The sequence below is a fragment of the Cytobacillus mangrovibacter genome (assembly GCF_042865275.1).
In the GTDB taxonomy this organism is placed as follows: domain Bacteria; phylum Bacillota; class Bacilli; order Bacillales; family Cytobacillaceae; genus Cytobacillus; species Cytobacillus mangrovibacter.
The window spans coordinates 57,672-115,342 of sequence record NZ_JBIACJ010000010.1; the positions used below are offsets into that span (position 1 = coordinate 57,672).

At 38.5% G+C, this 57,671-nt stretch carries 43 protein-coding genes (2 of these 43 cut by a window edge); 35 read left to right on the forward strand and 8 right to left on the reverse strand.

What is annotated here, in order from left to right:
• The 5 genes from nuoN to spoIID all read left to right on the forward strand — a co-directional run.
• Window positions 1-1,030: the 3' portion of an NADH-quinone oxidoreductase subunit NuoN gene (gene nuoN, locus ACFYKT_RS17220; RefSeq protein WP_389222137.1), read on the forward strand. 485 nt of this gene lie to the left of the window's left edge; the window shows 1,030 of its 1,515 coding nt (coding positions 486-1,515); its start codon lies beyond the left edge, outside the window; the stop codon is at window positions 1,028-1,030.
• A gap of 427 nt (window positions 1,031-1,457) precedes the next feature.
• Window positions 1,458-1,703, forward strand: a complete 246-nt coding sequence (locus ACFYKT_RS17225) for a DUF1146 family protein (RefSeq protein WP_389222139.1) — start codon at window positions 1,458-1,460, stop codon at window positions 1,701-1,703.
• A gap of 298 nt (window positions 1,704-2,001) precedes the next feature.
• A complete protein-coding gene (locus tag ACFYKT_RS17230; RefSeq protein WP_389222141.1) occupies window positions 2,002-2,745 on the forward strand; it encodes a YwmB family TATA-box binding protein in 744 nt (247 codons plus the stop codon).
• 33 nt (window positions 2,746-2,778) lie between these two features.
• Window positions 2,779-4,092, forward strand: coding sequence for a UDP-N-acetylglucosamine 1-carboxyvinyltransferase (gene murA, locus ACFYKT_RS17235; RefSeq protein ID WP_389222143.1), 1,314 nt, complete (start codon window positions 2,779-2,781; stop codon window positions 4,090-4,092).
• A 544-nt stretch (window positions 4,093-4,636) separates the two neighbouring features.
• A complete protein-coding gene (gene spoIID, locus ACFYKT_RS17240; protein WP_389222251.1) occupies window positions 4,637-5,668 on the forward strand; it encodes a stage II sporulation protein D in 1,032 nt (343 codons plus the stop codon).
• A 46-nt stretch (window positions 5,669-5,714) separates the two neighbouring features.
• Here the strand turns inward: spoIID and ACFYKT_RS17245 are convergent, their stop codons facing one another.
• Entirely contained in the window at window positions 5,715-6,134 is a 420-nt protein-coding gene (locus tag ACFYKT_RS17245; protein WP_389222145.1) for a VanZ family protein, read from the reverse strand.
• A gap of 141 nt (window positions 6,135-6,275) precedes the next feature.
• On the opposite strand from ACFYKT_RS17245, the gene ACFYKT_RS17250 reads away from it, so the two are divergent.
• Window positions 6,276-7,151, forward strand: a complete 876-nt coding sequence (locus ACFYKT_RS17250; RefSeq protein ID WP_389222147.1) for a peptidoglycan DD-metalloendopeptidase family protein — start codon at window positions 6,276-6,278, stop codon at window positions 7,149-7,151.
• Between the two features lie 317 nt (window positions 7,152-7,468).
• On the opposite strand, the gene ACFYKT_RS17255 is transcribed toward ACFYKT_RS17250, so the two are convergent.
• Window positions 7,469-9,172, reverse strand: a complete 1,704-nt coding sequence (locus ACFYKT_RS17255) for a methyl-accepting chemotaxis protein (protein ID WP_389222149.1) — start codon at window positions 9,170-9,172, stop codon at window positions 7,469-7,471.
• Between the two features lie 705 nt (window positions 9,173-9,877).
• On the opposite strand from ACFYKT_RS17255, the gene spoIIID reads away from it, so the two are divergent.
• The 8 genes from spoIIID to ACFYKT_RS17295 all read left to right on the forward strand — a co-directional run bounded on the left by spoIIID (window position 9,878) and on the right by ACFYKT_RS17295 (window position 16,373).
• Window positions 9,878-10,150, forward strand: a complete 273-nt coding sequence (spoIIID, locus tag ACFYKT_RS17260; protein ID WP_389222253.1) for a sporulation transcriptional regulator SpoIIID — start codon at window positions 9,878-9,880, stop codon at window positions 10,148-10,150.
• Window positions 10,151-10,783: 633 nt separating this feature from the next.
• Window positions 10,784-11,785 carry a rod shape-determining protein gene (gene mreB / locus ACFYKT_RS17265; RefSeq protein ID WP_389222151.1) on the forward strand — a complete coding sequence of 334 codons (1,002 nt, stop codon included), beginning with the start codon at window positions 10,784-10,786 and terminating at the stop codon, window positions 11,783-11,785.
• A gap of 391 nt (window positions 11,786-12,176) precedes the next feature.
• Window positions 12,177-12,995, forward strand: coding sequence for a flagellar hook-basal body protein (locus tag ACFYKT_RS17270; protein ID WP_389222153.1), 819 nt, complete (start codon window positions 12,177-12,179; stop codon window positions 12,993-12,995).
• A gap of 27 nt (window positions 12,996-13,022) precedes the next feature.
• Window positions 13,023-13,865 carry a flagellar hook-basal body protein gene (locus ACFYKT_RS17275; RefSeq protein ID WP_389222155.1) on the forward strand — a complete coding sequence of 281 codons (843 nt, stop codon included), beginning with the start codon at window positions 13,023-13,025 and terminating at the stop codon, window positions 13,863-13,865.
• A gap of 15 nt (window positions 13,866-13,880) precedes the next feature.
• Window positions 13,881-14,153: a DNA-directed RNA polymerase subunit beta gene (locus tag ACFYKT_RS17280; protein ID WP_389222157.1), complete on the forward strand. Its 273-nt coding sequence runs from the start codon at window positions 13,881-13,883 to the stop codon at window positions 14,151-14,153.
• A 228-nt stretch (window positions 14,154-14,381) separates the two neighbouring features.
• Entirely contained in the window at window positions 14,382-14,804 is a 423-nt protein-coding gene (fabZ, locus tag ACFYKT_RS17285) for a 3-hydroxyacyl-ACP dehydratase FabZ (protein WP_389222158.1), read from the forward strand.
• Between the two features lie 586 nt (window positions 14,805-15,390).
• Window positions 15,391-15,714, forward strand: coding sequence for a hypothetical protein (locus ACFYKT_RS17290; RefSeq protein WP_389222160.1), 324 nt, complete (start codon window positions 15,391-15,393; stop codon window positions 15,712-15,714).
• A 260-nt stretch (window positions 15,715-15,974) separates the two neighbouring features.
• The gene (locus tag ACFYKT_RS17295) at window positions 15,975-16,373 is read left to right on the forward strand and encodes a hypothetical protein (RefSeq protein WP_389222162.1); all 399 of its coding nucleotides are present in this window, start codon (window positions 15,975-15,977) and stop codon (window positions 16,371-16,373) included.
• Window positions 16,374-16,585: 212 nt separating this feature from the next.
• Here the strand turns inward: ACFYKT_RS17295 and ACFYKT_RS17300 are convergent, their stop codons facing one another.
• Entirely contained in the window at window positions 16,586-17,020 is a 435-nt protein-coding gene (locus tag ACFYKT_RS17300; RefSeq protein WP_389222164.1) for a YwpF family protein, read from the reverse strand.
• A gap of 264 nt (window positions 17,021-17,284) precedes the next feature.
• Between ACFYKT_RS17300 and ssb the strand changes: the two genes are divergently transcribed.
• Together ssb and ACFYKT_RS17310 are read left to right on the forward strand one after the other, a co-directional pair.
• On the forward strand, window positions 17,285-17,638 hold the full coding sequence (ssb, locus tag ACFYKT_RS17305; protein WP_389222166.1) for a single-stranded DNA-binding protein: 354 nt from the start codon (window positions 17,285-17,287) through the stop codon (window positions 17,636-17,638).
• A 4-nt stretch (window positions 17,639-17,642) separates the two neighbouring features.
• Window positions 17,643-17,828, forward strand: a complete 186-nt coding sequence (locus ACFYKT_RS17310; protein ID WP_389222167.1) for a hypothetical protein — start codon at window positions 17,643-17,645, stop codon at window positions 17,826-17,828.
• Here the strand turns inward: ACFYKT_RS17310 and ACFYKT_RS17315 are convergent.
• From ACFYKT_RS17315 to ACFYKT_RS17325, 3 genes are read right to left on the reverse strand one after another with little or no spacing between them, the layout of a single operon-like run.
• Entirely contained in the window at window positions 17,825-17,965 is a 141-nt protein-coding gene (locus ACFYKT_RS17315; RefSeq protein WP_389222169.1) for a hypothetical protein, read from the reverse strand. The two genes, ACFYKT_RS17310 and ACFYKT_RS17315, sit on opposite strands and share 4 nt — an antisense overlap.
• A complete protein-coding gene (locus ACFYKT_RS17320; RefSeq protein ID WP_389222171.1) occupies window positions 17,966-18,283 on the reverse strand; it encodes a GyrI-like domain-containing protein in 318 nt (105 codons plus the stop codon).
• A 24-nt stretch (window positions 18,284-18,307) separates the two neighbouring features.
• Complete coding sequence (locus tag ACFYKT_RS17325; protein WP_389222173.1) at window positions 18,308-18,703, reverse strand: helix-turn-helix domain-containing protein; 396 nt, start codon at window positions 18,701-18,703, stop codon at window positions 18,308-18,310.
• A 247-nt stretch (window positions 18,704-18,950) separates the two neighbouring features.
• On the opposite strand from ACFYKT_RS17325, the gene ACFYKT_RS17330 reads away from it, so the two are divergent.
• On the forward strand, window positions 18,951-19,352 hold the full coding sequence (locus ACFYKT_RS17330; protein WP_389222175.1) for a hypothetical protein: 402 nt from the start codon (window positions 18,951-18,953) through the stop codon (window positions 19,350-19,352).
• 215 nt (window positions 19,353-19,567) lie between these two features.
• On the opposite strand, the gene ACFYKT_RS17335 is transcribed toward ACFYKT_RS17330, so the two are convergent.
• Together ACFYKT_RS17335 and ACFYKT_RS17340 are read right to left on the reverse strand one after the other, a co-directional pair.
• Window positions 19,568-22,387 (reverse strand): DEAD/DEAH box helicase, encoded by a 2,820-nt coding sequence (locus ACFYKT_RS17335; RefSeq protein WP_389222177.1) that lies wholly within the window; start codon window positions 22,385-22,387, stop codon window positions 19,568-19,570.
• Entirely contained in the window at window positions 22,380-23,996 is a 1,617-nt protein-coding gene (locus ACFYKT_RS17340; RefSeq protein ID WP_389222179.1) for an SWIM zinc finger family protein, read from the reverse strand. Before ACFYKT_RS17340 ends, ACFYKT_RS17335 begins: the two co-directional genes overlap by 8 nt.
• Window positions 23,997-24,669: 673 nt before the next feature.
• Between ACFYKT_RS17340 and ACFYKT_RS17345 the strand changes: the two genes are divergently transcribed.
• From ACFYKT_RS17345 to ACFYKT_RS17430, 18 genes are all read left to right on the forward strand, one after another.
• The gene (locus ACFYKT_RS17345) at window positions 24,670-29,448 is read left to right on the forward strand and encodes a S8 family serine peptidase (protein ID WP_389222181.1); all 4,779 of its coding nucleotides are present in this window, start codon (window positions 24,670-24,672) and stop codon (window positions 29,446-29,448) included.
• Window positions 29,449-30,126: 678 nt separating this feature from the next.
• A complete protein-coding gene (locus tag ACFYKT_RS17350; protein ID WP_389222183.1) occupies window positions 30,127-34,425 on the forward strand; it encodes a S8 family serine peptidase in 4,299 nt (1,432 codons plus the stop codon).
• Between the two features lie 122 nt (window positions 34,426-34,547).
• Entirely contained in the window at window positions 34,548-36,404 is a 1,857-nt protein-coding gene (locus ACFYKT_RS17355; protein ID WP_389222185.1) for an S-layer homology domain-containing protein, read from the forward strand.
• Between the two features lie 186 nt (window positions 36,405-36,590).
• Window positions 36,591-42,713 carry an S-layer homology domain-containing protein gene (locus ACFYKT_RS17360; RefSeq protein ID WP_389222187.1) on the forward strand — a complete coding sequence of 2,041 codons (6,123 nt, stop codon included), beginning with the start codon at window positions 36,591-36,593 and terminating at the stop codon, window positions 42,711-42,713.
• A 545-nt stretch (window positions 42,714-43,258) separates the two neighbouring features.
• Window positions 43,259-43,999, forward strand: a complete 741-nt coding sequence (locus ACFYKT_RS17365; protein ID WP_389222189.1) for a YveK family protein — start codon at window positions 43,259-43,261, stop codon at window positions 43,997-43,999.
• Complete coding sequence (locus ACFYKT_RS17370; protein ID WP_389222191.1) at window positions 43,989-44,690, forward strand: CpsD/CapB family tyrosine-protein kinase; 702 nt, start codon at window positions 43,989-43,991, stop codon at window positions 44,688-44,690. The genes ACFYKT_RS17365 and ACFYKT_RS17370 overlap by 11 nt, the downstream gene beginning before the upstream one ends.
• Before the next feature lie 94 nt (window positions 44,691-44,784).
• Complete coding sequence (locus ACFYKT_RS17375; protein ID WP_389222193.1) at window positions 44,785-45,552, forward strand: tyrosine-protein phosphatase; 768 nt, start codon at window positions 44,785-44,787, stop codon at window positions 45,550-45,552.
• Window positions 45,553-45,859: 307 nt separating this feature from the next.
• On the forward strand, window positions 45,860-47,680 hold the full coding sequence (locus tag ACFYKT_RS17380) for a polysaccharide biosynthesis protein (RefSeq protein ID WP_389222195.1): 1,821 nt from the start codon (window positions 45,860-45,862) through the stop codon (window positions 47,678-47,680).
• Window positions 47,681-47,692: 12 nt separating this feature from the next.
• Complete coding sequence (gene galU, locus ACFYKT_RS17385) at window positions 47,693-48,574, forward strand: UTP--glucose-1-phosphate uridylyltransferase GalU (protein WP_389222197.1); 882 nt, start codon at window positions 47,693-47,695, stop codon at window positions 48,572-48,574.
• 209 nt (window positions 48,575-48,783) lie between these two features.
• A complete protein-coding gene (locus tag ACFYKT_RS17390; RefSeq protein WP_389222199.1) occupies window positions 48,784-49,164 on the forward strand; it encodes a type II secretion system protein in 381 nt (126 codons plus the stop codon).
• A gap of 594 nt (window positions 49,165-49,758) precedes the next feature.
• On the forward strand, window positions 49,759-50,394 hold the full coding sequence (locus ACFYKT_RS17395; RefSeq protein WP_389222201.1) for a sugar transferase: 636 nt from the start codon (window positions 49,759-49,761) through the stop codon (window positions 50,392-50,394).
• Complete coding sequence (locus ACFYKT_RS17400) at window positions 50,391-51,233, forward strand: NAD-dependent epimerase/dehydratase family protein (protein WP_389222203.1); 843 nt, start codon at window positions 50,391-50,393, stop codon at window positions 51,231-51,233. The genes ACFYKT_RS17395 and ACFYKT_RS17400 overlap by 4 nt, the downstream gene beginning before the upstream one ends.
• A gap of 20 nt (window positions 51,234-51,253) precedes the next feature.
• Window positions 51,254-52,489 (forward strand): glycosyltransferase family 4 protein, encoded by a 1,236-nt coding sequence (locus ACFYKT_RS17405; RefSeq protein ID WP_389222205.1) that lies wholly within the window; start codon window positions 51,254-51,256, stop codon window positions 52,487-52,489.
• Window positions 52,490-52,493: 4 nt separating this feature from the next.
• Window positions 52,494-53,531, forward strand: a complete 1,038-nt coding sequence (locus ACFYKT_RS17410; protein ID WP_389222207.1) for a polysaccharide biosynthesis protein — start codon at window positions 52,494-52,496, stop codon at window positions 53,529-53,531.
• A gap of 14 nt (window positions 53,532-53,545) precedes the next feature.
• Window positions 53,546-54,655, forward strand: a complete 1,110-nt coding sequence (locus ACFYKT_RS17415; protein WP_389222209.1) for a capsular polysaccharide biosynthesis protein CapF — start codon at window positions 53,546-53,548, stop codon at window positions 54,653-54,655.
• A 1-nt stretch (window position 54,656) separates the two neighbouring features.
• On the forward strand, window positions 54,657-55,586 hold the full coding sequence (locus tag ACFYKT_RS17420) for a hypothetical protein (RefSeq protein WP_389222211.1): 930 nt from the start codon (window positions 54,657-54,659) through the stop codon (window positions 55,584-55,586).
• 30 nt (window positions 55,587-55,616) lie between these two features.
• A complete protein-coding gene (gene wecB / locus ACFYKT_RS17425; protein ID WP_389222213.1) occupies window positions 55,617-56,741 on the forward strand; it encodes a non-hydrolyzing UDP-N-acetylglucosamine 2-epimerase in 1,125 nt (374 codons plus the stop codon).
• A gap of 1 nt (window position 56,742) precedes the next feature.
• Window positions 56,743-57,671, forward strand: partial view of a glycosyltransferase gene (locus ACFYKT_RS17430; protein ID WP_389222215.1) — the 5' portion only. It continues 265 nt past the right edge of the window; the window shows 929 of its 1,194 coding nt (coding positions 1-929); it begins with the start codon at window positions 56,743-56,745; its stop codon lies off the right edge, out of view.

Sequence of the window (57,671 nt, forward strand, 5' to 3'; positions counted from 1 at the left end):
TGAATCGGCAATGAAATATGTAATTAACGGTGGAATTTCCACTTCGATTACATTATTCGGAATGAGTTATGTATATGGTCTAACGGGAACAACGAACTTGCTTGATATGGCACGTCATGTGATCACATTGACTGATTCCCAACATATTTACTTGTTGGCACTTGCTTTCTTTATGATCTTTGTTGGCCTTTCATTTAAGTTGGCTACTGCACCGTTCCATATGTGGGCACCTGATGTTTATCAAGGGGCACCAACACCAGTGACAGCATTCTTGAGTGTTGTCTCAAAAACAGCAGGATTTATCCTTATCGTCCGTATTTTGATGGTGATCTTCTATAATATCCCGTCAGAAGGGCCAGGCACGATGCCACTTCTATTGAAGGTTCAAGATTATCTTGCTTTCTTAGCGGCAGCTACAATGATCATTGGAAACGTTGTGGCATTGAGACAGAAGAACATCAAGCGACTATTTGCTTATTCAAGTATTGCACAGGCAGGTTACTTACTTGTTGTCGTAACCTCTATGTCAGCATTCCTGTTTGATACACTATGGTTTTATCTAGGGGCATACTTGTTCATGAACTTAGGCGCGTTTGCGATCATTCAGCTTGTGACACAAAAGACAGGCTCAGAAGACATAAGCGAATTCGCAGGTTTGTACCGAAAAGCACCATTCCTTGCCATTGCAATGGCTGTGTTTATTCTTTCATTAGCAGGGATTCCAGGAACGGCAGGCTTTATCGGAAAACTGAACATCTTTATGGGTGCGCTTATTACCCAGCCAGCACATTATGTACTCGTTTCGATCATGATTGCGACAACGGTCGTTTCGTATTTCTACTATTTCGGCGTGATGGTCCAAATGTTCTTTAGACCTGCAGCTGATCAAGTGAAATTCAAGCTGCCCGCAGGATTAGGCGTCGTGATCGGTATCTGTGTGTTTGCAACCGTTCTTTTTGGAATCGCACCGAACATCGCTCTTGATTTCTTACAAGGAAATTTCAATCAGTTCAGCGATTTCTTTCAATAAGAATTAGGTTGATGGGAGCGGAAATTATCCCACCAATTATGAGTAAATAAGCAGCATTGTTAGCCATCAAAAAAGAGGGGAGATCACTTCGATTTCACCCTCTTTTTTATGTAATTCAAATAAGACGCCGCACTAGAACTTCGGTTCGTTTTAAAGTAAAATGATAAGTTGAAGCATAATTGATTTTTCGAAATTAATTTAGAATACGTATTCTATAACAAAAAAAGTTAGTTGATTGTAGCGGAAGGTGCGAGACTCCTGCGGGAGTAGTGGGACAGGTGAGACCCCACAGGCGCTTCCTGCGCCGAGGAGGCTCACCGCCCACCCCGCGGAAAGGGAGCAACCTGGAGCGGAGATCAACATCTACCTACTTCGTTTCTATTTGCAATAACTTTTACAAAAATAGCTGAAAAGGAGCATTAATTAAATGATAACAGGATTTGGACAGCAAGCGCTCGTTAGCATTATTTCACATTTGGCCTTTATTGCGCTTGCTTGGTGGGCTTTGCAGGCTTTGCGTATTGACCAAATTTTAATGCCTAACCGTGTTCTTCAGGCGAGAGTTTTATACATATTATTATCGATTGTGATCGGATCATCCGTAAGTAATTTCTTCCTAGATTATCTCCTATGGTCGCAGCAGCTGCCGCTCATTTTGCAAACGATCTTGTAAAAGGGATTGAAATAAGAATCGGTTTACACTCGCCGATTTTTTCCCAATCTCTTTTCCACTATATTTGACCTCCTAAATATAGGTCTTCGTACATGTTTTCATTTATGGCGTTATTAAGTACAATTTTATTTGTTGTGCTCTGATTTTTACAAGAAATAATCCCCGTTTTGGCAATGATGAATATAATGATGGAAATTAGTTTTTTCACCTTAGTCTTTCATTGTCAAAAAGTGACGACTTTTCCCAAGTATGCTCCTTCTCTCCTTGGTAACAATGGTAGTAAGGGGAGGAGTTCAACTTGAAAAAAACAAAAATTATTTTAACTGTATTAGGTCTTGTAGGTTTAATATTGCTGAACATTGGGGATAAAACAACAGCAGCCGATGGGAAGCTTGACTTATTGAAAATGGCGTCTGTTTTACAGGACGAGAATATTTTAATCAATGAATGGTCTCTATATGCAAGAGAAAAAATGGTAAATCTTCAAGACCAGAAGGAAATCAAGAGCTATACAGAAGAATTGAAGCAACAATTTCCTGATTGGGAATGGGCAACGAATTCAGACAAAGTCCATTCGGAATCTGTCGGTGTGTTACAGCAGGGGAGTGAAACAGAGTCAATAAAAATTCTGTCTACTTCCACAAATGGTCAATTTCAAACATATGTGATTTATGAGGTGAAAGGACAAGTTTGGGATAAAAAGGTAGAAGAAAGTATTCCCCATAAAATGGCAAGTCGAATATCTGACATATTTCGGGGGAATGCCACAATTTTCTCTTGTATCAAAGGCGAATTCAATGATAAAATGATTAAGACTTTGCCATTGGAAATGGAGCATTTATTAACTATTTTTCAGGCAGAAGAAATCGAAGCATTAAAGGAAGATACCTTTATTTCGAGCACTGCTCATTCGACTATGTTTTCTGAAACGGTTGAAGTGGGCGAAAAGAATATGAACGTACAAATAGGAATACGAAATCCGGGAATGGGCGGAAAGACTACCCTTGTAGTTGGCACACCCATCATAACGATTGAATATTAATATAGAGAAATTGGACGCGGAGGGGAATACACTTTGGAAAAAATCATCGTCCGCGGCGGCAATAGGCTAAGCGGTACTGTCAAAGTAGAAGGAGCAAAAAATGCTGTCTTACCGGTTATCGCCGCAACACTGTTAGCAAGTGATGGAAAAAGCGTGATTCGTGATGTACCTACTCTCTCCGATGTATATACTATCAATGAGGTCTTACGCTATTTAAACGCCGAAGTGGAGTTTAAAAATAACCAAGTCATCGTAAATGCATCACGAGAGTTAAGTGTTGAAGCACCTTTTGAATATGTTCGCAAAATGCGCGCTTCTGTTTTAGTAATGGGCTCATTATTAGCTCGTAATGGCCGTGCAAGAGTTGCTTTACCAGGCGGATGTGCCATTGGTTCTCGCCCGATTGATCAGCATTTAAAGGGCTTTGAAGCAATGGGAGCAACTGTAAAGGTAGGCAATGGCTTTATCGATGCGGAAAGCACGAATGGCCGCTTGCATGGGGCAAAGATCTATCTTGATTTTCCAAGCGTTGGTGCAACCGAAAATCTTATGATGGCTGCTACCCTTGCCAAAGGAACAACAATTTTAGAAAACGTTGCAAAAGAACCGGAAATCGTCGACTTAGCGAATTTCCTGAATAAAATGGGTGCGAAAGTAAGAGGCGCTGGCACAGGTACGATTCGTATTGAAGGCGTCGATGTATTATTTGGAGCAGACCATCATATTATTCCTGACCGTATTGAAGCAGGCACCTTTATGGTTGCTGCTGCTATTACTGGTGGAAATGTGCTTGTACAAGGAGCCGTTCCAGAACATTCCACTTCTCTTATCGCAAAAATGGAAGAGATGGGTGTTACTTTTATTGAAGAAGCAGAAGGTATTCGTGTACTTGGGCCAGATAAATTAAAGGCAGTGGACATTAAAACAATGCCACACCCTGGCTTCCCAACAGATATGCAGTCGCAAATGATGGCATTATTGCTGCATGCGAACGGCACAAGTGTGATCACGGAAACTGTATTTGAAAATCGCTTCATGCACGCAGAGGAATTCCGCCGTATGAACGCGGAGATTAAAATTGAAGGACGTTCCGTTATTATGAATGGTCCATCCAATCTCCAAGGTGCTGAAGTAGCGGCAACTGATCTTCGAGCTGCAGCTGCACTTATCCTAACAGGACTAGTAGCAGACGGTGTTACACGTGTGACTGAATTAAAGCATTTAGACCGTGGCTATGTAAACTTCCATCAGAAGCTTGCCGCACTAGGTGCAGATATTGAGCGTGTCACTGAACTCGAAGAAACGCCAGTTAACGAACAAACGTACATTTCAGATATGAACGCATAAAATAATGCAAAAATACATCATCCACCTGTCAGACCTCTGACAAAGTGGGTGATGTATTTTTTTGCTAAATCGAGCAATTATTCCAAAGCTTTTTTAAACAGTATGTTATTTTTGAAGAAGTTTCTACCGATAAAAAGATTAGTTGATTGGAGCGGAAGGCATGAGACTCCTACGGGAGTAGTGGGACAGCTGAGACCCCGCAGGCGCTTTAGCGCCGAGGAGGCTCAGCGCCCACCCCGTGGAAAGCGAATGCCTGGAGCGGAAATCAACCTCTACCAACTATGTGTTGATTAGCAACAATATTTGCGAAAACAGCCTTTTCAAAGTATTGAGTAATTGAGCAAATATATCGAGCAACTTTCCGATAATATCGTGCAATTAAATATTTCTCCACAATATAGGCCGTCCATCCTGTTTCAAAGATCCAATAGAAAGTCTTCGCAAAATCTTGTCATAATAGCCTGTCCAATCCCATAAGAATGAAATGAGACGGGGCTACTAGTAGTCTTTCGATTACTTACTTATGGAGGATTAAATCATGAACATTCCAAAATTCAAACCTTTCATCGTACTAGCAGTATTGTTGTTTGTCATCACACTAATGATTCCGTCCTTGTTGGTGCTTCCTTTTACAGAGGATCAGGTCACAGGAAAGCTTGGGGAGCAATTGAAAAAGGAGGAAAGCCCATCAGAACCAGTTGTCACACCCTCAGGTCCAGCGGTGGAGGTAGCTGTATTTCAAATGCAGAAGAAGCAAACAGTGACGCTTCCGCTTGAAGAATATATTGTTGGGGTTGTTGCCTCAGAGATGCCGAGGGATTTTGAAAAAGAAGCATTAAAAGCACAGGCTATGGCTGCAAGAACATATATTGTCAATCAAATGATAAAAGAAAAGGAATCCGAGCTGCCAGGTGGAGCACTTGTAACTGATACCATTCAGCACCAGGTATATAAGGATGATGCTGAGTTAAGAAAGATTTTCAAAGATGATTATAGCTGGGCAATCAAAAAAATTAGAGAAGCTGTAAGTGAAACGAGCGGACAAATTATTACGTATAATGGTTCACCCATTGATGCGAGTTTCTTTTCAACAAGCAATGGATATACGGAGAATTCAGAAGCAATTTGGTTATTGCCGCTTCCTTATTTAAAAAGTGTAGAAAGTCCATGGGATTTGCAATCGCCAAAGTTCGGTGGCCAAAAGGTATTTACCGTTTCTGAATTTGAGCAAAAGCTAGGAGTGACGCTGCCAAAGGATAGTACCATTGGCAATGTAACAGAACGAACAGCAGGGAAACGTGTTGGAGAGGTTGAAATTAACGGAAAAGCGATTAAAGGGAGGGATGTAAGAGAAAAGCTTGGTTTAAAGTCTACAGACTTCACTTGGGAGCGTAAAGGCGACAAGATTATTATTAATACTAAGGGGAACGGTCATGGAGTCGGAATGAGCCAATACGGAGCGAATGGCATGGCTGCAGAAGGCAAGAGCTATAAAGAAATCATCGCCCATTACTACCAAGGTGTAGAAATAACCGCATCTGACAACATCCTTACAAAAGTGCTAGCAAATAAATAAAGGTAAAAGAGAGTTATCGCTAATGAAGGCGGCAACTCTCTTTTTGTTAGGACTTTTTTATAAAACGGAGAAATGCAGTAACTTTTGGAAAGCGCTGATGAAAGGAAGCGCGATCGATGACATACCAGCAAATAGCCACACCGGTAACATCTTTAACCACATCAATAAATGTAGCTGACCGGGCAGGCACAAAGGATTGATGAATTTCATCTGTTAATCCATATAAACAGGCCGTGATTGCACAAAGGAAATTGAATGTTTTTGAAAAGGGAATGTTCAGCGTATGCATGGCCAAGACAAACAAGAGATAGAGAATCGCAAATTCAATTAAATGCATGGATTCCTTAATGAAGCGATCAAGTGACAAATCTGGAAGCTCGACAACTGCATTAGCAGGGAAGCTGGAAAGCGTCCAAATCACACCCATATATAAGAAAGGAAGAATCCTCAAAATCCATTTCCACATAAAAAAACAACCCCTAAAAAATTTTTTTCATTAAAATGAATAATATCTTTGTTCTTGTCGAAAAATAAACCAAAAAAATATTTTTTTGTAAATGTATATATTTCCTCCATTCTGTTCAGAATGATTGCTGAGGTGATGATAATGAGAGAGGAAGAAAAGAAACGATCTTCTCAAGGTTCCAGCTTTAAGCGCTTTTTCAAAAAGCGTTGGGCATTCCCAGCTATTTACATTGCAAGTGCAGCAATCATTCTAAGTGCGGTCCTTTGGTATCAGAACAGCAGCGATAGTGCAACAGATCAAGGCAACTATGATTATGAAGCGACTGATGTTCCGGGCAAAAATATCAATGAGCCAGCAATCGAAGTTAACCGCCAAATGGAAAACTTTATTATGCCTGTGAAAGATGCTGATTCACCAGTCATTCAAAGACATTTCTATGACAAGAATGCTAAATCAGAAGAACAGGAAGCAGCTCTTGTATTCTACAATAACGGATACCATCCAAATACAGGTATCGATATTGGAATTAAGAGTGGCGAGACATTTGATGTCATTGCAGCACTAAGCGGTACAGTTACAAAAGTAGCTGAAGATGTATTACTGGGTAACGTCATTGAAATTGAACATGACAAAGGAATTGTAACACAATATCAATCTGTTACAGAGATAAATGTTGAGGTTGGCGATCAAGTCAAACAAGGACAAGTTCTTGCAAAAGCCGGAGTCAGTCAGTTAGATGAAGAATCAGCTGTGCATGTACACTTTGAAATTCGCAAAGATGGTGTAGCTGTTAATCCACATGATTACTTCCAAAAACCATTAAGCTCTTTACAAGAGGATGAATCAGCAGAGAATACAAAAGCTGCTGATGAGGAAGAAGCAGTGGAAGATGAGGCTTCTGAAGATGAAGCCATTGATACAGATAAGTCAACAGATGAAGATGAAGCGACTGATGATGAAAAAGACCAAACAGATGATGAGACAAAGCAAGACACAACAGAATCCAAAGATGCATAAGCAAAACCCGCCAATTGGCGGGTTTTTTCGATGAATTAGCCCTTCTTTGTTAGTTCGGCGGTGGACGAGGCTTTTGCTATTTTTGTGTAGGCTTCTAGGATTGTTGAAGACAGCTGGCTACGTGCCTGTAAGTCGGTTGCGGAAAGAGATTTATGCACCTGTAAATGGTAAAAAATGCAGAGTTGGTCAGCAAAATAGATTTATGTGCCCACAAGTGGTAAAAAAATGCAGAGTTGGTCACATAAAGGCCTTCCAACAATCAGCTAATAGTATTTAAAAAAGCAAACACCTCGTCAAAACTTTGACGAGGTGTTTCTTCATGCTTTAAATTGATTAACAATCATTTTTAGCTCATCAGCCATTTGGCTAAGGACGGTTGTGGATGAAGCAATTTCCTCCATCGTCGCATTTTGCTCCTCAGCAGCTGCAGCGACGTTTTGAGACCGGTCATTTGCTTCACTTGATAAATGAGCCACCTCATCCATTACTTCTTGCATATTTTGTGTACTTGCGTTTACTTGCTCGATGACAGCTGATATTTCCTCTGTTTGAGCGGATACTTCACTGACCATATGGGCAATTTCTTGAAAGCTAGTCTGTGTGGACTTCGTCATTTCAATGCCAGTTTCTACATTCTGCAGCGATTCTGCCATGGCTTGGTTAGCCTCTGTTACTTCTTGACGGATGGCCCCTATCAAGCTGCTGATCTCCCCGGCTGCACGGTTGGACTGCTCTGCTAGCTTACGAACCTCATCAGCAACTACAGCGAATCCTTTGCCATGCTCACCGGCTCTTGCAGCCTCAATTGCAGCATTGAGTGCCAATAAGTTTGTTTGATCTGTAATGGCTGTAATCAATGTAACGATGCGTTCAATTTCCTTGGATTTCTGTTCAAGGGAGTTAACGATTTGTGCTGTTGATTCTGATGTTGATTGAATATCGGACATTTTATTCATAGTATTTTCCATAATAGAAGTTCCTGCTGCTGTCGCTTTTGTCGTTGCAACAGCGAGATTCGATACTTTTGAAACAGATTGTGATGCCTGATTCATTCCTCGTCCAATCTCATGAATGATTTGTCTGCTTGTATTCGTACTCTCTAATTGTGTCGATGAACCTTCAGAGATTTCCATGATCGCTTCTGCAACTTGTTGAAGGGAACTAGTTGTTTGCTCTGTACTTGCTGCTAATTCTTCTGAAGTAGAAGCGACGAGAACAACATTTGAATCAATGCCATGAACTATTTGCTTTAAGTTGTTTAGCATTTGGTTAAAGCTAGTGGCCATCGCACCGATTTCATCACGATTCTTTATCTGTAATTCTCCAACGGTAAGATCACCAGTCGCCATCTTTCTGAATTTATCAGCTAGCCTCACGATTGGCCTTTGGATAAGATGTAGGATAAAAATAATCATAGCTACTACAAAAATAAGAGAGATAACTACTAATACTATCATGACAATAGTGTTAGTTTTGAAAATATTTCCCCCTAAAGCTTCAATATCTGCAGCATTCTTCTCATGCATGGCGATAAGATTATCAATATTTTCATTCATCAAATCATACTCGGCTTGGACTTCATACGATAATAATACGGCATCATCTATATGGCCTTGCTCCTGTAATTCTTTTACCTCTTTACAACGCACTAGAAAGTGTTCCCACGTCCTTCGAAGCTCTTGTTCTTCCGCCATAGCGTCTGGAAGATTCTGCAGCATTTGCTCATATTCATTAAACATGGTATCAATATTAGTTGCTAATTGATCCATATACTGATTGAATTTTTCGATATATTCTTTATCCTGTGATAATAATTGTTTTTGTGTAGTTGCAAAATATCGCTCTGTCGAAAAATTAATTTCACCAATTAGGCTAATTCTAGGAATAATCTCTGAGCTAATTATACCTGCATTTCGGTTTAAATTGATCGAACTGAACAAAGATGAGGCACAAATCACACCGATCAACAGGATAAAAGTACTGAAGATCATGATGATCTTCTTGCGGATGGACCATTTCATTTCGTTATTCTCCCTTCAACTGATGAATGTAACTGAGCTTGCTGTGGATTAGAGCATCCTCTAGGGAGTTTGTTGGTCACTATTATGCCATTTTTTGTATCCAACACATTCGACAAAATTCGTGATTTTTCTCCTGAATTAATAATAATACGAAACAACTAGCTAGGAAAGGCATTTTTTTTATAAAAAGTTGAAGAAAAAAGTACATTAAAGCTTTTGGTGAACAGGAATATAGTGGGGAAGAAATATCCTATTATGCATGAACGCATCTCGACAAATTTCTCGGGAAATAACAGCTTTTTTGTCAATTCATACATAAGAATGGTGAAAACAATAGATTCAGTACTGGCAATTTGATAAAGCTTTTCGAATAAAATAGTTATTTTCAAAAAAATTCGCTAATTCCTTGTCCCTATTGTGTTTTTAATGCATATATAAGCAACCAAGCTAATAGACTGTTACAAACCTACAAAGAGAGTGTTTGAGGTGAGGGGTCGTTTTTTAACATAATAATGTATATGTTGGGGACATGTTTATTCATTGCAAATTCAGAAAGGATTTGCTTTCTGCCGCATGAAAACGAAATCAAGCGAGAATATAATAGGCTGTTTAGTCAATGAAGTCGTGCGGAATGGCGTAACGATCAAAGCGAAGAACGAGTCTCATTTCACACTTCTCACATCCAATTTAGGGAGGGCGAGTGGTGTGCACGATTACATCAAAGAGAGAACTATCAAGATTGGAAAGTATATCGTGGAGACGAGAAAAACAGTTCGTGTCATAGCGAAGGAGTTTGGCGTATCCAAAAGTACAGTCCATAAAGATCTAACGGAAAGACTTCCTGAAATTAATCCTGAATTAGCAGTCGAGGTCAAGGAAATCCTAGATTACCATAAATCAATCCGCCATTTAAGAGGTGGAGAAGCGACAAAAATGAAGTATAAGAAGGAGGAAATGGAAGAGGAACCCATCAAGTAAAGTGGAAGCGGATTCCTTTTAGTATGCTGACCAATCTAAATAGGTGAAGGTAAGGGCAATTGGCAAACAGGCTAATTGCTTTTATTATTTTTCTATCTTCTAGATTATTGTTGTTTTTGAATCAGCTTTCTACCGTTAAAAAAGGTTAGTTGATTGGAGCGGAAGGCATGAGACTCCTGCGGGAGTAGTGGGACAGCTGAGACCCCACAGGTGCTAAAGCACCGAGGAGGCTCAGCGCCCACCCCGCGGAAAGCGAATGCCTGGAGCGGAAATCAACCTTTACAAACTATGTGCTGATTAGCAACGATGTTTGTGAAACCAGCCTATTATTTTTATCCGACAAATATCTGCAAAAAGCCCAACAATTTTTGACATATTATTATTTAAATCCTGATGATTGTGGTAGAATATAAAATTAGGATAGAACTTGGTTCGTATAATCAAAAATGGTTCGACTTGGTGTTGAAAGCACCCTACTTCATTACAAATAAAAAAAGCAAAGTTCGCTTGAGATAGCTGAAAATATAAGATATTGTGCTTGGCAGGTTTTCGATTAAGCTGACGCCTTGCGCTTTTCTTATGAGCAAAGGTGAACGCTCAGCTGGCCAATTATGCAAGGAGGAAAGAAAAAGAATGTTTGCGAGGGATATTGGAATTGACTTAGGAACGGCTAACGTGCTTATTCACGTAAAAGGCCGTGGAATTGTATTGAATGAGCCATCCGTTGTGGCAATTGACAGAAACAATAATAAGGTGCTAGCTGTTGGTGAGGAAGCACGTCGCATGGTTGGGCGTACACCAGGGAATATTGCGGCGATTCGTCCGCTAAAAGATGGAGTCATTGCAGATTTTGATGTGACAGAAGCGATGTTAAAGCACTTCATTAATAAACTGAATGTAAAAGGGTTTTTATCTAAGCCTCGTATTTTAATTTGCTGCCCGACAAACATTACAAGTGTTGAGCAGAAGGCGATTAAAGAAGCAGCTGAAAAAAGCGGCGGCAAGAAAATCTATTTAGAAGAAGAGCCGAAAGTAGCAGCAATTGGTGCAGGCATGGATATCTTCCAGCCAAGTGGAAACATGGTCGTTGACATTGGCGGAGGAACTACAGATGTAGCTGTTTTATCAATGGGTGATATCGTTACATCCGCATCGATTAAAATGGCTGGTGACGTATTTGACAGTGAAATTCTTCATTATATTAAACGTGAATATAAGCTTCTAATCGGAGAAAGAACGGCTGAGAATATTAAAATAAATATCGGAACGGTTTTCCCTGGCTTAAGAAGTGAAGAAATGGAAATTCGTGGCCGTGACATGGTTTCAGGTCTTCCAAGAACGATCACAGTTCGTTCAGAAGAAATTGAGCAGGCATTAAGAGAGTCTGTTGCAGTCATCGTTCAGGCAGCAAAAAGCGTCTTAGAACGCACACCACCTGAATTATCAGCAGATATCATTGACCGCGGTGTCATCCTGACAGGCGGCGGCGCATTGCTTCATGGCATTGATACATTGCTTGCAGAAGAATTAAAAGTACCTGTACTCATTGCAGAAAACCCAATGGATTGCGTAGCAATCGGAACAGGCATCATGCTTGATAATATTGACAAACTTCCTAAGCGTAAGCTTGGATAATGAGAGAAATAGCCTGCCAGATGATGGCAGGCTATTTTCGAAGCTTAAAATTATGGCTTTGTTAAATAATATTTTTGGTGCACAAAATCGCCATTGGTGTACCCGCTCATTAAGTTATTCATTCGAATAAAACGCATTCGCGTCTACACCAATGGCTCTTATCGACAATCAACGCTAACATAACTAAAGTGTAAAAAACAGGTGATCTATAAATACATTCCACAACTAGATCAACGCAGCTACAAAAATCTCCTATTTCATACTTTTTCCTGTAAAAATATAATGTTTATTTTGTAGTTTTTTTCTATAATAGAAGTAGTGTAAAAAATATACGCGCGAATATGCGATTTTCTATACATATTTTACCGAGTATTAAATGAGGTGAACGTTAATGTTCAAAGGATTTTATACAGTTGCGTCCGGTATGCTTGCTCAACAAAGACGGACGGAAATGTTAACAAATAATATGGCAAATGCCAATACACCAGGATTTAAAGCAGATCAATCATCATTGCGGGCTTTTCCAGAGATGCTTTTACAGCGTTTTGATGAGCTGTCGATCCCTACAGAAAATGGGCTGAATCTCCCTTATAATAAAAAAATTGGCTCGTTAAGCACGGGCGTCTATATGCAAGAAGCGATTCCTGCCTTTATGCAGGGGGATCTAAAGGAAACGGGGCTTGGGACAGATGTTGCATTATTAGATGTTTCCATGCCTGAGAACGGCTCGGTGTTTTTTACAGTGGCAGGCCCAAATGGAGAAACACAATATACGAGAAACGGGAATTTTACCGTTGATGGCAACGGATTTTTAACAACAGCAAGCGGTTTGCGTGTGATGAATACAACTGGCAACCCGATTCAGCTGACAAGTGATCAATTCACAATCAATGAGAATGGTGTTTTAACCAGTGATGGAGTAACTGCAAGACTGGGAATTGGCTTAGCAGCAGATGCGAATCGCCTTATCAAGCTAGGAGATGGGCTGTATCGGACCGAAGATGGTAATGCCCTAGCTAATGCCTATAATGTTAACGGTGCGGAGTTTAAGCTGCAGCAAGGCTTTCTAGAGCGGTCGAATGTGGATGCAAGCAGAACGATGACAGATATGATGACAGCCTACCGTGCATTTGAAGCAAACCAGAAGGTGCTTCAGGCTTATGATAGAAGTATGGAAAAGGCAGCAAATGAAGTGGGCAGGATTGGATAACTTTTAAGGGAATAAGGGGGGATAAGTATGAACAGAACGATGATTACAGCTACAAATACGCTGTCCCAATTACAGAAACAAATGGATATTGTCAGTCATAATATGGCAAACATCGATACGACTGGGTATAAGCGCAGGGAGGCAAGCTTTGCTGACCTGATGTTCCAGCAATTCAATAATCAGCAGAACGCAGCCGCTGAAGGAAATCGACTCACACCAAATGGTATCAGGCAAGGAGTCGGGGCGAAGCTTGCCCAGTCCAAAATCGTGATGACCCAAGGAAGCATAAAGAATACAGACCGCGCACTTGATATGGCATTCACTAAAGAAGGACAATATTTCCGTGTGCTAGAGCAAGGTGAAAATGGCTCAGCTGTGCGTTACACAAGGGATGGGGCTTTTTACTTAACACCTTTATCGGATTCAGAGACAATGCTTGTAACGGGCGATGGCTATCCTGTTCTAGATGAAAATAATAATCCGATTACAATTAATGGCCAAGTGAAGGAATATCAAGTGACGGAAAATGGACGTCTGATTGCGATCATGGAGAATGGCGGAAGCAGGGAATTTAACCTTGGAGTGGTTCAGGTAAATAAACCGCAATTTCTCGAGCAAAAGGGTGGAAACCTCCTTGGTCTTCCAGAAAATATGGCAGAGTTAAATGGAACGGAAGAAGAAATTCTGACAGAGCTTAATGGAGCTATGCGCAATCAAATTGCGATTCAACAACGTGCACTAGAACAGTCAAACGTCGATATGTCAAAGGAAATGACAGAATTGATTAATCTTCAGCGCTCCTATCAATTCCAGTCTCGATCCGTTTCAATTGCTGATCAAATGATGGGATTAGTCAATGGAATTCGTTAAAAGGGGTAAATAAAGATGTCAACAAACAACAATAATCAAGAAGCAGCGAAAACGCGTGAGGAATATAAAAAGACAAGCAGCAGCAAACCGGAAAAGGTGCGTAGACGTCGGATTCGCATACGTTTAATCCCGATATGGCTGCGGATTATCATTGTTGCTGTTCTCATTTTCCTAAGTATTTCTGCTGGTGCTGCTGTCGGATACGGTGTATTAGGAAATGGCCAACCAAAAGATGTGTTTAAGAAATCAACATGGACACATATCGTAGATCTAATTGAAAAAGAATAACTAGAGGGGCTGATGCCTCTTTTTTTTGTGAAAATTAAATAGTCGGTCTGATTGATTGAACAAGCCTTTATGTACGAAGTAATAACCAGCGCAGTGAAATGAAGCAGACCGACATTTACTTAATTGGTTATGAGCAGATGCTTATGAATACTTTTTTTATTAGCTTTCACATTCTTTTTTTAGTAAAATAACAATAGATATAACCTATTATTAGGAGGAGGTACTAAAATGTTAGATATCACGCAAATTAAAGAAATTATTCCCCATCGTTATCCTTTTCTGTTAATTGATAAAATCCTTGAAGTAGAAGAAGGGCAAAAAGCCATTGGAATAAAAAATGTGACGGCTAATGAAGAGTTTTTCAATGGGCATTTCCCGGATTACCCTGTTATGCCAGGTGTACTCATTGTAGAAGCCTTGGCACAGGTTGGAGCCGTTGCGATGCTTAAAAAAGAAGAAAACCGTGGTCGTCTTGCCTTTTTTGGAGGCATCGACAAATGCAGGTTTAAAAGACAAGTCGTACCTGGTGACCAGCTTCGCCTTGAAGTGGAAATCATCCGCGTCAAAGGTCCAGTAGGCAAGGGAAAAGCCGTCGCTACAGTTGACGGAGAACTTGTATGTGAAGCGGAAATCACCTTTGCTTTAAAATAATAGCTCCAAGGTGCAAACAGCTTTCACCTATAAGTGGTGTGATCCTATATAAACAGTAAAGTCGGCATATCCGTGTGCTGGCTTTTTTGTTGGCTCTTTTCAAGACAAAAGCCCTGAAAAATTGGAGTATCTGTCTCTTAAGAGAGGTAAATGAGACAGAACCACGAAGAAATCGGAGCAACTGTCTCATAGAGGAGGTCAATGAGACAAAGTCACGAAGAAATCGGAGCAACTGTCTCATAAAGGAGATCAATGAGACAAAACCACGAAAAACCCGGAGCAACTGTCTTATAGAAGAGGTCAATGAGACAAAGTCACGAAAAACCCGGAGCAACTGTCTCATAGAAGAAGTCAATGAGACAAAACCACGAAAAACCCGAAGCAACTGTCTCATAAAAAAGGTCAATGAGACAAAACCACAAAAAAATCGAAGCACCTGTCCCATAGAAGGAATTTAATCAGCAGCAATGTTTGCAAAAAACAGCTATATTTTTTATGCAAGTTGTTGTCGATTTTGGGAACATTAACAGAAGACCACTATAAAAAAGGGGTCAACCAAATCCCATATAGGAAAGGAGTTTTTCTCATGAATAAAAAGCTATTAACCATTATTGGAGGATCAGTACTTACGGCCATGCTTTTGACAGGGTGTGCAGCAAACGATCAAGAGCCTCCTCCAGAGGACAATATTGTTGATGAACCAGGTGTCAATGATAATAATGATTTGAATAATAATGGCAATGATTTAGACAATAATGGTGTAAACAATGACAACAACGGGTTAAACAATGATAACAACGATATCAACACAGATAATGATGGGGACATGATGGAAGATAATAATGACCCTGGCGAAGACTTGATTGAAGATAATATTGACCGAAATGATGCGGATAATAAGGATCGATAGGCGATGAACAAAAGGGCAGGGGTGGAACCTGTCCTTTTTATATGGAAAAAGTTAATTGCCCTTTAATTACTTATTTGAGGGATAAAATCCCTTTTCACATACATAATAGATAAAAAGCTCCAAACTTTAGTAAAATGTCCATAATTAAAACAATAATTGTATTTTATATTCGAATTATGTTAAGGTATTTATGTTCTAATTATTTTAATATAGGTATTTTATGAACGCACTCGTATCAATTGGGGGGTACTTTTACAAGAATGATGTTTAAAGATCTTTCACAAGGTATAAAAGTGAGTATTTCTCGTTCCATAACTACTTCGTTTGAACAATATATGAGTAGAATTGATTGGAATGAAAGTGAATTTAACATGGAGAATTTTGTAGCTGAATGGCGTAACTATATCATTAATCATTCATCTTGGTATAGCCAAGTTAGTGATGAACTGAAAGCAGACGCGCGTTTCCATGAAGAGCTTGCCGATAAAATAAATGTAACATTAGATAAAATTTTATCTGAAAAGCCATCAGCAGCACAGATTGAAGAATTAAACAGTCTCCAACAGGAGCTTAAAGAAGAAGCTACATATTCCTGCAAAATGGAAGCGAAATACGTGATTGAAAAATTAAAAGAAAAACTAAAAAAGCAGAACAGCTAATGCCTGCCGAAGAAGTTATGGATAGACGCAGCCATTTTATATGAACAAGCTTATCAACAAGAACTCCCAATCCTAGACGATCGTAAGCAAGATGTTGAATAGATTATTCAACAGTTAAATATAAAATTGTCAAAAAGGACAGAGCCCTTTGCTAATGCTCTATTGTATTAATTAATATAGATGAGGAAAACTCCCGCTATAAAAGGGAGTTTTTATTTGTCTTTGGCTGCAGTCATTTGCGGCTTGCTTCTCATGATATGGTTAAATTCGCTTAGAAGCTTATCCCCTGAAATTCCTTGGTTAATGAGCTTCTTTAAGACGATTTCTGCATAATCATAATTGGTTTTCTTTAGGTTTCCTTTTAGAAGGATGCTTATATGGTCATTGATGTGTTGAATCGTGACAATTTTTGTTTGGAAGGCAGCGGGACTGTTTTCTTTTTTTGTGATGACTACTTGAACGATCAAATCTTCCTCACGCTTAGCTAGCATTTGGAAATACTCATCATAGGACTTACTAATATAAGCCTCTATTAACCAGGTGCTCTGATCGTTTTCTTGACTAATGATTAGCCCATCTTCAAGTTCGATATCTACCAACTGATCTTCTTCAACCACTTGCAGCGAGAACAGTTTAAACGTCTTCATCCTTTTCCTCCGATCCCTACATGTAATAACCAAATTATAACATACCCCTTGCTAAAAACGGAAACAGTACCCTTGTCGAAAAATCGGTAGTAACTGTTTAATGTTTACATTTTTGGAATGTTTTTTGATGCTGAAATAGGTATTTTGTCTTAATAATATAGCTTTCCTCCTGCTTTTTTCTTGATAAATGCTATTTTCCTCTTTTTACTTATAGGAACTTAGGCGGTTATGATAGGGCTATATCAAAGAAAGGAGAAAGAATACATGATCAATCAAGTAACACTTGTAGGGAGGTTGACAAAGGATCCGGAGCTAAAAAGAACCCCTGATGGAACCCCTGTTACGAATGTGACGCTTGCTGTGAACCGCCATTATCGTAATCAGCGCGGAGACATAGAGGCAGATTTCGTTCAATGTACTCTATGGAAGAAAACAGCTGAAAATACTTCGCGTTACTGCAAGAAAGGCTCCCTTATTGGAATTACTGGCAGAATTCAAACAAGAAATTATGAGAATCAAGTAGGTAAGCGAATTTATGTGACAGAAGTATGGGCAGATAATGTAAGATTTCTTGATCAGAAAAAGCCGGATGATGTATTGGCTGGAAGAGGGGTTTAAATCTTTGGAAAGGGAAAAGGAACTCGAATACTTAGTTGAAGCATTAATTAAAATGATCGGAAAATCAAATGAAAGAGTCAATGACTTAAATAAACGTGTCATTCAGCTGGAAGAAATCATTCGCGAATCTGTCCTGCAGGAATATAAACTGAATCCATTAGAGGGGGAAAAGCACATACTTGCTAACTAATCTTCATTAATATGTCCACCGCAATTTTCCATTCCGATCATCCTTCCATATAAAAAATCAATCGAATCTTCCCATTCTTCATCTATCGCCGGCGCAATTGCGCCGGTTTTTCTTGTTATTAAATTGAAGTTGTACATCTATTGGACCTTTTTTACAGGGAATCTTAACACTGTTTTCAACTTTGCTGTTTCAGTCTTTCGGGGGTCCGACAAATAGATTTCTCGATGAATTTTGCTAGTACGGCTATATCCTTGCACTAAGCAGAATGCTTCCATTTGCTCAAAAGTTTTCGGCTCATCGTCGAAGCTTCCAATATGCATCATTTGACAGCTTAATCCATCTGTCGCTTGTTCAAACCTGACTTTCTCAAGGAATGGGTTTGCCTTTTTCCTTTTCGTCTGTTCCAGAAATTGCTCGAACCCTTTTTCAGTCAAAAAGTCGGGCTGGCGGATCATAATCGTGTATTTAAAAGTTGGTCTTTAGTTCTTTTTCATCGCCTGGATTTGTGCGTGGAATATGGCAATGGCTGAACTCTTCTTCTTTATATCAAAATTATATAGATCCAATAATGCCCGTTTTAGTTCAGAAGAGTTTTCTAAAAGCTCTCTAATTAGATCCATTTCGGACTCGTTAGGGCTTTCTTTTAAAATATATGGCTGTTTGTCTGTGCGGGTCTCGACTAATTCTCCAACCAATTGAGCCATGTCAAGCTTATAAATAGTTGCGAACTGGATAAGGGTTTGGTAACTGGGGGTGATTTGTCCTGTTTCATATTTGCTTATTGTTGAACGATGGACATTTAGTAAATTAGCCACAAAGTCTTGGCTCCAATTTCGATCTTCCCTTTGCTTCTTCAAAACCTCAGGTAAACTCATCCTATACACCACCATTAGCATCTGTTTTCTCTTAAACTTAACGAGAAAAGTAATGAAAAGGGCTTGGTGTTCCTAATGGTCACTATTGTAATTGTGACTAATAATCACTATTAATAGAATCCAGTATGAAAAGTCAATTTTCCAATCTCCTCATAGGAAAATTGAACTAGGAGGTATTTGGAAGATCATGTCGAATATAGAGGTGGAAATATATTCAAATCTGTTTGTAGAAAGGAGTGATTGACATATGCCAAATGAAGAAGGCGGTGGAATCATGAGTTCGCTATACTTCAATGGAATTAGGCAGGAGGGAAATTATCTAAAGATACATAATCATCCTACGTTCTTTGATGCGCTGCAACTCCTCAGGACTCAATCATCAAAATCATATCAAAGAATTCCTCTCAGAAAAAACTCAATTCTATACTTTTACTACACCGAGGATCAAATCCAACAGTCTGCTCGCTGTAAAATTGATTTAATCAATCGATCGATACGAATGGATTCTGAGCATCCTGGAAAATACAGCTTCCTATCTTGTTTCCTAATTAAAGAGAGAAACCATGTGATGTATTTGACACACAAGCCGAACTTAACGGAAAAAGCCAAAGTGAAAAATCAGCTGCCATGCCTAGAAGAATCCAAGTAGATGGCAGACTGATTTATTACAGAAAAGGCTATGTTAATTAATATTGTTTGTGCATAAAATCGCCATTGGTGTACCCGCTCATTAAGTTATTCATTCGAATAAAACGCATTCGCGTGTACACCAATGGCTCCTTATCAACAATAAACGCTAACATAGCTACAGAAAAAGGGACAATCACTATTCAAGAAAATCGATTAGTGAACTGCCCCTTCAATTTATGATAAATAAACAAGATCGCGCAGCTCGGATGTGGATAGTTCGGTAAGCCAGCTTTCACTTTGAATGATTTGGTCGTTTAAGGATTGCTTTTTCTCAAGCATGGCATCAATTTTTTCCTCGAGTGTGCCTGTGCAGATCATCTTATGCACGTGAACGAAGCGTTTTTGTCCGATTCGGTAGGCTCGGTCTGTTGCTTGATTTTCAACTGCTGGGTTCCACCAGCGGTCATAGTGGATGACATGATTGGCCGCAGTTAAGTTTAAGCCAGTCCCACCGGCCTTTAAGGATAACAGGAAAATAGGAAACTTGTGATCCTGGAAGCCAGCAATCATCCGATCGCGTTCATTTTTTGGCACGCTACCATTCAAAAATGGCACATCATGGCCGAATTTCTTCTTCACCATATTGCGGATGATGTTCCCCATTTCAATATACTGGGTAAAAATGAGGCAGCTTTCTCCTTGTTCAAGAACGGATTCAATCAGCTCGGTTAACTTCTCAAGCTTAGTAGATCGTTCAATCACATTGGTTGGTTTTGCTTCTTTTAAGTAAAGGGCAGGGTGATTGCAAAGCTGCTTCAGGCGGCTCAGCATTTGTAGGATCAAGCCTTTTCGCTCAAAGGCAGACAGTGTTTCAATTTGCTCGAATGTATCTTTTACAAGCTGCTCATACAAGGAGGCTTGTTCCACTGTTAACGGACAATACTCTTTCTGTTCAAGCTTATCTGGCAGATTCAATGCAACCTCTTCATCCTTTTTCGTACGGCGCAGGAGGAAGGGGCGGATAAATGCTTGAAGCTGCTGAACCTTTTCCTTATCATCATCCTTTTCAATTGGCAGGACAAATCGTTTTTGGAATTGGCCAAGGCTGCCGAGATAGCCATGGTTTGTGAAATCAAAGATGGACCAGAGCTCTGACAGACGATTTTCCATTGGCGTTCCTGTTAGGGCAATATGATGCTTACCCTGCAATTTTCTCACAGCTTTTGACTGCTTCGTTTGGGCGTTTTTAATATTCTGGGCTTCATCAATGCTAATGGCGCTCCATTCAATCTGCCCGAAATCCTCCACATCTAGATGGGTCAGCCCATAGGAAGTAAGAACAATATCAGCAGCAGTCGCTTTTTCAGTAAAAGCTTCTCCCTTAGGGCGATTCCCGCCGTAATGAAGGTAGATGTTCAACTCTGGGGCAAAGCGTTCGATTTCCTTTTGCCAGTTGCCTAATACTGAAGTTGGACAAATAATGAGTGCAGGCCCGCTGTCCTTTTCGGTTTCTTTTACTTTCAATAGATAGCTGATAAGCTGAATGGTCTTTCCAAGACCCATATCATCGGCCAAACACGCACCAAAGCCATACTTGCGCAAGAACAACAGCCAGCTCATGCCAAGCTGCTGATAGGGACGCAGCTCTCCTTTGAAACTAGGAGGTGCTTCCTCTAATGGGATGTCCTTCGTATCGCGAAGCTGCTTCACCATTTGCTTCCACTGGCGATTCAGCTCGATTTGGATTTTGGCGAAGGCTTGCGGATTTTCGAATTCATCCTCTTCGGCTGATTCATCTTGGAGAAGCTCTTGTTCAATTAAATCACGAACATGGAGACCCTCTTTTTCCGCCTTTTTCATTAAATCTTGAATATGGCGGACAAAATGAGGATCAAGCTTGATCCAGCGGCCGCGAATATAGACGAGACGGCGTTTTTCTTCCACCATAGTGTTGAATTCATCTTCTGACAGGTCGACACCGTTCATTGAAATGCGCCAGTCATAATCAAGCATTGCTTGAAGTCCAACGAAAGAAGGACGATGGCTGGACTGCCCTTTTACTCGTGCTTTCACCTTTAAATTGGCATTTTGCATTGCTTGCCACCAGGAAGGCAAGAGGATTTCAACACCAAGAGAGAGCAAGGTTTCGCTTGCCTCTGTTAAAAAAGTCCATGCTTCTTCTTCTGTCAGGCTGCTCGTGAGTCCCTTTTCACCTGCAAGCCAAGGAAATACATGGATCCACCGCTTTTGTTCCTTTTCAATCGCTTCATTATATTTCTTCCAGCCACGCGGATAATTGGCTAAATCATTTCGATCAACGAGCAAATCAGGCTGTTTCTTTCCACGCAAGAAAATGCTGAGCTCCCACTGGTCGTATATTTCGGCAGGCTCTTCCAATTTCAACCCGATTGTAAAAGGGACATCGTTTTCCTTTAAACCAATCCATTCCTGCCAGCTTTCCTCGTCGAAATAAGCTGCAAGATCACGAGGGGAAAGATGGTCATTTTTCAGTGCCTTTAACTTTTCGCCGAAGGCCTCTTTCAGCTCGCTTTTCCGGTCCAAATAGGCATCTAAAGAATGGTGATACCACTCGTGAATAAATGCTTTTACAGGTGTATCATCAATACTTTGCTCCCAAAAGGAAGGATTAAATTCATTAATTACCCTGTCAGGAAGCGCCCAGCGGAATTGATCCTTTTCCCATGCAGTGAAATCAGGAATCCATTCTTTTGCAGACACGGCTTCATAAATAGGCAAGGCTGTAGCTAAGCAGATTTGTGCCATCTCGTCCCAATCCCACTCGATAAACTGGTTAAATTGTTCATGAGCGAATAAGGTGACAAGCTGCCAGCCGTTGATGGGGACTTCTCGTCCATCAATGAATTGCTTTTCATCGATAAATGTGCCAAAGAAGCTTTCAGCATGACGATGAAAGAGAATCGGAACCCATGCGTCAGGATGAAGGAATTGGCCTTCCTCATCATTGGCAGAAATATAATAAAGATCTGTGTTTATATTTCGTACGTTTATTTTCAGAAATCTCGTTTTAAGCATCGATCAGCTTTCCCCTTTTACATTCTTCCTGGAAGGCGCGGAGCCGTTTGGTTTTTTCGAGTAATGCTTCCAGGTAAAACTCCCATTCATCCTGTTGCTTCAGTTTCTTGTACAAGGTACGGAGCTTTTTCATTTGCCGGACAGCCTCGCGGTAGTGGTCCCTGCCTTTTTGGGCGATATGGTGCTGAACGGACTGGTGGTATAGCGGCAAGAGCAGGGATGGATCTACTTTTTCAATTGTTTTCAAGCGATTGGTGTGAAGCATTTCAATATCATAATCCATAAAGGCTTGTAAATCGGTCCATTTATCAAAAGCTTGATTGTCAAACAGCATGATCTCGTAGTCGCTGTAGCTATATGGCAGTGTTTCAATCAATGCCTTCTCATACAAGTCCTGCCGATTGGCCTCCGAACAAAAGGGCTGGATCATTTTCATGACATGCCTGACATAACTGAGCTTTTCGTAATAGTTGGTGGATAGAGCAAGATATCCGCTTAATTTCTTAATATAGGCCTCCACATAAGGGCCCATTCGTTTCCATTCCTTTTGTAAGGACAATCGTTCAATCCAGTACAGAATGTAAGGTGTCATCTGCTCATCTGGTACATTCAAAAACTGAAGGGTCATTTCATCATCTCTTTGGAGAAAATAAAGATGGGTAATTCCTACAATAATAGGGAAGTTTTTCTCCTCAATGTTTCGTAACTTCTTAATTTCTTCCGCATACCATTCCTTTTTCTTGAAAAACTTCGTCCATAATAAACGATACAGCTGCGCACGTTCGTATTCAAGATCAAATGGAGTAGTAAGAAGGTCAGAAGAATCCTCTTTTAGCTTCTCAATAAATTCATCAAAGGCAAAGGGAAGAGAGTGGACAGATAGTTTGTCAATGATATCAGAAATATCATCGGTCATTTCATAGAAATGCTGAACATAGTAGCGCTTAACCATTTCTGTTGAATGTCCAAGCCTAACACTAAATTCCATCATTTTATTAAAGGTGAACACATGTCCAACGAGTAAGTATAGGAGTTTCCATTCTTGCTCGAAAGGCGCCGTTGCTTTCCAGCGTCTAGTAAACACCTTATAAAGCTCTGAAATGACATAGGGCTTCGGTGTACTATTTTCCTCCATAATGGTGTGGAAGCTTTCATTAAAAGAGGCCATCCACCTATCATAATTGGGTTGCTGCCTTCCAGCCACCATCAATAAATCCTTTGCCTTCTGGATTCCTAATTCTTTCGCAACCTTTTTCTCCTTTAGCGGCTTTCTCCATTCCTCCACCCAAGCACTCACACTGTTTGTCTGAGATAGAAGCTGAAGAAACACAGCCAGCTGATGCCGGCAAAAGCCATCTGCCGGACAGGAGCATTCGCTTAAATGAATGAAATCAAGATCCAACCGCACCTTCGCTGGCGTGACATCCTGTACAGTAGCCGTAATCTGATCCCCTTCAAATCGCAGCTGATAAACAAGCCCCTGTCGAAATAAGATCAGCCCCTTCTGTACTAAGCGTTCATCCTCCGGAACCTCCGCACGCAGCAAATCCATCAACGCCTTAGCCGCAAACTGCAAAGGCTCCTGGAATCTCTCAGGTATTGTAGACATAAGAAAACCTCCCTCCGATACAAAAAAAGCATTCCTTTATTATAACATTTCTCGAGGGGGTTGGGAAAACATGGGGTGGTTCTTGCAAGCAAAACATGGGTGCAAAACATGGGGACGTTTCTTTTGTTTCCTAAACGGAATGGACACCCCTTCCGCTATTTATATGACAAACGTGGGGACGGTTCTTATGTTTCTTTAACGGACACGCCTTCCGCTATTTATATAATATCTACTATTTTTGTAATGCTAGCGGACACTGTTTCCGTTAATTGATCAAAATCATACGAAATTTACCCTCTCGAACACTAATAGCGGAACCTGAGTCCGAAAAGTCTATGAAATGATTGCTTTTTATGAAATAGCGGAACACCAGTCCGCAAACAAGGGGACGTTTCTTGTGTTTCCTTTCGAGGAAACGTGAGAAACGTCCCTATGTTTCCGTACTAGAAAGAAGAAAAAATCTTTCTTTAAATTTCAACATTTTTACTGCAAATATTCACTAGGGATATTGAAAATTATGTCTACTCAAACAAGAATACCAAGAAATTAGTAATATACTCATAGTGTTTATGTCGAAACATTATATTAATTATCTTAATATTCAGCATATTTTTCAAATATTCAATTCTATAATAAATGGGTAGTTTATTAATTTTAAAGAGGGGGAAAGGATTTGAAGAAAAAGAAGATTATGAAGTATTTTAGTAGTATCTTAGCTTTCATAATGGTTCTAGCGTTGTTCACGCCGTTTTCGGCAGCTGCGAACACGCAAGAAACGAAACCATTTAAGCCGAATGGCATAAGTGAAAGCAATATGCAATTAAAGGCAGCTATCGCAGAACAATTAAATTTATTGGGTGGTTCTCCGAAGCTGCACAAAGATTTAAAAGGATTATCGGGTGATGAACAAGTGGCAGTTATCGTTCATTTATCTGAGAAGCCGGTAGCTCTTGAAAAAGGAATAAAAGAACTAGCAGGAAAAACATTTACGGCAACAGAAGCAAAGCAAGTAAAAGCGAAAGTAACAGCACAACAAAGCGCTGTAAAGAAGGAAATGAGTGTAAAAAATATTTCCTATAAACAAGGTTTTTCATTTGACACAGTTTTAAATGGTTTTGCTGCAACAGTTAAAGCGGATGACCTTGATAAACTTCTTGCAATTAAAGGAGTTACGCTTGTTGAACCAGATGCGGTTGTAAAAGCATTTGGTGAGAAGAGCACAGATGTTTCAGCATCTGAGCTAGAAAAAAAGGATGAACTGGAAGCAACAATGAACACAAGTATCTCATTCCTTGGAATCGAGAAACTGTGGGAGGAAGGATATGAAGGACAAGGCATTAAAGTAGCAGTCCTTGATACTGGTATCGACAAAGACCATCCTGAGTTTGAAGGAATTTATAAAGGCGGAAAGAACTTTGTACCGCACACAGGTACAAATTACGCCAGAGATCGTGCTGAAGATGATCCGTCTGAAACCTCTCCTAAAGATAGACCAGCAAATAAACCTGAATTCGATGCGGATGGCAGGTCTTTTTATACAGATCACGGGACCCACGTTGCAGGAACAATTGCTGCAATCGGTGCGAATGAGTATGGAATTAAAGGGATTGCACCAAAGGTTGACCTTTATGCATACCGTGTTCTTGGAGCATATGGCAGTGGTTCTACATCAGGCATCATTAAAGCAATTGACACGGCTGTTATTGAAGAGATGGACGTTATTAACCTATCATTAGGTGGCGGAGCAAACACTGAAACAGATGCTGGATCATTTGCGATTAACAACGCAATGATGGCTGGAACGATTTCAGTTATTGCTACAGGAAACGATGGTCCAAATCGTGGAACAATGGGAACTCCAGGGACAGCACGACTTGGTATCGCTGTCGGTAACACGACCAATCCGGAAACAAAATACGACGGGAAAGTAACAATTAAAGTAGGAGACTATGATTATTCCAAACAACTGAATTTCATGGGCACTACTTTTGGACAAGAACTTGCAACACAGCTTGATGGCGAGTATGAATTGGTTGCCGTTCCTGGAGTAGGGGCAGTAACGGATTACGATGGTATTGATGTGGATGGAAAAGTTGCTCTTATCTCTCGCGGTGAAATCGCATTTGTTGACAAAATTGCGGCAGCCAAGAAAAATGGAGCAATCGCGACAATTATCCATAATTTTGCAGGTGGTACAAATGCACCAGGAGCATCTGGTACATTCCTTGGCGATTCATTTGCGTTTGTTCCGACACTTGATATGTCTGTGACAGATGGAGCGGCCATTCGTGATGCATTAGCAAGTGGAACTGGAACCATTACTTTCGGTAACTTCGGATCAGCGAAGACATTAGGTGATGAAGTGAATGATTCTAGTTCACGTGGTCCATCCACTCCGAACTTTGACATTAAACCAGATGTGACGGCACCTGGTACAAACATTATGTCATCCATTCCTGCATATGGAGCAGATTTCCCTGATGCAAGTTATGATGAATCATATGACCGTTTTACAGGGACATCTATGGCAACGCCTCATATTACAGGTATTGCAGCATTAATTAAACAAGCAAATCCAGATTGGAATGCTTTTGATGTGAAGGTAGCTCTTTCTAATACGGCAAAAATTCTTAATACAAAATACGATGTATTCTCACAAGGTGCTGGCCGTGTAGATGCCTATGCAGCAGCACATCCAAGTGTACTCGCTTATGCTGTTGACACGGCGAATAACGATGGGGAAGTAGTAGAAAACTTAAAGGGAACGGTTACATTCGGTCCACAAAAGCTTGATAAGGATATCTCTGTTACCAAACAAATTCTAGTGAAGGATTTGAAAGGGGAAGGCGGAGAGTACAACGTAACAGTTGATGTCACAAAAGAATTTAAAGGTGCAAAAGTAACAGTAGATAAACCAACATTCACATTAGATGGAGAACAAACAATCAATGTTACATTGACTGCATCAAAAACTGAAGGAACAATGCCAGGAGATGAAATTCTTGGTTATATCCATATTTCTACTGGTGACAAAGATAAGACTGTCACTTCACTATCAGTAAATGAAACAAATTTAAAGATGACACCTTCTGCGACTAAGCAATTAAAGGTAACGGAAACAGAGACGGTTGTTGATGGTAATTATAATGAAATTTCACTGCCATTTGCAGCTGATTTCGCTGGAGCAGCAGCTGTTCAATTAAAGGATCTTGATATTACGGAAACAGATTTGTCATTTAATGGTGATGGGGTTAATGATGAGGCTACGTTCTATTTCACAATTACAGGTGATGTAGGGACAAACTACATTGAATTATGGGATATCATGGACCCTGAAGGCGGGGAATATGGCGACGGTTATATTGGTTACTTACATGCCGGATCTGGACTTGCGGCAGGATCGTACCGATTAAATATAACAGGTGAGTATGGGCCTTGGGGCGGCAGTGGAGTAGAGCAAATTCCTGATGGGCTTTATACGGTTGATTTTACTGCTATGACAGTTTCAGGAAACCCAGCAATTATTAGCGACTACGTGGGGCCAATTGTTGTAAAAACAACTAAGCCTGAAGTAAATGGCTCTGTAGCAGATGGGAAGGTAACTGGACAAATAACAGATAAGTACATTGTATATAATGATGAATTAGCATTATATGGTCTTGAATATGACCTTAATGAAAAATTAAAAGCATCCTATGTAATTACGAAGAATGGCGAAGCAGCTGAAGCTGTGCTATTCCAACTTGAACAGGATGGTTCTTTTGCTCTGACATTAGAAGGATTCAATGAAGAAACTGATACTGTTTCAGTACTTGTTGAAGATGCTGCGGGCAATAAGTCTGAAGCAACAACTCTTAGTAAAGAATCTGCTGCTCCGGATCAAGGCGAAGATCCAGCAAATGAGGATAAAGGAGGCGAAGATTCCTCAGATGGAACAACTCCAGAGGATGAGGGGACAGATGGATCTAACCCTGATGAAATTGGAACAGAATCTCAAGCAACTTTAAACAAGGTAAAAGTGGCTTCTGTAGATTCTAAGGCAACTTCTAAGTTGACTCTTGTAAAAGAGTATGAAGTTCCATCTACATCTGTAAAGAATAGCAATAAATTAAATGATGGTCCTGTCTACAACATGACCAATGTTGATTCAGGAAAAGATGTTACGAAGGAAGCAAAGTATACAGTTACAGATGAAAGCGTTGCAGCTGTATCAGATGAAGGTTTAGTTACAGCTAAAAAAGTAGGTAAAACAACAATAACTATCAAACATGGTGAAAACACGGCTACTGTAAACGTAACAGTAGAAAATCCACCAGTTGTAACACCAGATCCACCTTCTGTTCCTTCAAATCCGGGACAAGTGGATGCAGATAATAATTCTGTTCAGAATCAAATTAAAGATGCTAAGACAGATGAAGTTGTTGTGAGTGTCAGAGCTTTAACTGAAGCACAGCCAGAAATAAGTGTAAAAGTATCTGGAGAATCAATGAAAGCACTTGCTCAATCTGTTAAACCATTAGTTATCAAATCTGGTGACACTGCAGTGTCTGTACCAAATAAAGTACTGAAAGACATTTATGCGGATTATTCCGGCAGTGCAACTATTTCTGTTAAAATGACAAAATCAGAAGGAATCAATGGAGCTGTATCAGCTACATTTGACTTTACGATTAAGGCAGAGAAGGATGGAAAGTCTCATACGATCTCTACATTCTCTGAACCAATTGAAGTAAGCATTCCTGTAACTGGTGCCGTGAAGGACCCACGTAAAACAGCTGCTTACTACGTAAACGAATCTAAGAAATCACTTGATTACGTAGGTGGTACACTTGAGAATAAGAACTTTGTTTTCAAAACAAATCACTTCTCAAAATTCGTAGTAGTTGAAAATGCTAAAACGTTTACTGACATCCAAAAACACTGGGCACAGGATGAAATTGAAGTATTAGCTTCCCGTGCAATTACAAGTGGAGCAACTGATTCTACTTTTAATCCAGAAGGAAAAGTAACTCGTGCAGAATTTGCCGTATTAATTGCTCGTGCGTTAAATCTGAATGTTAAAGAATTCGAAGGCATTTTCAAAGATGTAACAAAGGGTAATGAATGGGCGTATGCAGGTATTGAAGCAGCTTCTCGTGCAGGTATCGTAACTGGGAAATCAAAAGATACATTTGATCCAAATGCGCTTATCACACGTGAAGAAATCGCGACAATGATTGTACGTGCAGTTAAATACCAAGATGCAAGTGTATTAAAAGGATTAGACACATCTAAATCCTTTAAAGATGATAAAGAGATCAGTAAATTTGCAAAAGAATTTGTTAAGCAAGCCGCTGCATTAGGTATTGTCAATGGCCGTGATGCGAACAAATTTGTTCCAAAAGCCAACGCAAGCCGTGCAGAAGCAGCAGCAATGCTCTACCGTTCACTAGAAAAACTAAACGAAATTTAATAGAGAATCAATGGAGAGCCAGCGTAATGCTGGCTCTTTTTAAACATGGGGACGTTTCTTTTGTTTCCTTTTTGGAAACAAAAGAAACAAAAAAACACGCTGAATCCGGCCATTATTACAATTTGGCTCTGTTATAACTGATCAATAACGGAACCATGGTCTCCTCCGAAAATTACCGGACACCCATTCCTCTATTTATGTAATACCCACTATTTTCGCAATGCTAGCGGACGACAGTTCCGTTAAATGATGATAATCATACGAAATTTACTCTTTTGAACTCCAATAGCGGAACAGCAGTCCGAACATGGGGACGTTTCTTTTGTTTCCTTTTCTTTTTTCTGTGCACCATTTTCAATAAAGTATCTTAGTATAAGTTTGTTACTAGAGGGACGTTTCTTGTGTTTCCAAAGAAGTGAAGCAATCCAGAGAATCCCTTAAGAAAGTGGGCCAAAGAAGCAAATCTAAGAGTAATTTTAATATTGATAGAAATCTATTGTTGAAAAGTTTAGAATAAAATGTCGAAACATTTCTAAAAATTTAAAATAGTTTATCAATTAATTTATAGAAGGATATGGTAATATAATAATTGTAATTTTCAAAAATTTACTAGGGGGGAAATAATAGAAATAGACTAATAGATTTGAAAACTAATAGAAAGAAATGGAGAGATGTTCATTGAAGTGGAGAAGAAGTTCTCATTTATTATTGTCAGTGCTTTTGGCAGGTGCTGCTCTAGCTCCAACTGCATTTGCAGAAGAGGGAAAAGAGAGCAAAATAGATGTCAAAAATAATACAAATGCATTTAATGTAATTAACACCTCAGAGATTTTCAAGAAAATCTCTGAAGCTAAGAAGCTAACTTTTGATCCTGTAATAAATGAAGACGAGAAAGTGCGTGTCATTGTAGAGCTAGCGGGAGAAACTCCATTAGAATTTGCTACTAAGAAAAACCTTCTATATAAAGACCTACCCCAGACAACTAAGGATGAACTTCAACAAACTGCGCAAAAAAAGCAAACACAAGTCCAAAATTCAATCCAATCAAACGGCGTGAATCTAGAAATTGAACATAGCTTTACCACTGTATTAAATGGTTTCAGTGGAGAAGTTCGCTATGGTGATATTGAAAAGATCCGTAAGATTTCTAGTGTAAAGAGTGTTGAAATTAGTAACGAGTACAAGCGGCCTGATCCGGTACCAAATATGGAGAATAGCCATGGGTTTATCCAATCTTACCAGACATGGGCTGATGCAAAGTATAAAGGCGAAGGTACAATTATCTCTATTATTGACTCTGGAGTAGACCCAAGTCATAAAGATTTTGTCCTTTCTGATGGAACAGAAGAAGCGTTGCTTAAGGAAGAAGTAGAAGCATTAGAATTAGATGGGAAGTTCTTTACAGAAAAGGTTCCTTACGGCTATAACTATTTTGACAAAAATAATGAAATTCTAGATATTGGGCCAGAAGCTTCCATGCACGGGATGCACGTCGCCGGGACATCTGCTGCGAATGGTGAAATTAAAGGGGTAGCACCTGAAGCGCAAGTTTTGGCAATGAAAGTGTTTAGTAATGACCCTGAATATCCATCTACATATGATGATATTTATATTAAAGCGATTGATGATTCCATTGCTCTTGGTGCGGATGTAATTAATATGAGTTTAGGAAGCACAGCTGCTTTTTATAATGAAGGAGATATTGCAAACCTAGCGATTACAAAGGCAGTTGAAAATGGAGTAGTTGTTTCAGTATCTGGAGGAAACTCCGGACATATCGGATATGGCTGGGGAAATCCGCTAGCAGAAAATCCTGATATTGGCGTTGTTGGTGCCCCGGGACTTTCAAAGGATTCCCTCCAAGTAGCTGCAACAGGAAATGTTGGATATCGTTATCAGCATTCTTTTGAACTTGATGATAAAGAGTTTATTGGATATGGTGCGGATGACTGGAGTAAGTTTGGAGGATCAATAGATATTATTTCACTAGGTGGCAAACTAGGACATCCAGAGGATTATAAAGGGCTTGACGTAAAAGGGAAAGTGGTTCTTGTTCCACGAGGTGATCTAACGTTTGTTGATAAGAACACGTATGCAACAGAAGCGGGAGCTGCAGGCATTATCGTTTATAACAATGGAAATCCGGTATTCTATGAAGATCAAGGTGGTTGGGGATTAGCTCCATTCATGCTTGTTCAGACAGAGGTAGGAGCTGCTTTGGAAGCAGCAATTAAGGATGCAGGTGGAACATTAACACTAGATCTTGAACAAAAAGCGAAAACGGAAAGCCCTGAAATGGGAAGAATGACTGATTTTTCATCATGGGGAACAACACCTAGCCTTGAATTAAAGCCAGAAATTTCGGCACCAGGTGGCAATATCTATTCCACTTTACAAAATAATTCATATGGCTATATGAGCGGTACGTCAATGGCTGCCCCACATGTTGCGGGTGGATCTGCACTTGTTCAACAATATCTGAAAAAGGAATTCCCTAATTTAGGGGCTGAAGAACGGACAAGATTTGCTAAAGTTCTATTAATGAATACGGCAGATGTGGTTGAAGATCTTTATGGACAACCATTCTCGCCACGTCGCCAAGGTGCGGGCATGATGCAGACATTCAATGCAGTATCTACGCCTGTAACCGTTGTAAATAAGGCAACGAATGAAGCAAAAGTGGAATTAAAGGATTTCAAGGAAAAGCAATTTAGCTTCACATTAGTAGCAAAAAATCACTCAAATAAAAAAGTAACTTATGATGTGAAAGCAAATGTATTAACAGATACCATTCAAGGGGACGAAAATACACTTATTGCAGGTGATATGAAAGGGGCAAAAGTCACTGCGCCTAAAACAGTTACCCTTAAAGCGGGAGAATCCAAGGAGATCACTGTTAATGTTGACTTAACAAACGCAAAGATTCCTGGAATTAATAAAAACGGAAAAAATATAAAACTAGATCTAAAAGAAGATATATTTGTTGAAGGTTTTGTCACACTTGAGCATGCGACAAAGCCAGATTTATCTGTACCATATGTAGGATTCTATGGAAATTGGGACCGTCCAAATATTGTAGATGGCTTCTCTGATTTTGATGAGAAAACCTACTATGATTACACTCTAATGATGGACGGATTGACTAGGTCCCTTACTCCAACACCTAATAAAAAGATTGCCGTTTCACCTAATGGAGATGGATATTATGATGAGGTACAACCATTATTATCTTTCCTTCGTAATGCTAAAGAAGTTCAGTACAACATCGTTGGAAAAGATGGAAAAGAGATTCGTCGTATTAAAAAGGAATACGATGTTAGAAAAACATACTTTAATGCAGGACAAAGACAACCATATTCATATGTAGATGGCCGAATTTGGGATGGAACAATTAAAGGTGCAGTTGTTCAAGATGGTGATTACTCATATGAGATTAAAGCAAAAGTAGGCAATGATTCAGAATGGCAAACTAAACGTATCCCGATTGTTATTGATACAATTGAGCCGAATATTCAAGTAACTCATGATAAAGAGAAGAATACTCTTACATGGGAAACAACGGAAGAAGGCTCAGGAGTACAAGCATACGATATACAAGTAAATGGAAAGTCGATTCTGAAAAAGGGAGAACTTTTATCTCCAAGCACTAAGGAATTCAAGCTCCCAGCCGAATATGAGAATTCATTTGTAGCTGTTGCGGCAGTTGACTATGCAATGAATGTTGGCTTCGATGAAATTGTAGTTGGTGATGAAGACTTCCCGGTTATTTCATTAATTGGCCCTGAACCGTTAAGCGGAGTGAATAGCCATGATGTGGTCGTTAGTGGACTTGTGGATGACGGTACAGGCGTCAAGGAGTTAAAGGTTGATGGAAAGCCTGTTGAAATCAAGTATGACAAAGAATTACAAACCTATAGCTTCGAGACAGTCGTGTCTTATGATAGTGATGGGGAAAAAGAAGTAATAATTGAGGCAACAGACTTTGATAACAAATCCATTTCAATCGCTCGTCAGTTCTTTGTTGATACGACTCCAGGAACGATTACGTTGAATGGAGAGGTTCCTTCCTATGTAAATTCAGATGTAACAGAATATGATCTTGATGTGACACTTCAGGATAATTACCGTGAGATGAAATTCTATGTTGATGATAACTTTGCTTATGGAATTGACTTTGATGTGCCACTAGTAATGGATGGGCATACACATCAATATACAGAAAAATTAGCATTGAATGAAGGATTAAATACCTTCGTATTATCATTAACAGACCTAGGTGGAAATAAAACGAAAGAGGTTGTTAATATCTACAAATTGAAAGAAGGGGAAGAAGCTCCTTCTGGACATATTACAAGTGCAACTGTAACACCAGAAGTAAATGTAAGTGAGAATCGCCCTGCGCAGATTAAAGCGGAGGCAAATGAAGAAATCACTTGGGATGTGACAATTACAGATCCAAATGGGGTAGTTACACAATTAGAGCAGACGAAGGGAACCTCTTTCGATGCTACTTATGCAGTTGCTAAAGATGCAGCAAACGGTGTGTACACTGTAACCATTGGTGGAAAGAATGCTGCAGAACAAGAAGTGGACAAGGTAGTTGAAGACTTTACTGTCTACAACTATTCAACATTAATTAATTCTGTAAAAGTATTGAATGCAAAAGGTGAAGATCAAAGCAGCTTCACACGAGATGGTCTTGCTGTTATCAAAGCAGATGTGACAAACTTAGAAGCATTTAATGTTAGCCCAATGCTTATTCTTCAAGTACTAGATTCTGAGAATCGTGTGGTCGGTAGATCATTCTTGACGATGAATACGCTTAATAGCAATAGTACGAATGGACTGGGTATGCAACTGCCATTAAAAGACCTTGCAAAAGGAGCTTATAAGGTTGAGGCTTTTGTGTGGACTGGTTGGGATATGAATGCATTAGCAGAAGCACATAAAGGGAAAGTGACATTTACTGTCGAGTAATTGAGCTGGGTAAATCCCCGTTTTCAAATAAAAACGGGGATTTACTATCATACGGATTGGTAGTACTCTTGAATATTTATCTGCAAACCATAGTTTCCACTTTATAAGGAGGGATGGACAACATGAAAAAGATAGCTAGTATTTTTATCTGCTTATTATTATTAGTTAGTCAAGTCCAGCTTGCTTCCGCTAGCTCTGATAACTCAGTTTCATTGGAAGTAGCTGTTGATAGTAATACATACTTAGCTGGGAGTAAAGTAAATATTTCAGGAAAAGTATTAGTGAATGGGCAACCAGGTAAAGGGCTAAATCCGACTTTAGTATTGAAGGATCCAAAGGGAAATAATTTATTTTTTGGACAATGGAATGATAATGAAATTGCTGGAGACGGTTCTTTCGCTACTTCCTATACGCTGGATTCTGATGCACTTTCAGGTGAATACACAGTAACAGTGGCTGCTTCTTCCCAGACAGCAACTGCTAAATTCACTGTTTTATCAGGAGAGGCTGGAAGTAATGCTGAGGTAACTGTCAAAACCAATAAATCGTACTACACTTATAATGAAGCAGTCACAATTACTGGAACTGTTACAAATGACGGTAAGGCGATTTCAGGCGTTGATGTTACCGTATTAGTCTCAAAGGATGGCAATCAATTAAAGGTTGACCAAAGAAACACAAACAAAAAGGGGGAATTCCAAAGCTTCATCAACTTAACCCCTAATGATAAAGATGGCACATATGTTGTAAAAGTGAAATCTTTAGGTAAGGAAGCAGATGTATCATTTACTGTTGGAAGTGCTCCTCCTGTAGTAACAGATCCAAGCACACCATCTCCAAGTGAGCCAGAAGAGAAAGAGGAAATCATTGTAGTAGATGAGAAGGACTTGGCAGGAGATATTGCAGACCCTAACAAAAGCACAGTAGAAATAGAAATTAAGGGTCAGAGTAATGATACAACTAAGTTGAGTGCAGAATTAAATGCATCAACAATCAATAAACTAGTGGAAAGTAATAAATCACTCAAAGTTTCCACAAAAGAATTGTCAATGCTTCTATCCCCAGAGTTACTGAAAGGGTTGTCTGTAAAAGATACAGTGAAAGTTTCTGTGGCTTCTAAAACAATTAATGAAAAAGATCTACCTGTAACAGTAGTGGGGCAGAAATTTTTAAGTGATTTATTCGACTTAACAATAACTCTAGGAAAAGATAAGAAAGTATCTACATTCTCTGCACCAGTTCAGGTATTTATTAAAGTAGACAAGAACAAAATAAATAATCCTAAAAAGACATCAGCCTATTATTTAAATGAGAAAGCCAAGGAATGGGAGTATAGCGGAGGGAAACTAGTAAATAATGAATGGATCTTCCAAACATCTCATTTTTCAAAGTATACAATTGTAGAAAATAGTAAAACATTTACAGATGTAAAAGCTCAAAACTGGGCAAAGGAATATATTGAAACACTAGCTGCTAGAACGATTATCAAAGGAAAAACGACTGATACATTTGGACCAAATGATCAAATTACAAGAGCGCAATTTGCTGTTCTCATTGCTAGAGCACTACAGCTTCCTCAAAAAGCATATCAAGGGAACTTTAAGGACGTTCCAGCATCTCTTGAATGGAGTGTAAAGGAAATAGAAGCTGCAAATGCTGCGGGAATTGTCGAAGGAAGCAACGGAAAGTTCAATCCGAATGACCAAATTACACGAGAGCAAATGGCTACGATCATTGTACGTGCAATTGAGTACGAAAATAAAGAATTATTAAAAGGATTAAACGGGAAAAAAACATTTGCAGATGCAAGTACAATTGCTTCATATGCTAAAGAAGCGGTTGGAATAGCAGCTGAACTAGAAATTGTTAATGGGATAACTAAGAATAGTAAGTCCGTATTTGCTCCGAAAGAAAATGCAACAAGAGCAGAAGCCTCAAAAATGCTTTATAAATTACTAGAAACATTGGACAAAATGTAAAGAAAGAATAGAAAAAGGAAGGCAATGCCTTCCTTTTTTTGCAAACATGGGGACGTTTCTTTTGTTTCCCAAAAGGAAACAAGGAGAAACAAAGGGACGGTTCTTATGTTTCTCTAGTAGGCCCTTTTTTCTATATTTTAGGGAAACACAAGGACCGTCCCCTTGTACTAATAGGGGGAGTTTAACATGTTCAAGAAAAAGGGAGCAAGGAAGGGATTGGCAATCATAGCGGCGTTGTTTCTGCTAATGAGCACTTTTCTTCCTACACTTCCAGTTAAGGCATCTACGGAGGGGATTCCATTCACAATGGAGGAACTTAGTGGATATGACTTCTGGGGAGCAAAAATTAGAGTATTAGATTCAAATAATAATCTTATCCATCAAGAACCTATTCTTTTGCAGGGGAAGAATATAAAACTAAACGTTGTTGAATCACAAACGTATATGATTGAAATGTTTGCTAACTTTAGCAAGGCTGGAACAACGAATGAAAAAGTCATTTATTATGGAAAAAAAGCAATAAGTGGCTCAGAACTACAAACGGGTCTAAATTGGACGTTTGAGGAAGATTTAATTGAAATTATACCTAACTTCGAAGGTTTTGACCTTAGCACAAATGGAATCGCATTATTGTCACCTTTAAAAGATAATACTAATTTGTATTTTTATGAGAATATATTTACAGATCACTCCACCACGAAATTATTAACTAGTCCTTCGAATGAGTTAAATGCTCAAACTTCAGGAAAAGATAACGATGGAAAGAATTACGTGTTATCCTTCAAAACCCCACAAACATCTGGGGAGTGGAAATTAGCAGAGGAAAAAGCGAAAGCGGTTCAAGTGAGTTTAGTAAGTGAAGATGAAAATGCAGAAATTACTTCATTATCAATTAATCTTTCAGATGTATATCTCAAAGGATTATACCTTAATGGTGAGCAAGCAAACATAGAAGAAGTATTCCTTTCACCTGGGAATTATCGAATGAATCTCTCATCCAAAACGAAAGACAGTGGTGATCAAACAAGTATAGGATGGGGATTACAATCTATATCGATCAATCAGCCAGTTGAATTAACATACACCGCTTATCCAGATAATATGGAAATTAAAAATGCAAATATTTATGAATCTGAAATCTCTGTTGAAACAACTGTATATGGCGGAGACTTTCAATATCAAAATTCACAAGATCCAGATCTAATTGGCAAAGTTAAAGTAGCTGATGAGAATAACAAAATCGTTGCAGAAGGACTAGATAACAGCCTGCAATATTTCAATGTTCAAACACCAAATTTAGAAGGCCAAAAATATACGATTACAGCCGAAATTGTCAACGCACAAGACAATAAAGTCTATGCTACTGCTTCAAAAGTAGTCGATCTGCCTGGCCGTAAAGACGAAGACATTAAAGGGACAGTAGTTACTGCAGAAAATTTAGCAGGCGATCCTTTAAAAGGTGCTGCCGTTCGTCTATATGAAAAAGTTGGCCAGCCTCCTTATGTTGGTATTCATGAAGAAAAGGTTGCCCCATTCAATTTAGAATTAATTTACAATACTTCGATTCAAGAGAAGGATGGACTAACTGAAGCGTTCATTCCGAATGCTTACATTCTAGATGGAAAAGAGTACGAACTTGTTGTTGAAAATGGGACAGCAGACAATGAGAAAATTGTCTATCATAAGTCTCTTGTTGGCGGAACAGAGTCTGTTGTTCATTTCTCAAAAGACAATCTGTCTAAATTGAACATTACATTTGATAAAGAATATTCGAATCAATCGATCAGCTTAGCGTTTGTTAATCACTCCAATCTTTCGCCAAATAGCTGGCCGCTGCACCTTAATTTACAAACGGATAATTACATCCATACAGATTCAGAGGTACTTCTAGCAGGTGAGTTTTATGACGAGAAGCTTGATGAAGCGATTCTTATTTCCAAGCAAATGAAGCCTGTTGATGGGGAAGACTTAACTATTTCATTGAAAAATGAACCATTAGCAGAAATTACGCCTCCTATCGGTTACGAAGATGCAAAGGTAAGCGCCGAATTTGCATGGTTCTCTGGACGAAACGTATCCAAATTAAAGGTTAATCGCGATTACATCAATCCGTATGGGGATACTGAACTAACTATTCGTTTTTATGTGATCGGTAATGATGGAAATTATTATGGATTTAGGCATTGGATACAAGAACTGACTGAACAAATTCAATTAACGATTCCATCAACATTTACAGGGAGTGCTTACCCAAGCTCGTCTATCATAAATGGAGCTATATGGGTTGATACGTATTATTACAATCATGAAGCACAAGTTGAGTTAGACGGCATTTATAAAAATATAACAGCAACTTATCATGCTGGAGAATTGGCCTTCAACACGCTTCAAGAAGATGGATCCATACAACAATGGAACATGAAAGAAAAGGCTGGAATCACAGTTTATGAAGAACAATCACCAAAGCCTGCTTCAAATGATGGAGGAGCAACGAATTACCTACTTCGCTACCAATTAAATAAAGATGATCAAGTAATTGACGACCAACTTTATGCAGATAACACATCACAAATTTACGTACAAGTACCAAGCAAGGATGAAGTCTACCAATTGACACTTGCAGAACAACTCTTTTCATCTGATGTCGTTCAACTGGAAATGAATACACCAATTATCTTTGGGGAGTCAGAAAATACATGGGCATTCCCATCGTTTAAAATTGTATCTGACAACCAATCAACGCTAATCAATCATTTAAATGTCTCGATGTACCAGCTGTTTGATTATGGTACACATGCAAATGTCAATAGAGTTTATGCTCAAGTCAATAATCAAATGGTAAATACAGAAATCTATAACCTGAAAGACGATGATAAATTTGCGATTACCGTAAAAGGTGAGCTCCAATCAGGTACAGCAATGCCAACTCAATTTACTAATCTCGTTGAATTGTCTGGAGCCGAATTGAAAGAACTTACGGAGCTTAACGTATTAGAGGATTTTGTAAAAGTAAATGTAAAAAGATCCTTTGCGAAAAAGCTGTCACAAGAATCAGCGTATATTGATCTACAGTTATTTGGAAAAGATTTTTATCATACAGAGCATCTATTTAGCCATTCTTCTAATGATGGAGACTTAAGCTATTACTTACCTAAAGGGAAAGCGATTCTCCGTTATGGCGGCATAAATGGAGATAACGCCTACTTACTTTCAAAAGAAGTCACAATCTCAGAGCCAACATCTGTTACATTTAGCGACAGTGATCCACTTTCAGCTGTAATGATTAAGGGAGCAGATAATCAAGCACAGTCATTTATCAATACGCAGCTAATACAAAAAGGCAAAAATACGATGAGTTTATATCATCTTGGCTATAACTATCCTTATCAAAAAGCATCCTTGAAAAAACTATATGTAACACCAGGGGAATATGAGGTTTACTTTGATTTAATGAACACGGAAAGCAATGAGACGCCTTGGGGCTATCGCTTCCTGGCATCTGCGAACGCGACTGAGAACGTTGACTTACAATTTAACGGCTTCGAATTCGAGACTGAAGTAGCGGACATTACAACTTTTACTTATGAGGATGGAATGACAGATATTTCTACTCAAGTAAATATGAAGAGCGGAGACTTACAACTTGAGCAAGTCCATGTGTACCGTGAAGCAGCGAAATCAGGAATGGGTATAAACGCAGTAGATCCAATCCGTGACTATGATGGTGACTTTAATATTCAAAAGACAGTAAATCCAACGGTGAAAGTTTATCAAACATCATCAGATAAGCTTGTTTACCAAGCAGAAGCACAATATGGCCAGCGCCATTTCAATTTCCCGCTTAAGGCTGAAAAAGGCCAGTATAAATTTGTCTATGAACAGCCAATTGGACCAAAGAAATCTGTATCAGCAAGCAAGAACTTTATCATTGGTCAGCAAGGGGAATTCGTCAATATTCAAGAACCAACGAATAATGCGCTAGTAAACAAACGTACCATTACGGTTAGCGGGCAAGCGACACCTTTGAAAACGATAACTGTTGAAGCAACGAAAGGTGGAGCAGCACCAACAAGTAAAACGGCAGTAGCCGATGAAAATGGTAACTACACAGCAGTAATTACCGTACCAGAAGACGGAAAGTATACGATCCAATCGTATTTAGCAGACAAGAAAGATGTCCAATCGACAGCTGTTACCGTTGAGGTTGATACAACAACCCCAGCCACACCAGCAAATGTAAAGGCAGAGCAAGTGAAAAATGCCATCGCCATTACTTGGGATAAAGTAGCCGATGCGAATAAATACATTCTTTTCGCTGCTGAAAAAGGAAAAGAGTTCAAAGAGATTGTGTTAACAGGAAATAGCTATAATTTCCAAGACATCCAGCCTGGAACGACTTATCAATTCAAAGTCGCAGCGGTTGATCTAGCAGGAAACCAATCTGAACCATCAAGCATAAAAGAAGTCACAACTTTTAGTTTCGCTGTGACAAAGCTAGAAGTGAATGCGAATCCAAATGCATATAATCTTCTATCCATTGGGTCAGATTTGGACATTAGCATGGAAGGCTCTTATGAAGAAGGATTTACTGGCTTTGCTGAGCTATCCTATCTAGAAGGCGATCAAACAAAAACGAAAGAAATCGAGCTTGTCTATAATAATGACAGCAAAAAGTACACAGGCAAACTGAAAATCGCTGAAGGCATGGCCAAAATGGTTGATATCAAAGGCTGGATCGTAAACGGCTCTGAAAAAACAGAGGTCATTACAACAGCGATCAACAAAACAGTTGGTGCAACCTTGAAAGGAAGCATTACTGAAGGTGGACAGCCACTAACTAACAATGCCCGTGTGAGATTAGTAGGCAACTATATTATTACAAAGGATACCGATGCGAACGGTCTATTCACTTTTGAAGGCGTTCCAAACGGTGAATATACAATCAACATTACTTACCCAACACAAAATGGAAAGACATTCTACAATGTGTTAAATGGGACAGTAACAGTAGCAAACGGAACGATTAAACAACTAGATAAAGCAATTGAACTACCGGCGAATATAGAAACACCGCCGCCAGCTGGAGGCGGAGGCGGAGGATTACCTCCAATTGGAACACCAGAAGCAGGTGGAAACACAATCGAGCTTACTGACAGCATGTTAAAGATCGAAGGAAACAAAGCAAGCTTCAATGAAGCAGAGGTGTTAGCGGCAATTGAAGCTGCAGACAAAGTAGATAAGCTGACTCTGAAAACATCAGAAAAGGTAAATGAATTTGTCCTTTCACCAAAAGTAATAACTGTGTTAAAAGCAAAAAATAAAGATGCGATTATTCATGTCGAGAATAATCTAGGAAGCTACCAGCTGCCAGTAAAAGAAGTAAATCTCCAAGATTTAGCGAAAAAACTTGGTGCAGCTTCTGGAACAAATGTAGAGCTATCGATCACAGTGAAGAAGTCTACCGATTCACTTAGCAATCTAAATGGATTGACCCTTTCTTCTGATGCGGTTGAATTTTCAGTTGAAGCAGCCTACAACGGGAAAACAACTGAATTAAATCAATTTAACCAATACGTCGAAAGAACGATTCAATTGCCAAAAACGGTTGATGCAAAGAAAGCAATTGCTGTGAAATTGACAAAGAATGGTTTTGTACCTGTTCCAACTACTGTTGTTGGAAAACAAGCCATTATTAAGAGTCTGTCAAACAGCACATATGTAGTCATCCAATCAGATCAAACATTTACAGATGTAAACAACGGTGCAAGCTGGGCTGAGGAGTATATTGAATCATTAGCCTCTAAGTTTATTGTTAAAGGAATGACAGAGGATAAATATGCGCCGAGCGAAAGCATGACAAGAGCACAGTTTACTGTCCTGCTTGTCAGAGCACTTGGCCTGACAGGTGAAGCATATGATGGACGCTTCAACGATGTGAAGGGCAATGAATGGTATAACGAAAATGGTGAATTAATGGCAGCCATTAAATACGGCATTATTCAAGGTGTCGGCAATGGTTCATTTGCACCAAATGACACGATTACTAGAGAGCAAGCAGCAGTCATGATTGCTCGTACGCTTGAATTGGAATTTGTCACTGTTGATCAGAAAATCTTTGATCAATCAAAGAAGGCTTCCGACTTTAAGGACCATAAGAAAATGGCCGACTGGTCGAAAGAAAGCATTGAAAAGATCTATCAAGCCAATATCATTTCAGGTAATACAGATGGAACCTTCGATCCGAAAGGTGAAACAAAGCGTGACCAAATGGCCAAAATATTGGCAGAAATGCTAGGAAAGCTATTCTAGTATTCTAAAGAAATAAGAAAAGCGGCAGGGACGATTCCCTGCCGCTTTTCTCTATAAAAAATCAACTGTCCACCCTCCATATACAGAAAAGGCAGAAGGATGCAATTTCCTAAAATAGGTATTTCCAATAGCATTATAGTATGATAATATAGTTTGGGTAAGCTGGAAGGGATTAGGAGTTCACTGCCTCCGGTATAAAATAATTACCCGTAAATTTCTGCAAAATCTTTACAATAATTAAATTTAGATCAAGGTTATTATGATTACTAATCCCTTCATTATGAATGAAGTAAATATCTATGACTGGCGACGGCGCTAGTCTTTTTATATGAAAATAAATAGTCGTTCTAACTGGTTGAATAAGACTTTATGTCTAAAGAGGGAAATATCATGAGGGTTATCCAAAACTAGTAGAAGATTGTCGAAAAAGGTAGAGAACGGAAGTTGAAATCGTTATAATAAACTAAAGCAAAGAGATAGATAGTTTGCTAATAACAAATAGAAATATAGTGCTTTTGGTAGTGCTAATGAAATAGGAGGAAGTAATGGAAGAGACAATTAGCCTTAAAGAACTGTTTCAAACCTTGCGTAAGAGAATATGGCTTATTCTATCACTTACGTTTGTTGCTGCGATAGCGAGCGGCCTTATCAGTTACCTAGTATTAACACCCGTATATTCTTCATCCACCCAGCTGTTGGTCAATCAGGCCAAAAGTGAGCAGCCGATGTACAATCCTTCAGAAATTCAAACGAATTTACAATTAATTAATACGTATAACGTCATTATCAAAAGTCCAGCCATTCTTGAGCTTGTTCAGAAGGAATTGGATTTAGATACAAGTATAGAAGCACTTAATGGAAAGATTACGGTTGGAAGTCAGAAGGATTCACAAGTTCTGGCGATAACTGTACAGGATCCCGATCCTTATATGGCCGCAGATATTGCCAACACAACAGCAAGTGTATTCCAAAGGGAAATTACGAACATTATGAGTGTTGATAATGTGAGCATTCTTGCGAAAGCGGTAGTGAAAGAAGACCCAACTCCAGTGAAGCCGCAGCCTCTTCTGAATATTGCGATTGCCTTAGTCGTTGGCCTGATGGCAGGGGTAGGTTTGTCCTTCCTATTAGAATACCTAGATAATACAGTGAAGAGTGAGCAAGATATAGAGAGATTATTGGAATTGCCTGTCCTAGGGGCGATAACAACAATGGAAACAAGCAAGAAGAGTCCTCGCATGCCAAAAGGGAAGACAGAAGTGAGAGGTGAAACCATTGAGTCTTAAAGGGAAAAAAACAAAAACGTTTTCAAATCAACGGAATTTAATTACGATGACAGATTCTCGTTCACCTGTTTCTGAACAATTTCGTACCCTTCGTACGAATATCCAGTTTTCGGCAGTTGATTCGAGCATCCGCTCATTAATGGTTACTTCAGCTGGACCTGGAGAAGGGAAGTCAACGACAGTTGCGAATCTGGCCGTTGTATTTGCTCAACAGGAGAAAAAGGTCTTATTAATTGATGCGGATATGAGAAAGCCAACCGTTCATTATACCTTCCAGCTTCATAATAATCTTGGTTTAACAAATGTATTGACGAAACAAGCTTCTCTCTCAAAAGCAGTAAACAAGACAGAGCAGGACAATTTATTTGTTCTTACATGCGGTCCAATCCCCCCCAATCCAGCTGAATTACTAGGTTCGAAGGCGATGGAGGAGTTCCTGTCTGCTGCTTATGAAGAGTTCGATATCATTTTATTTGATACGCCTCCTATCTTGGCAGTGACAGATGCACAAATCCTGTCGAATATTTGTGACGGGACCATTCTAGTTGTAAGCAGTGGTAAAACAGAAGTGGAAGCAGCTGCTAAGTCGAAAGAGCTATTATTAGCTGCAAACGGGAAGTTATTAGGAGTAGTTTTGAACCAGAAAAAGGTTAAAGATAGCCAATACTACTACTATTATGGAACGAATTAGAAAATACTAACAATAGGTTTCCATTTTTGAACAACTATGTTACTATGGAAATAGGAAATTGTCGTATTTTAAGGAAGAAAAGGGGAGTTTCGCAATGATTGATATACATTGTCATATTTTGTCAGGTGTAGATGATGGGTCCAAAGACCTTAATGACAGTCTTGAATTAGCAAAGGCTGCAGTGAAGGAAGGAATCCATACAATCATTGCCACTCCCCATCATAAGAACGGAAGCTATGAAAACCCAAAGCAAGCGATCTTGCAAAAGGTAGACGAATTAAACAAGCTTCTAACAAAGGAAAAGATTCCATTATCGATCCTCCCAGGCCAAGAGCCCCGTATATATGGTGAACTCCTAGCAGATTATCATAAGGATGAAATCTTGACTTTGGCGAATGGGGGACAATATTTATTCATTGAGCTTCCCTCAGGAAATGTCCCGCGTTATACAGAACAGCTCCTTTTTGATATTCAAATGGCAGGATTAACGCCGATCATCGTCCATCCAGAACGCAATCAAGAGCTTATTGAACGCCCTGACGTACTCTATCAATTGGTGAAAAAAGGTGCCCTCACTCAAATCACTGCATCAAGTGTGGCAGGTTATTTCGGGAAAAAGATTAAGAGATTTACCTCACAATTAATAGACGCAAATCTCACCCATTTTGTTTCATCTGATGCACATAATATTCAAAATCGCTCATTCAAGATGATTGAGGGATTGGATGAAATTGAGAAACAGTATGGAGTCGATATGGTGTATCTCTTCACAGAAAATGCGGAGCTTCTGATTGAGGGAAAAGCCGTCTATAAAGAAGCGCCAATGAGAGTAAAGAACAAAAAGTTCCTAGGCCTATTCTAACAAACAGCAAGAGTAACAGCATGAAGTCAGGGCTTCCTGTCCGGTAATGTCTCCTAATCCGATATCTATGGAGGCACTCGGCTATGCCGTGGGTGAAGTTAGGAGCTTAGCCTTAGACGTCTGTCGTCAGTGGTATGGTGTGAGGACGGGTTAGATGCCCAATGTATTCTTAAAACATTTCAATAGATATCTAATGTTAGTGCAGGAATCCTCCTGTTTTACCATTAGATATTTATTTTTGCCGAAAAAATTATTTAGTGGTGCTTAATAACTAGTAAATTTGAATGAAAAGGAGGTTGGTTTGAAAGTGTCATATCAAAAGCGGTTGACTTTTTTAGTACTACTAGATTCATTGATTGTCCTATCGGCTATTTATGTTAGCTTATTAACCCTTCATCCGACTATGAATATCTTACAATCGCAAACAGTTTTGCTTAGCTCGATTACCCTCTTACTTAGCCATCATTTCTTTGCTTCTATCTATCGTCTTTATAATAAAGCGTGGGAATATGCGAGTGTTGGTGAACTGGTTGCGATTGTGAAATCAGTCAGTCTATCCATTATGACAACAGCGCTTGTTCAGCAGCTGGTTATCCATGATATTTATTTCCGTGCCTTAATGCTTGCATGGATGCTGCATGTCTTATTGATTGGCGGCTCTCGTTTTTCTTGGCGGATCTATCGAGATAATTACATCAAGCCGCAAGTAGAGGCGAAGCGGGCGCTAATCATTGGGGCTGGTTCAGCGGGAACGATGCTTGTCCGTCAACTCATACATAATGTGGATACTGGTCTTGAGCCGGTAGCCTTTATTGATGATGATTTCCGAAAGAACCACCTGCAAATTCATGGCGTTCCAGTTGTGGGAAATTCGAAGAAAATTGCAAAGATCGTTGATAAATACGAGATTGATAAGATCATTATTGCCATCCCATCATTGAAAAAGCATGAAATGAAGCGGATATTTGAAGAATGTGCTGGCACAAAGGCGAAGACAGTCGTCATGCCAATGATTGAAGATGTCATGCTAGGGAAGGTTTCTGTCAATCAGTTCCGGGATGTTCAAGTAGAGGATTTGCTCGGACGAGATCCAGTTGAACTCGATTCAGAAAGCATTTCGAAAAAGCTAACAGGAAAAACAATTCTTGTTACAGGTGCAGGCGGTTCAATCGGTTCGGAGATTTGCAGACAGGTGTGTAAATTCCATCCGAAGAAAATTGTTCTTGTCGGTCATGGAGAAAACTCAATCTATCAAATCGATATGGAATTAAGAAATAAGCATATAGAAGGAATTGAAGTCATTCCAGTCATAGCAGATGTACAAGATCGCCATCGGATCTTTGAAGTAATGGAAGAACAGAAGCCAGATGTAGTCTACCACGCTGCTGCCCATAAGCATGTGCCATTAATGGAATACAATCCGAAAGAAGCTGTAAAGAATAATGTTTTCGGAACAAAAAATGTGGCAGAAGCAGCCGACACATTCCGAGTGGAAACATTTGTCCTTGTTTCTACGGACAAGGCAGTCAACCCTACAAATGTAATGGGATCGACAAAACGGATAGCAGAGATGATCATTCAGCAGCTGGACAAGCATAGCGAAACAAAATTTGTTGCTGTCAGATTCGGGAATGTACTAGGAAGCAGAGGAAGTGTCATTCCGCTATTTAAGAAGCAAATCCTAGCGGGCGGGCCAGTCACTGTCACACATCCAGAAATGACAAGGTATTTCATGACCATTCCAGAAGCATCGAGGCTTGTTATGCAAGCGGGTTCACTTGCTCGCGGTGGAGAGGTATTCGTGCTTGATATGGGTGAGCCAGTAAAGATTGTTGATTTGGCGAAGAACCTCATTCAGCTATCGGGCTATACAATAGAAGAAATCGGGATTAATTACTCTGGGATACGACCTGGAGAGAAGATGTACGAAGAATTGCTCGGGGAGAAAGAAGTTCATAAAGAAGCGGTGTTTCCGAAGATCTTTATTGGGAAAGCAGTCTTGGAGCAGGAAGAAGAGATTCGCTTTCTGATTGATCGGTTTGAGGGGATGAGCACGAAAGAGGTTAGTGAGTTTGTTTTGAACTTGGCTAATCGGAGGAAGAATAAGGTGCTTGCGGTTGCGAAGTAAGGGGGAAAAGCAATGAAGAAAGTTAGAAAAGCGATTATACCAGCGGCAGGATTAGGGACGCGCTTCCTACCAGCGACAAAAGCAATGCCTAAGGAAATGCTGCCAATTGTTGATAAACCAACAATTCAATACATAGTTGAGGAAGCGGTTGCATCTGGTATTGAGGATATTATTATTGTAACAGGTAAAGGGAAGCGTGCTATCGAGGACCATTTTGATAACTCTTTTGAATTAGAGGAGAACCTTATTCAAAAGGAAAAGTTCGATTTGCTTGCGAAGGTGAAGGAACCTTCGAAGGTGGATATTCATTATATTCGTCAGAAGGAGCCAAAAGGGCTTGGGCATGCGGTTTGGTGTGCGCGGAAGTTTATTGGGGATGAGCCGTTTGCGGTGTTGCTTGGGGATGATATTGTAGAGGCGGAGACACCTTGTTTGAAGCAGCTGATGAATCAATATGAGGAAACTTTTTCGTCCGTTATTGGTGTGCAGACTGTGCCTGATGATGAGACGCATCGGTATGGGGTTGTTGAACCTTCGGTTCAGGAGGGGAGAAGGTATCGGGTTGATAATTTTGTTGAGAAGCCTGCACCTGGAACGGCCCCTTCCAATTTAGCGATTATGGGTCGGTATATTCTTACGCCGGAGATTTTTATGATTCTTGATCAGCAGGAGACTGGTGCTGGTGGGGAGATTCAGTTGACGGATGCGATTCAGAAGTTAAACCAGATCCAGCGGGTGTTTGCTTATGATTTTGAGGGCACTCGGTATGATGTTGGGGAGAAGTTTGGGTTTATTAAGACGACGATTGAGATGGCTTTGAAGGATGAAGGGTTGAGAGGGGAATTGCTTAATTATCTGAAGGAAGTTATGGAGAAGTCGAGAGTGATTGGGTAGTGTGGTACTCCTTCGGAGTTAATGATTAGTTGGAAAGAGATGTCTAATAAATAAGGAATTTTTATAACTTTTTTGAGTTGTAGGTTGATATCAATAAGCTTATTTGATTAAATTTTCCTTAATTTTGAATTTTTGAAAATTACAGTATATTAAAGCGGCTCATTGGACATATTGGATATTAATTAAATATCCAGAGGTGAATATGGAAGATGAGAAATTTTTCAAGGGAAACTATTAAGGGAAGAAAGCTATCACGTATTCTTTCTAATTCTAAGGGTCTTACATTGGTTGAGCTTTTAGCGGTTATCACGATCCTGGGAATTGTAGCTGGAATTGCTACTCCTACGGTTCAAGGGGTTATTGCAAAGGCGAAAGAAGAGACCTGTTATGTGAATGCAGCTCAGCTTGAAAGTATGTATGAGACGCAGTTAGTAATTGATGGTGTGGAACATACAGAAGCATTATTTTCTCAATTTATGGTTGGGTTTAGTGGTATCTCTTATGAGGATGGGGAATTTCAGTATGTTGATGGGAAAGTTCAATGTAGTAGATACCCTGATGATAAGGAAGGGGAAGTTCCTCATTTATAACTTTTGATTTGGATAAGGGCTGTCAGATGAGTGAAGGGTTCTGACAGCTTTTTGGGTTGTTTGGGATTGGGTGGGGGAGGGGAAGTAAGAATGGTCAATAGATAACCACAACATATTGTGTTGAAATCAGCGGAAAATCATGAAATTATACAATATATGGGATTTATCTATATAACATAGTACCATTTTGTTAGTATATAAAGATAAAATGGTTAAAATCGGGGTTTTTGACTCAGAAAAACGTTGATTTGACGGGCTTCTTGGTAACCTAAAATATGGAAAAATATTGAATGGAGTTAAGGTACTGAGTATCGTAGTTAGATTGAGTGCTAGAAACGTTGCGGGATAAGGGTTTAAGGCTTTTTTAGTAAGATTTATAGATTGATTGAATGATATATATAATAGGAAGAAACTCGGTTTAGAGTGATTTTGAAGTGAATATCTATTTTGTATTTGGTTGGTAGATTGAATAGATATTACGAGGTGGCTATTGGAAGTAGATAAGATTTAGTAGGTTAGTAGTTGGTTGGAAAGGCTGAAGATTTCCAATTAAGTCCTAACTTACTAAACAACTTTATAAGGAGTGTTACAGGTATGTATATGAAAATGAAAAGATTGATAGATATCATTCTTTCTTTAATTGGACTTATAGTATTATCACCAATTTTTTTAACACTAATTATTGCTATTAAGATCGATTCAAGAGGTCCGGTACTGTTTAAGCAAAAGCGTGTTGGAATCAATAAGACACATTTCAATATATTGAAGTTCCGTACTATGAGAATAGATACACCAAAGGACACTCCTACTCATTTATTAGAGAACCCGGATCAATACATTACTAAAATGGGTAAGTTCTTAAGGAAAACTTCACTTGATGAACTTCCGCAAATCTGGAATATCTTTGTTGGGCAGATGAGTATTATTGGTCCTCGTCCTGCATTGTGGAATCAATATGACTTGATCGCTGAACGTGATAAGTATGGAGCCAATAATGTTCCTCCTGGTTTGACTGGATGGGCACAGATTAACGGGCGTGATGAGCTTCCGATTGAGGTCAAGTCTAAGTTGGATGGGGAGTACGTTGAAAGGATTAGTCTTTGGATGGATGTTAAGTGTTTCTTTGGGACCATCGTTAGTGTTGTCAAAAGTGATGGTGTTGTTGAAGGTGGAACCGGAACTACAGCGAAGAAAGAAATCGCGAGTAGCAAGGAGAGTATGTCCAAATGAAAAAAATACTGATTACAGGTAAAAATAGCTATGTAGGTATGAGTCTGGAAAAATGGCTTGGAAACTATCCTGATAGTTATTCAATAGATTCGATTAGTTTAAGAAACAATTCGTGGAAAGAAAAAGACTTCTCTGAGTATGATGTGGTGTTTCATGTGGCTGGGATAGCACATATAAAGGAAACGAAAGAAAACGCACATCTCTATTATAAAGTGAACCGTGATTTAGCTTACGAAGTTGCTCAAAAGGCAAAGGTAGAAGGTGTGAAACAGTTCATATTTCTAAGTTCCATGAGTGTTTATGGAATTGAGAGTGGTGTTATTGATAAAGACTCGCTACTTAAACCCAAAAGTAATTATGGAAGATCTAAACTTGAAGCTGAAGAGTTAATTACAAATTTAGAAAATGGTGTTTTTAAAGTTGCAATTTTACGCCCTCCAATGATTTATGGGAAGGGTTGTAAAGGTAATTATACCAGATTGGCAAAACTCGCATTAAAAACTCCTATTTTTCCTGATATAGACAATAAACGCAGTATGATTTATATCGATAATTTATCAGAGTTTGTAAAGTGCTTAATTGATAATTATAGTGGTGGTTTATTTTTCCCTCAGAATAAGGACTATGTGAATACAAGTAATTTGGTTGAATTGATTGCAAAGACACATGGAAAGAAAATCTTGATAACTAGGTTGTTGAATCTACCATTTATCTTAATGAAGAGAAACGAAACCGTTAATAAAGTATTTGGTAACTTGGTTTACGAAAAGAATCTTTCTAAAATAGAGAGATTAGAACAAATTTCTTTAGTGGAGTCTATTAAACTTACAGAAATGTGATTTTAGAAAGAAGAGGTTATATGAAAAAAAAGAAGGATGTACTGTTCTTGTGTCAGTATTTTTACCCGGAATATGTGTCATCTGCTACACTTCCATATGATACTGCTCTATCCCTAAGGAATACAGGTTTAACAGTTGGGGTCTTATGTGGTTACCCTAGGGAATACAACTTAGCAGACAAAGTTCCACTAAGAGAAACACATAAGGGGATCGATATAAAAAGGTTAAAATATATCCAGCTTAAAAGAAGTAATTTTATTGGAAGATTAATAAATTATTTCTCCTTCACTGCTGCAGTTGCTTTGCGCTTTATGGAGTTAAAAAAGTATAAAATGATTATTGTTTATTCTAACCCACCTGTATTGCCATTTATTGCAGCTTTAGCAAATACTTTTTTCAAAACAAAAGTGATTTTTGTAAGTTATGATATTTATCCTGAAATTGCTCACGTCACAAATACTATTTCACAAGACAGTATAATGAGTAGAATGATGAGACTTATAAACAAAAGTATATTTAAGCGAGTTAATACAGTTGTCGCTTTATCAAATGAGATGAAAACTTATCTACTTAAACATAGACCCGCTCTGTCTAAAGAACAAGTACAGGTAATCCCGAACTGGTATGAGGATAAAGGAATGTCTAATTCTGAAGAATCTTTAAAAAATCCACTTTTTCGTTCGATAAAGAGTGGCGGCAATCTTGTTGTTTCTTATTTTGGTAATATGGGAATTGCACAGGAACTTGACACAATAGTTGGTGCTATTAGGCAACTAAGAAATGATATTAATGTTCATTTTGTTTTTGCGGGTCATGGAATTAAGATGGAATCATTAAAGAATATTGTAAAGAAAGAGAACCTAAATAATATTAGTGTATTTGATTTCCTACACGGACAAGACTTTCAAGATGCACTAAATATCAGTGATTGTTTTATAGTAAGCTTAGCGGATGGATTAACAGGACTAGCTGTTCCAAGCAAAACCTACAGTTACATGATGTCAAGTAAGCCAGTAATCGCCATTATAGGTGAGAATTCTGATATAGCAAGAGATTTAATAGATAACGATGCAGGGTACGCTTTGCAAGTAGGAGATAGTACTAAAATGGTTAGTGCCATTAGAGAACTCCGAGATGATATTGAAAAGCACATGAATATGGGGGAAAATTGTAGGAATGTTTTCCTTGAAAAATACACAAAGGATATTTGTACTCAACAATATGTAAAAATGGTACAAAAAATACTGGAGGGATAAAAAGATGTTTAAAGATAAAACGTTACTAATTACAGGTGGAACAGGATCTTTTGGAAATGCGGTTATGAAGAGATTCTTAAATACAGATATTAGGGAAGTAAGGATTTTTTCACGTGATGAAAAGAAACAAGATGATATGCGTAAACTTTACAAAAATGATAAGCTCAAGTTCTATCTTGGAGATGTAAGAGATTTAGCGAGCGTTAAGAATGCTATGTATGGGGTGGATTATATCTTCCATGCTGCGGCACTAAAACAAGTACCATCTTGTGAGTTTTTTCCTTTAGAAGCGGTAAAAACAAATATATTGGGTACAGATAATGTACTAACGGCCGCTATCGAGTATGGGGTAAAGAAAGCTATCTGTCTTTCAACTGATAAAGCAGCCTATCCAATTAATGCAATGGGTATTTCAAAAGCGATGATGGAAAAGGTCTTTGTAGCAAAATCAAAAACAGTCTCTCCAGAAAAAACACTTATCTGCGGTACAAGATATGGTAATGTAATGGCCTCGCGCGGTTCGGTTATTCCGTTGTTCATTGAACAAATTAAAAGCGGACATCCGTTAACTGTAACAGACCCTAATATGACAAGATTTTTAATGAGTTTAGAAGAGGCAGTCGAGTTAGTTGTCTTTGCTTTCCAAAATGCTGAAGCTGGTGACATTATGGTTCAAAAATCTCCGGCTAGTACAATTGGTGATCTTGCTCAAGCTGTAAAAGAATTATTTAATGCTGATAATGATATAAAAATAATTGGAACTCGCCATGGAGAAAAACGTTATGAAACACTTCTTACAAAAGAAGAATATGTAAAGGCAGAAGACTTACCTGGTTTCTATAAAGTTCCCGCCGATCAAAGAGATCTTAACTATGATAAGTATTTTGCAGAGGGAGATCAAAAACTTACTACTGTAGAAGAATATAATTCAGATAATACACAAATTCTTAGCATTGATGAAATTAAAGAAAAGTTGCTTGAATTAGACTATGTGCAAAATGAGCTTAAGGAATGGAATAAAAAGGTTCATGTAATGAACTAAAGGTGGTATGACTTATGAAAATTCTAGTAACAGGCGCAAACGGTTTTGTAGGAAAAAACCTTATCGCTGAACTAAAAAATGAGGGATATAACGATATATTTGAGTTTACTAGAGAAAGTGATCCTTCACATCTTGAAAAATATACACAAGAATGTGATTTTGTCTTTCACTTAGCTGGAGTAAACAGACCGAAAGATGAAGATGAATTTATGGAAGGTAACTTTGGTTTAACTTCCCAATTACTAGGACTACTAAAGAAACATGACAACAAAGCTCCTGTTCTTATTACTTCTTCTATTCAAGCAGAAAAGGACAATTCTTATGGAAGAAGTAAGAAGGCTGGAGAGGAATTATTGTTTAATTATTATTATGAAACTGATGCAAAAGTTTATGTATATCGACTTCCAAACCTATTTGGTAAGTGGAGTAAACCAAATTATAATACTGTGGTGGCTACATTTTGTCATAATGTAGCTAGAGATTTAGATATTCAAATAAACAATCCAGACGCAGAGCTTAACCTTTGTTATATAGATGATGTATTAGAAGAATTTTTAAGTGCTTTAGAGGGAAAACCAACAATGCATGAAGATTTCTGTGTTGTTCCCGTAACACATAATATAAAACTTGGGGAATTGGCCGACCTTATAAAGAGCTTCAAAGAAAGTAGGTCAAATTTAAGCATTCCTAATATGGAAGATGCACTAACTAAGAAGCTCTATAGTACTTACTTAAGCTTTTTACCAGAAGATCAGTTTTCTTATGACCTTAAAATGAATTGTGATCATAGAGGTTCTTTTACAGAATTTATGAGAACAACGGAAAGAGGACAAGTTTCCGTAAATGTATCAAAACCAGGAATTACAAAAGGGAATCATTGGCATCACACCAAAAATGAGAAGTTTTTAGTTGTAAGTGGTGAAGGTTTAATTCGTTTTAGAAAGATAGATTCTGAAGAAATTATTGAATATAGAGTAAGTGGAGAAAAGTTACAGGTTGTAGATATTCCAACAGGGTATACACACTCAATTGTAAACGTAGGGGAAAGTGATCTCGTAACAGTAATGTGGGCAAATGAATGCTTTGATCCAGAAAAACCGGACACTTATTTCTTGGAGGTGTGATATGAGTAATTTAATATTTAGTGCTTTCGCATATAAGGAGGAATATAATCCTACACCTAACATCAATGAGAAAGAAATAAAATCTGCTGTAAATATTTATATAAAAAACATTTTTGTTGCATTAAAATCTGCTAAAATTCAAAATCCAAATGATGATGTCGCACTTGTTACTAATAAAGAAATACCAGAAAACTTTCGTAAGCTTTTTGCTAGAAATAATATCTATATATACCATTGTGATTTTAATGAATTTACTATGCCTAAGGATTTTACTTGGTCACTAGCTTTCTATAAATTATGTGCTTTAAAATACATTGTAAGTGAAGGTGAATATAATAATTATTTGTTGTTAGATGGAGATACAGTAACTATAAGAAGCTATAATGACTTGTGGCAAGAGGCTTTTCATGGCTTAGTGTTATTTAATATTAATCACAATTTTTCACATAGGGTTAGAAAAGATATAGTAGAAGTATATGAGGAGTTATATGGTTATTCTATGAATATCCAACAATATGGCGGAGAACTTATATGTGGAAATAAAGATATATTACAAAACTTTGTCGAAAAGTGTGAAGAAGTTTATTCTAAAGTTAAAATCCGTAATTTTAATATAAATAAGGACTCGGAAGACGAATTAATCACGTCAATTGCTGCTACCAAAATGTCTAACATTTTTGATGGGGGAGCATATATTGATAGATATTGGACAGGGAGGTTTTATCTAGTGTCGACAAATTATGTTAATGACCCTGTCGCCATTTGGCACTTGCCAGGTGAAAAAAAACAGGGCTTATTAACACTATATAATTACTTAATTAAGAATGATACTCTTCCTAAAAATGTTCATAAAATATTTGGTTTACCAAAATCTAGAAGGCCTGATTTTATACTATACAATTTAAAAAGGATTGCAAGAAAATTATTTTAATATACCTAAGAGGTTAGGAGTTAGATATATATGGATAAACTCAAAGTAATGACAGTTGTTGGAACGAGACCAGAGATCATTAGATTGTCTGCTGTAATTAATAAATTAGAAGAATCAAATGCTATAGACCATACCCTTGTTCATACTGGACAGAATTATGATTATGAATTAAACGAAGTATTCTTTAAAGATTTTAAGTTAAAAAAACCAAAATATTTCCTTAATGCCGCTACTGGAACAGCAGTTGAAACTATAGGAAATATATTAGTTAAAATAGATCCAATTATGGAAGAAGTAAAACCAGATGCATTATTGGTGCTAGGTGATACTAATAGCTGTTTATGTGCCATTGCGGCAAAGAGAAGACATATCCCAATTTTCCATATGGAAGCAGGTAATAGATGCTTTGATCAAAGGGTGCCAGAAGAAACAAATAGGAAAATTGTAGATCATACGTCAGATATTAATTTGACCTATAGTGATATTGCAAGAGAATATCTTCTTAGAGAAGGATTACCTTCGGATAGAATTATTAAAACGGGTAGCCCTATGTTTGAAGTTCTTAACTCTAGAAAAGAGGACATTGAGAGTTCAGATGTATTGGAAAGATTAGAATTAGAAGAAGGAAACTACTTTGTAGTATCAACTCATAGAGAAGAAAATATCAATTCAGAAATTAATTTCTTAGATTTAGTTGATAGTTTAAATGCAATTGCAGAAGAATATAATTTGCCTGTGATAGTAAGTACACATCCGAGAACTAGAAAAATGATTGAGGCTAAAGGGGTTGAGTTTAATCCTTTAGTGAAATCTATGAAACCTTTAGGTTTTAATGATTATGTGAAGCTTCAAACGAAAGCGAAAGCAGTGCTTAGTGATAGTGGAACTATTAGTGAAGAGTCTTCTATTCTTGGTTTTAGAGCCCTCAACATAAGACAAGCTCATGAAAGGCCTGAGGCAATGGAAGAGGCTACTGTTATGATGGTAGGGTTAAAGAAAGAAAGAATATTACAGGGGCTTGAAATATTAGAGTTACAAGATAAAAGTACTTTAAGACTTGTTGAGGATTATAGTATGCCTAATGTTTCTGATAAAGTGTTAAGAATAATATTGTCTTATACAGATTATGTAAATAGGGTTGTGTGGGGGAAATAATGTGAAGGTTTTACAAATAAACTCTGTTTGTGGCATTGGAAGCACAGGACGAATAGCAACTGATATTCATGCCGTTTTAAAAGAACAGGGTCATGAAAGTTATATTGCATATGGAAGAGATAATCCTGTAAATTGTGAAACGGCTATTCGGATAGGTAATAAAATTGATGTATATGCACATGTTACTAAAACAAGAATATTTGATATGCACGGATTTGGTTCAAAAAAAGCTACTAATGAATTTATATCAAAGGTAAAAGAACTTAATCCCGATATCATTCATTTGCATAATATACACGGATACTATTTAAATATTGAAATATTGTTTAAGTATCTAAAGAAAGCAAATAAACCAGTTGTTTGGACTTTACACGATTGTTGGCCTTTTACGGGCCATTGTACCTATTTTGATTTTAGTGGTTGCGAATGCTATAAAGTGGAAGGTAATCATAAATGTATTCAAAAGAGAAGTTATCCTTCCAGTCTACTAATTAACAATTCAAAAAGTAATTTTAAAAGAAAAAGGGAAATTTTTACTGGAGTAAAAAACTTAACAATTGTTACTCCATCAAACTGGCTTGCAGAGTTGGTAAAAAAATCATTTTTAAGTAAGTATCCTGTCAAGGTTATAAATAATGGAATTGATTTAACAGCGTTCAAACCAACAAAGGGAAATTTTAGAAAAAAGCACAATTTAGTAGATAAGTTTATAATTTTAGGAGTAGCAAGCATTTGGGAACAAAGAAAAGGCTATGAATATTTTATTGAACTTTCTAAGAACATAAATGCCGATAGTAAAATTGTTTTAGTAGGATTGAAAGAAAAACAAATGAAAAATCTTCCTGATAATATCATAGGAATATCAAGAACAAATAATATTGAAGAATTAGCTCAAATTTATTCAACTGCAGATGTATTTGTTAATCCTAC

Bases quoted from the DNA above. Each gene is read 5' to 3' on its own strand.
- ACFYKT_RS17320 (WP_389222171.1), bottom strand. From the start codon at position 18,283: ATGATCCGCCAGCCCGACTTTTTGACTGAAAAAGGGTTCGAGCAATTT.
- ACFYKT_RS17390 (WP_389222199.1), top strand. From the start codon at position 48,784: ATGAGAAATTTTTCAAGGGAAACTATTAAGGGAAGAAAGCTATCACGT.
- ACFYKT_RS17405 (WP_389222205.1), top strand. From the start codon at position 51,254: ATGAAAAAAAAGAAGGATGTACTGTTCTTGTGTCAGTATTTTTACCCG.
- ACFYKT_RS17245 (WP_389222145.1), bottom strand. From the start codon at position 6,134: ATGTGGAAATGGATTTTGAGGATTCTTCCTTTCTTATATATGGGTGTG.
- ACFYKT_RS17290 (WP_389222160.1), top strand. From the start codon at position 15,391: ATGAATAAAAAGCTATTAACCATTATTGGAGGATCAGTACTTACGGCC.
- ACFYKT_RS17360 (WP_389222187.1), top strand. From the start codon at position 36,591: ATGTTCAAGAAAAAGGGAGCAAGGAAGGGATTGGCAATCATAGCGGCG.
- ACFYKT_RS17275 (WP_389222155.1), top strand. From the start codon at position 13,023: ATGAACAGAACGATGATTACAGCTACAAATACGCTGTCCCAATTACAG.
- ACFYKT_RS17225 (WP_389222139.1), top strand. From the start codon at position 1,458: ATGATAACAGGATTTGGACAGCAAGCGCTCGTTAGCATTATTTCACAT.
- ACFYKT_RS17335 (WP_389222177.1), bottom strand. From the start codon at position 22,387: ATGCTTAAAACGAGATTTCTGAAAATAAACGTACGAAATATAAACACA.
- ACFYKT_RS17395 (WP_389222201.1), top strand. From the start codon at position 49,759: ATGTATATGAAAATGAAAAGATTGATAGATATCATTCTTTCTTTAATT.
- galU (WP_389222197.1), top strand. From the start codon at position 47,693: ATGAAGAAAGTTAGAAAAGCGATTATACCAGCGGCAGGATTAGGGACG.
- mreB (WP_389222151.1), top strand. From the start codon at position 10,784: ATGTTTGCGAGGGATATTGGAATTGACTTAGGAACGGCTAACGTGCTT.
- ACFYKT_RS17410 (WP_389222207.1), top strand. From the start codon at position 52,494: ATGTTTAAAGATAAAACGTTACTAATTACAGGTGGAACAGGATCTTTT.
- ACFYKT_RS17420 (WP_389222211.1), top strand. From the start codon at position 54,657: ATGAGTAATTTAATATTTAGTGCTTTCGCATATAAGGAGGAATATAAT.
- fabZ (WP_389222158.1), top strand. From the start codon at position 14,382: ATGTTAGATATCACGCAAATTAAAGAAATTATTCCCCATCGTTATCCT.
- ACFYKT_RS17325 (WP_389222173.1), bottom strand. From the start codon at position 18,703: ATGAGTTTACCTGAGGTTTTGAAGAAGCAAAGGGAAGATCGAAATTGG.
- ACFYKT_RS17340 (WP_389222179.1), bottom strand. From the start codon at position 23,996: ATGTCTACAATACCTGAGAGATTCCAGGAGCCTTTGCAGTTTGCGGCT.
- ACFYKT_RS17315 (WP_389222169.1), bottom strand. From the start codon at position 17,965: ATGTACAACTTCAATTTAATAACAAGAAAAACCGGCGCAATTGCGCCG.
- ACFYKT_RS17375 (WP_389222193.1), top strand. From the start codon at position 44,785: ATGATTGATATACATTGTCATATTTTGTCAGGTGTAGATGATGGGTCC.
- ACFYKT_RS17270 (WP_389222153.1), top strand. From the start codon at position 12,177: ATGTTCAAAGGATTTTATACAGTTGCGTCCGGTATGCTTGCTCAACAA.
- ACFYKT_RS17280 (WP_389222157.1), top strand. From the start codon at position 13,881: ATGTCAACAAACAACAATAATCAAGAAGCAGCGAAAACGCGTGAGGAA.
- ACFYKT_RS17400 (WP_389222203.1), top strand. From the start codon at position 50,391: ATGAAAAAAATACTGATTACAGGTAAAAATAGCTATGTAGGTATGAGT.
- ACFYKT_RS17300 (WP_389222164.1), bottom strand. From the start codon at position 17,020: ATGAAGACGTTTAAACTGTTCTCGCTGCAAGTGGTTGAAGAAGATCAG.
- ACFYKT_RS17365 (WP_389222189.1), top strand. From the start codon at position 43,259: ATGGAAGAGACAATTAGCCTTAAAGAACTGTTTCAAACCTTGCGTAAG.
- wecB (WP_389222213.1), top strand. From the start codon at position 55,617: ATGGATAAACTCAAAGTAATGACAGTTGTTGGAACGAGACCAGAGATC.
- ACFYKT_RS17415 (WP_389222209.1), top strand. From the start codon at position 53,546: ATGAAAATTCTAGTAACAGGCGCAAACGGTTTTGTAGGAAAAAACCTT.
- ACFYKT_RS17355 (WP_389222185.1), top strand. From the start codon at position 34,548: ATGAAAAAGATAGCTAGTATTTTTATCTGCTTATTATTATTAGTTAGT.
- ACFYKT_RS17250 (WP_389222147.1), top strand. From the start codon at position 6,276: ATGAGAGAGGAAGAAAAGAAACGATCTTCTCAAGGTTCCAGCTTTAAG.
- ACFYKT_RS17330 (WP_389222175.1), top strand. From the start codon at position 18,951: ATGCCAAATGAAGAAGGCGGTGGAATCATGAGTTCGCTATACTTCAAT.
- ACFYKT_RS17255 (WP_389222149.1), bottom strand. From the start codon at position 9,172: ATGAAATGGTCCATCCGCAAGAAGATCATCATGATCTTCAGTACTTTT.
- ssb (WP_389222166.1), top strand. From the start codon at position 17,285: ATGATCAATCAAGTAACACTTGTAGGGAGGTTGACAAAGGATCCGGAG.
- ACFYKT_RS17295 (WP_389222162.1), top strand. From the start codon at position 15,975: ATGATGTTTAAAGATCTTTCACAAGGTATAAAAGTGAGTATTTCTCGT.